At 68.4% G+C, this 47,373-nt stretch carries 38 protein-coding genes and 2 CRISPR repeat arrays; of the genes, 20 read left to right on the forward strand and 18 right to left on the reverse strand.

Annotated features, from left to right (window positions below):
• The 5 genes from GRF61_RS10700 to GRF61_RS10720 all read left to right on the forward strand — a co-directional run.
• On the forward strand, positions 1 to 1,328 hold a 1,328-nt coding region (locus GRF61_RS10700), incomplete at its 5' end, for an ATP-binding protein (RefSeq protein WP_169150643.1).
• Between the two features lie 96 nt (positions 1,329 to 1,424).
• A complete protein-coding gene (locus tag GRF61_RS10705; RefSeq protein ID WP_169150644.1) occupies positions 1,425 to 2,102 on the forward strand; it encodes a response regulator in 678 nt (225 codons plus the stop codon).
• On the forward strand, positions 2,099 to 3,490 hold the full coding sequence (locus tag GRF61_RS10710) for an ATP-binding protein (RefSeq protein WP_169150645.1): 1,392 nt from the start codon (positions 2,099 to 2,101) through the stop codon (positions 3,488 to 3,490). Before GRF61_RS10705 ends, GRF61_RS10710 begins: the two co-directional genes overlap by 4 nt.
• A 100-nt stretch (positions 3,491 to 3,590) precedes the next feature.
• The gene (locus tag GRF61_RS10715; RefSeq protein ID WP_169150646.1) at positions 3,591 to 5,009 is read left to right on the forward strand and encodes a DegQ family serine endoprotease; all 1,419 of its coding nucleotides are present in this window, start codon (positions 3,591 to 3,593) and stop codon (positions 5,007 to 5,009) included.
• Positions 5,010 to 5,074: 65 nt separating this feature from the next.
• Positions 5,075 to 5,605, forward strand: coding sequence for a hypothetical protein (locus GRF61_RS10720; protein ID WP_169150647.1), 531 nt, complete (start codon positions 5,075 to 5,077; stop codon positions 5,603 to 5,605).
• 121 nt (positions 5,606 to 5,726) lie between these two features.
• Here the strand turns inward: GRF61_RS10720 and GRF61_RS10725 are convergent, their stop codons facing one another.
• The 8 genes from GRF61_RS10725 to GRF61_RS10760 all read right to left on the reverse strand — a co-directional run bounded on the left by GRF61_RS10725 (position 5,727) and on the right by GRF61_RS10760 (position 14,033).
• A complete protein-coding gene (locus GRF61_RS10725; RefSeq protein WP_169150648.1) occupies positions 5,727 to 6,920 on the reverse strand; it encodes a multidrug effflux MFS transporter in 1,194 nt (397 codons plus the stop codon).
• 246 nt (positions 6,921 to 7,166) lie between these two features.
• The gene (gene maiA / locus GRF61_RS10730) at positions 7,167 to 7,811 is read right to left on the reverse strand and encodes a maleylacetoacetate isomerase (RefSeq protein WP_169150649.1); all 645 of its coding nucleotides are present in this window, start codon (positions 7,809 to 7,811) and stop codon (positions 7,167 to 7,169) included.
• A 192-nt stretch (positions 7,812 to 8,003) separates the two neighbouring features.
• Complete coding sequence (locus tag GRF61_RS10735; protein ID WP_169150650.1) at positions 8,004 to 9,041, reverse strand: TRAP transporter substrate-binding protein; 1,038 nt, start codon at positions 9,039 to 9,041, stop codon at positions 8,004 to 8,006.
• 296 nt (positions 9,042 to 9,337) lie between these two features.
• On the reverse strand, positions 9,338 to 10,360 hold the full coding sequence (locus tag GRF61_RS10740; protein ID WP_169150651.1) for a fumarylacetoacetate hydrolase family protein: 1,023 nt from the start codon (positions 10,358 to 10,360) through the stop codon (positions 9,338 to 9,340).
• On the reverse strand, positions 10,357 to 10,911 hold the full coding sequence (locus GRF61_RS10745) for a VOC family protein (RefSeq protein ID WP_169150652.1): 555 nt from the start codon (positions 10,909 to 10,911) through the stop codon (positions 10,357 to 10,359). Before GRF61_RS10745 ends, GRF61_RS10740 begins: the two co-directional genes overlap by 4 nt.
• Positions 10,912 to 10,995: 84 nt before the next feature.
• A complete protein-coding gene (locus tag GRF61_RS10750; RefSeq protein WP_133594235.1) occupies positions 10,996 to 11,220 on the reverse strand; it encodes a DUF2783 domain-containing protein in 225 nt (74 codons plus the stop codon).
• A 30-nt stretch (positions 11,221 to 11,250) separates the two neighbouring features.
• A complete protein-coding gene (locus GRF61_RS10755) occupies positions 11,251 to 12,933 on the reverse strand; it encodes an FAD-dependent oxidoreductase (protein WP_169150653.1) in 1,683 nt (560 codons plus the stop codon).
• Positions 12,934 to 13,070: 137 nt separating this feature from the next.
• Positions 13,071 to 14,033 carry an MBL fold metallo-hydrolase gene (locus GRF61_RS10760; protein WP_169150654.1) on the reverse strand — a complete coding sequence of 321 codons (963 nt, stop codon included), beginning with the start codon at positions 14,031 to 14,033 and terminating at the stop codon, positions 13,071 to 13,073.
• A 249-nt stretch (positions 14,034 to 14,282) separates the two neighbouring features.
• Between GRF61_RS10760 and GRF61_RS10765 the strand changes: the two genes are divergently transcribed.
• The 3 genes from GRF61_RS10765 (at position 14,283) to cas3f (ending at position 21,303) form a co-directional block, all read left to right on the forward strand.
• Entirely contained in the window at positions 14,283 to 15,059 is a 777-nt protein-coding gene (locus GRF61_RS10765) for an IclR family transcriptional regulator (protein ID WP_348982382.1), read from the forward strand.
• A 53-nt stretch (positions 15,060 to 15,112) separates the two neighbouring features.
• Positions 15,113 to 16,703: direct repeats of the CRISPR family, unit length 28 nt; unit sequence TTTCTGAGCTGCCTGTTCGGCAGTGAGC.
• Between the two features lie 263 nt (positions 16,704 to 16,966).
• Entirely contained in the window at positions 16,967 to 17,944 is a 978-nt protein-coding gene (cas1f, locus tag GRF61_RS10770; RefSeq protein WP_169150655.1) for a type I-F CRISPR-associated endonuclease Cas1f, read from the forward strand.
• Positions 17,941 to 21,303 (forward strand): type I-F CRISPR-associated helicase Cas3f, encoded by a 3,363-nt coding sequence (cas3f, locus tag GRF61_RS10775; RefSeq protein WP_169150656.1) that lies wholly within the window; start codon positions 17,941 to 17,943, stop codon positions 21,301 to 21,303. Before cas1f ends, cas3f begins: the two co-directional genes overlap by 4 nt.
• Positions 21,304 to 21,344: 41 nt before the next feature.
• Here the strand turns inward: cas3f and GRF61_RS10780 are convergent, their stop codons facing one another.
• Together GRF61_RS10780 and GRF61_RS10785 are read right to left on the reverse strand one after the other, a co-directional pair.
• Complete coding sequence (locus tag GRF61_RS10780) at positions 21,345 to 21,710, reverse strand: DUF86 domain-containing protein (protein ID WP_169150657.1); 366 nt, start codon at positions 21,708 to 21,710, stop codon at positions 21,345 to 21,347.
• Positions 21,707 to 21,997, reverse strand: a complete 291-nt coding sequence (locus tag GRF61_RS10785; RefSeq protein WP_169150658.1) for a nucleotidyltransferase family protein — start codon at positions 21,995 to 21,997, stop codon at positions 21,707 to 21,709. The genes GRF61_RS10780 and GRF61_RS10785 overlap by 4 nt, the downstream gene beginning before the upstream one ends.
• A 149-nt stretch (positions 21,998 to 22,146) precedes the next feature.
• Between GRF61_RS10785 and csy1 the strand changes: the two genes are divergently transcribed.
• Genes csy1 through cas6f form a run of 4 tightly spaced genes read left to right on the forward strand, consistent with a single transcriptional unit; the run spans position 22,147 to position 26,138 of the window.
• A complete protein-coding gene (csy1, locus tag GRF61_RS10790) occupies positions 22,147 to 23,514 on the forward strand; it encodes a type I-F CRISPR-associated protein Csy1 (RefSeq protein ID WP_169150659.1) in 1,368 nt (455 codons plus the stop codon).
• Complete coding sequence (gene csy2 / locus GRF61_RS10795; protein ID WP_169150660.1) at positions 23,514 to 24,512, forward strand: type I-F CRISPR-associated protein Csy2; 999 nt, start codon at positions 23,514 to 23,516, stop codon at positions 24,510 to 24,512. The genes csy1 and csy2 overlap by 1 nt, the downstream gene beginning before the upstream one ends.
• Before the next feature lie 25 nt (positions 24,513 to 24,537).
• Entirely contained in the window at positions 24,538 to 25,569 is a 1,032-nt protein-coding gene (gene csy3, locus GRF61_RS10800) for a type I-F CRISPR-associated protein Csy3 (RefSeq protein WP_169150661.1), read from the forward strand.
• A gap of 2 nt (positions 25,570 to 25,571) precedes the next feature.
• The gene (gene cas6f / locus GRF61_RS10805) at positions 25,572 to 26,138 is read left to right on the forward strand and encodes a type I-F CRISPR-associated endoribonuclease Cas6/Csy4 (protein ID WP_169150662.1); all 567 of its coding nucleotides are present in this window, start codon (positions 25,572 to 25,574) and stop codon (positions 26,136 to 26,138) included.
• A 130-nt stretch (positions 26,139 to 26,268) separates the two neighbouring features.
• Positions 26,269 to 28,998: a CRISPR direct-repeat array (repeat unit 28 nt; unit sequence CTTCACTGCCGCACAGGCAGCTCAGAAA).
• 198 nt (positions 28,999 to 29,196) lie between these two features.
• On the opposite strand, the gene GRF61_RS10810 is transcribed toward cas6f, so the two are convergent.
• The 4 genes from GRF61_RS10810 to GRF61_RS10825 all read right to left on the reverse strand — a co-directional run bounded on the left by GRF61_RS10810 (position 29,197) and on the right by GRF61_RS10825 (position 31,988).
• The gene (locus GRF61_RS10810; RefSeq protein WP_169150663.1) at positions 29,197 to 29,904 is read right to left on the reverse strand and encodes a c-type cytochrome; all 708 of its coding nucleotides are present in this window, start codon (positions 29,902 to 29,904) and stop codon (positions 29,197 to 29,199) included.
• A 98-nt stretch (positions 29,905 to 30,002) separates the two neighbouring features.
• Positions 30,003 to 30,371 (reverse strand): cupin domain-containing protein, encoded by a 369-nt coding sequence (locus GRF61_RS10815; RefSeq protein ID WP_169150664.1) that lies wholly within the window; start codon positions 30,369 to 30,371, stop codon positions 30,003 to 30,005.
• A gap of 154 nt (positions 30,372 to 30,525) precedes the next feature.
• Positions 30,526 to 31,533 (reverse strand): UDP-N-acetylmuramate dehydrogenase, encoded by a 1,008-nt coding sequence (gene murB / locus GRF61_RS10820; protein WP_169150665.1) that lies wholly within the window; start codon positions 31,531 to 31,533, stop codon positions 30,526 to 30,528.
• On the reverse strand, positions 31,530 to 31,988 hold the full coding sequence (locus tag GRF61_RS10825; protein ID WP_169150666.1) for a PACE efflux transporter: 459 nt from the start codon (positions 31,986 to 31,988) through the stop codon (positions 31,530 to 31,532). The genes murB and GRF61_RS10825 overlap by 4 nt, the downstream gene beginning before the upstream one ends.
• A 325-nt stretch (positions 31,989 to 32,313) precedes the next feature.
• Here GRF61_RS10825 and GRF61_RS10830 point away from each other — a divergent pair, with 325 nt between their 5' ends.
• Together GRF61_RS10830 and ggpS are read left to right on the forward strand one after the other, a co-directional pair.
• A complete protein-coding gene (locus GRF61_RS10830) occupies positions 32,314 to 33,567 on the forward strand; it encodes an MFS transporter (protein WP_169150667.1) in 1,254 nt (417 codons plus the stop codon).
• An 82-nt stretch (positions 33,568 to 33,649) separates the two neighbouring features.
• Positions 33,650 to 35,968 (forward strand): glucosylglycerol-phosphate synthase, encoded by a 2,319-nt coding sequence (ggpS, locus tag GRF61_RS10835; RefSeq protein WP_169150668.1) that lies wholly within the window; start codon positions 33,650 to 33,652, stop codon positions 35,966 to 35,968.
• Between the two features lie 235 nt (positions 35,969 to 36,203).
• Here the strand turns inward: ggpS and GRF61_RS10840 are convergent, their stop codons facing one another.
• Entirely contained in the window at positions 36,204 to 36,740 is a 537-nt protein-coding gene (locus tag GRF61_RS10840) for a hypothetical protein (RefSeq protein WP_169150669.1), read from the reverse strand.
• 25 nt (positions 36,741 to 36,765) lie between these two features.
• Complete coding sequence (locus tag GRF61_RS10845) at positions 36,766 to 38,799, reverse strand: methyl-accepting chemotaxis protein (RefSeq protein ID WP_169150670.1); 2,034 nt, start codon at positions 38,797 to 38,799, stop codon at positions 36,766 to 36,768.
• A gap of 245 nt (positions 38,800 to 39,044) precedes the next feature.
• On the opposite strand from GRF61_RS10845, the gene GRF61_RS10850 reads away from it, so the two are divergent.
• The 4 genes from GRF61_RS10850 (at position 39,045) to GRF61_RS10865 (ending at position 43,166) form a co-directional block, all read left to right on the forward strand.
• Complete coding sequence (locus GRF61_RS10850; protein WP_133594245.1) at positions 39,045 to 39,713, forward strand: response regulator transcription factor; 669 nt, start codon at positions 39,045 to 39,047, stop codon at positions 39,711 to 39,713.
• Entirely contained in the window at positions 39,703 to 41,130 is a 1,428-nt protein-coding gene (locus GRF61_RS10855) for a sensor histidine kinase (protein WP_169150671.1), read from the forward strand. Before GRF61_RS10850 ends, GRF61_RS10855 begins: the two co-directional genes overlap by 11 nt.
• A gap of 303 nt (positions 41,131 to 41,433) precedes the next feature.
• The gene (locus tag GRF61_RS10860) at positions 41,434 to 41,982 is read left to right on the forward strand and encodes a GNAT family N-acetyltransferase (RefSeq protein ID WP_169150672.1); all 549 of its coding nucleotides are present in this window, start codon (positions 41,434 to 41,436) and stop codon (positions 41,980 to 41,982) included.
• Entirely contained in the window at positions 41,979 to 43,166 is a 1,188-nt protein-coding gene (locus GRF61_RS10865) for an MFS transporter (protein WP_169150673.1), read from the forward strand. Before GRF61_RS10860 ends, GRF61_RS10865 begins: the two co-directional genes overlap by 4 nt.
• Positions 43,167 to 43,248: 82 nt before the next feature.
• Here GRF61_RS10865 and GRF61_RS10870 read toward each other — a convergent pair whose 3' ends face one another.
• Together GRF61_RS10870 and GRF61_RS10875 are read right to left on the reverse strand one after the other, a co-directional pair.
• The gene (locus GRF61_RS10870; RefSeq protein ID WP_169150674.1) at positions 43,249 to 43,854 is read right to left on the reverse strand and encodes a DUF938 domain-containing protein; all 606 of its coding nucleotides are present in this window, start codon (positions 43,852 to 43,854) and stop codon (positions 43,249 to 43,251) included.
• Positions 43,855 to 43,876: 22 nt separating this feature from the next.
• Positions 43,877 to 45,190, reverse strand: a complete 1,314-nt coding sequence (locus tag GRF61_RS10875) for a tryptophan--tRNA ligase (RefSeq protein WP_169150675.1) — start codon at positions 45,188 to 45,190, stop codon at positions 43,877 to 43,879.
• 270 nt (positions 45,191 to 45,460) lie between these two features.
• Here GRF61_RS10875 and GRF61_RS10880 point away from each other — a divergent pair, with 270 nt between their 5' ends.
• Both GRF61_RS10880 and GRF61_RS10885 read left to right on the forward strand, forming a co-directional pair.
• Positions 45,461 to 46,069: a YfiR family protein gene (locus GRF61_RS10880; protein ID WP_169150676.1), complete on the forward strand. Its 609-nt coding sequence runs from the start codon at positions 45,461 to 45,463 to the stop codon at positions 46,067 to 46,069.
• The gene (locus GRF61_RS10885) at positions 46,066 to 47,352 is read left to right on the forward strand and encodes a sensor domain-containing diguanylate cyclase (protein ID WP_169150677.1); all 1,287 of its coding nucleotides are present in this window, start codon (positions 46,066 to 46,068) and stop codon (positions 47,350 to 47,352) included. The genes GRF61_RS10880 and GRF61_RS10885 overlap by 4 nt, the downstream gene beginning before the upstream one ends.
• Positions 47,353 to 47,373: the final 21 nt, after the last annotated feature.

A 47,373-nucleotide genomic window follows, 5' to 3' on the forward strand; every position in this document is an offset into this window, starting at 1 on the left:
CCCATCGCCCCTACCGCCTGTTCGGCCGCAACGCGCTGCTGCTTGCCGCCCTCATCATCGTCGGCCAGATCCTGGGCGCGCTGGTGTTCTACTTCTTCGTCCAGCAACCGCGCACCGAGCGCTACGCCGCCGCCCTGGCGGAGAACGCAGCTGCCGTCGCCGGCGCGCTGCAGGCGCTGGATGGGGAATCGCGCCAGCGCTTCGTCACCGCCTTCAACGCCGGCACCGAACACCAGGGCAAGGCCACTGCCGGCCCCGGCCGACCACTGGAACGGCTGATGCTGCGCCAGGTTTCCAGCCAGCTGGCGCTGCACGGCATCGAAGCGCTGTGGCGGGAGGACAGTGGCGGCACGCTCTACCTGCGGCTGCGGCTGGACGGCGAGGACTACTGGCTCGCCAGCCGTGGCCCCTTCCGCCGCCAGACCATCCCCGGCGCCGCGCTGCTGGCGTGGACGCTGGGCGGCGCCCTCGCCGTGCTCGGCGCCTTCCTCATCCAGCGCCGGCTGGACCGCCCGCTGCGCGCACTGGCCGCCGCCGCCCGCAGCCTGGGCGAGGGCCACCGCCCGCCGCCGCTGGCGGAGGAAGGGCCGGAGGAAATCCGCAGCGTGGGCCGCGCCTTCAACCAGATGAACGCCGCGCTGGCCGAAGCCGAGCGCGAGCGGGTGCTGATGCTGGCCGGCGTTTCCCATGACCTGCGCACGCCGCTGGCCAAGCTGCGGCTGGCAGTGGAGCTGAGCGGCGACACCGAAGCGCCCGGCCTGGCCGCCGACATGGCGCGCCATTGCCGGCAGATCGACGCCATCATCGACCAGTTCCTCGACTTCGCCCGCAGCGACGACGGCGAGCCGCCGCGCCGCACCGACCTCCAAGAGCTGCTGCAGGCAGCCCTGGCCGCAGCCGGCGGCGAGGCGTTCCGGCTGGAGATCCAGCCCGGCCTGCCAGCGCTGATGCTGCGCCGGCAGGCGATGCTGCGCCTGCTGGGCAACCTCCTCGGCAACGCCCTGCATCACGGCGCACCGGATTTCGTCCTGCGCGCCAGCTGCGAAGGCGAGGAACTGCGCATCGCGGTGCTGGACCGCGGCGCCGGCATTCCGCCCGCCGAGGCCGAGGCGCTGATGCGTCCCTTCGCCCGCGGCTCGGCTGCCCGCGGCGGCCCGCCAGGTGCCGGCCTGGGGCTGGCCATCGTCGATCGCATCGCCCACCTGCATGGCGGCAGCCTGGCCTTGCTACCGCGGGACGGCGGCGGCCTCGAAGCCCGCCTCAGCCTGCCGCTGGAGAGGCTGGACGCCAACGGCGCCCAAGCCCTCGACACCGCCACGAGCCGCTGACGAGGGCGGCCATCCGCTCCGCCAAACGAGGCCGAATCCCGATCCGGGCTAGAATCGTGGCCCGCCCGCCTCGCGGGCCTGTGCAGATGGATAGAGATGCGCCTGCTGCTCGTCGAAGACGATCCGATGATAGGCGCGGGCGTGCAACGCGGCCTGCGCCAGGAAGGCTACGCGGTGGACTGGGTGCGCGACGGCAGCGCCGCGCTCGCCGCCATCGCCGCCACGCCCGGCGGCGAAGCACCCTACGAACTGGTGCTGCTGGACCTCGGCCTGCCGGGCAAGGACGGCATTACCGTGCTCACCGAACTGCGCCACGGCGGCAACCCGCTGCCGGTGCTGGTGCTCACCGCCCGCGACACCGTCGCCGAGCGCGTCCGCGGCCTGGATGCCGGCGCCGACGACTACCTCGTCAAACCCTTCGATCTCGACGAGCTTTCCGCCCGCGTGCGCGCCCTGCTGCGCCGGGGCGGCAGCCGCGCCACGCCGCTGCTGCGCCAGGCCGGGCTGGTGGTCGACCCCGCCAGCCATGCGGTGAGCGTGGATGGCGAGCCGGTGAAACTCTCCGCCCGCGAGTTCGCCCTGCTGCAGGCCTTGCTCGCCCAGCCCGGCAAGCCGCTGTCGCGCGCCCAGCTGGAGGAAAGGCTGTACGGCTGGGGCGAGGAGGTGGAGAGCAACGCGGTGGAGGTGCACATCCACGCCCTGCGCCGCAAGCTGGGCGCCGAGCGCATACGCAACCTGCGCGGCGTCGGCTGGTTCATCCCGGTGGACGCATGATCCAGCCCTGTTCCCTGCGGCACCAGCTGCTGCTGTCGCTGCTCGGCGCCATCCTCGGCGTCTTCCTGCTCGGCAGCCTCGCCACCTACCACACCACCCGCGGCGAGGTGGACGAGATCATGGACTACCACCTGCGCCAGCTCGCCCTGTCGCTGCGCGCGCCGCTGCCCGGCCCGCAACCCGAACCCTCGCTGGGGCCGGACGACCAGCTGTTCGACATGGTCATCCAGATCTGGGACGGCCAGGGCCTGCGCCTCTACCTCTCGCGCCCGCACACCGCCCTGCCCGACCGCGCCCAGCTAGGCTACGCCACCGTGCCCACCTCCGAGGGCGACTGGCGCACCTACTCGCTGATGATGGGCAGCCGGGTGGTGCAAGTGGCCCAGCCGATGTCGCACCGCGACCGCCTCGCCGCCGCCGCCGCGCTGCGCACCCTCACCCCGCTGCTGCTCATCCTGCCGCTGATGGGTGGGCTGATCTGGTACCTGGTCGGCCGCGGCCTGCGGCCGCTGGAGCGGCTGGCCCACGCGGTGGGCGCGCGCCGGCCCGACAGCATGGCGCCGCTGGCCGCCGAAGGTGTGCCGGACGAAGCCCGACCGCTGGTGCAGGCGCTCAACGGCCTGCTCGGCCGGCTGGACCAGGCGATGACCAACCAGCGCGCCTTCGTCGCCGATGCTGCCCACGAACTGCGCACCCCGCTGGCCGCGCTGCAGCTGCAGCTGCAGCTCACCGAACGGGCGGAGAGCGAGGACGAACGCCGCGCCGCCCTGGCCGACCTGCGCCTGGGCCTGCGGCGCGCCACCCGGGTGGTGCAGCAGCTGCTGACGCTGGCGCGACAGTCGCCGGAAGGCGGCAGCGCCGCGGTGCGTACCGAGGTGGACCTGGTCGAACTCGCCGGGCTGGTCATCGCCGAACAGCAGCCGCTGGCCGAAGCCCGCGGCATAGACCTGGGTGCCGACGTGCTGGAAGCTGGCACGCTTGCCAGCGGCGAGCGCGAGGCCCTGCGCACCCTGCTCGGCAACCTGGTGGACAACGCCATCCGCTACACCCCGACTGGCGGCAAAGTGGATGTCAGCGTGCTGGCTGGCGACGGCCGCGCGTGGCTGGAGGTGACCGACAGCGGCCCCGGCATCCCGGCCGAGGAGCGTGAACGCGTGCTGGACCGCTTCTACCGCCGCGCCGGCGAGAGCGAAGCCGGCAGCGGCCTGGGGCTGGCCATCGTCAAGGCCATCGCCGACAGCCACCAGGCCACGCTGGTGCTGGACGAGGCGCCGACCGGCGGCCTGCGGGTGCGGGTCGGCCTGCCGCTGGTCACCCCCCAGATGCCCGCCAACCCCGTCGAAGCAGCCGGCAACACATCCGGTAACACCTCGGAATCTATGTCTTAAGTCTGGCTTAAGTCGGCCTCTCCTAAGGTAGTGCCCACAGCGGAAGTTTCCGCTGGCAAGGCTCCACAGCGAGCCCCCGAGCAACACCCAGGAGATGAGCATGCAAGACCGCAGCCTGCGCGCCACCAGCGCCGCTTCCGCCCTGATCCTCGCCCTCGCCGGCGCCTTCGCCAGCGAGGCCTACGCCGAGCCGGTCACCCCGCCGCGCGCGGCGCCGGCCACCATCGCCCTGCCCGCCTTCGACACCATCGTCCAGCGTGTCGGCCCGGCAGTGGTGAACATCAGCACCGAAGGCACCACGCGCACCTCCAATGCCATGCCCGGTCTCAGCCCGGACGACCCCTTCTACGAATTCTTCCGCCGCTTCGGCCCGCAGGCCGGGCCGCAGGGCGAGCAGCCCACCCGGAGCCAGGGCTCCGGCTTCATCGTCAGCGCCGACGGCATCGTGCTCACCAACGCCCACGTGGTCGAGGGCGCCAACGAAGTGACGGTGAAACTCACCGACAAGCGCGAGTTCAAGGCCAAGGTGCTGGGCGTGGACAAGCCCACCGACGTCGCCGTGCTGAAGATAGACGGCAGGAACCTGCCCACCGTGCCGCTGGGCGATCCGCAGAAATCCCGCGTCGGCGACTGGGTGCTGGCCATCGGCTCGCCCTTCGGCTTCGAGAACTCGGTCACCGCCGGCATCATCTCGGCCAAGTCGCGCTCGCTGCCGAACGAGGGCTACGTCCCCTTCCTGCAGACCGACGTCGCCATCAACCCGGGCAACTCCGGCGGGCCGCTGCTGAACCTCAACGGCGAGGTGGTGGGCATCAACTCGCAGATCTACTCCCGCTCCGGCGGCTACCAGGGCGTGTCCTTCGCCATCCCGATCGACGTCGCCGCCGGTGTGCGCGACCAGATCGTCGCCCACGGCAAGGTCACCCGCGGGCGCATCGGCGTGGCGGTGCAGGATCTCAACCAGGCGCTGGCGGAGTCCTTCGGCCTCAAGAACGCCGGCGGTGCGCTGGTGAGTTCGGTGGAAAGCGGCGGCCCCGGCGAGAAAGCCGGCCTCAAGGTCGGCGACGTGATCCTGGAGCTGAACGGCGACAAGGTCGCCAGCTCCTCCGATCTGCCGCCGCGGGTGGCCGCCATCCGCCCCGGCACCAGCGCCAAGCTGAAAGTGTGGCGCAAGGGCGAGAGCCGCGACCTGGACATCAAGATCGGCGAGTTCGCCGACGAGTCGACCGTCGCCAGCGCCGGCGGCAAGGCCGACCAAGGCCGCCTCGGCCTGGCGGTGCGCGCCCTTTCGCCCGACGAACGGCGCCAGGTGGAAGCCAGCGGCCTGGTGGTGATGGACGTGGCCGGCCCGGCCGCCCGCGCCGGCATCCGCCGCGGCGACCTCATCCTGTCGCTCAACGGCCAGCCGGTGGAGAGCGTGGAGCAACTGCGCGCCCTGGTATCCAAGGCGGGCAAGCACATCGCCCTGCTGGTGCAGCGCGACGACGCCCGAATCTTCGTTCCGGTGGAACTGGGTTGAAATTCTGCAACCCAATCCCCATCTAATCGACCGACCTGAAAACGCAGCCTAGAACGAGACCCGAGATGAAGATCCGCAAACTCGCCCTTCCCGCCGCGCAATCGGCGCGCGGCAATACCGACCAGCTCGACAACGAGGTCGTCGGCGCCTTCCTCCAGGCCAGCTCGACCGCACTCGACGTCGCCACCCCGGCCAAGCCGCGCAAGCGCAGCAAGAAGGCTGACGGCAGCGAAAGCTCGCGCTCCGGCGCGCTGGCGCTGGCCGCCACCCTGCTGGGCATCACCCTGGCCGCGCCGGCCCCGGCCATCGCCGCCCGCAACAACCACTACCCGCTGATCGTGACCCCGCTGCAGTCCAGTGCCGGCGGCCAGGAAGAGATCGAGCAGGTGCGCGTAGGCATTTTTGATACCGCCGGCCAGCGCCTGCTGCACGCCCAGGTGCACGGCCGCAGCAAGCTGGGCGCCCTGCCCCCGGGCGAATACACGGTGGAAGTCAGCAGCGCCGCCGGCTCCACCACCCACCAGGTCAAACTCGGCCCCGGCCAGCGCGGCATCGTCCGCTACGGCGGCCAGCAGGCAGCGCAAGCCCAGGCCTGAGAGCCAGCGGGCGGCACTCCCGACCCCACAGGGAGAAAAGGCCGGCGCACCTGAGTGTGCGCCGGCCTTTTTTGTGCGTCCTGGGTGTGGCTGAGCGGGAATGAGAGATCACCACCACCGCTCACTCCGTCACCATCTCCCGCCCCCGCACCCATAGCCGCCAGGCCAGCGCACTGGCCCACATCGAGCCCGCCACCGCGATCATCATCGGCAGCGGCGAGCCGCCCACGCCGTGGCCTACCGCCACGCCCAGCACCGCCCCCAACCCCATTTGCAGGAAACCCATCAGCGAGGCGGCGGCACCCGCCATGTGCGGGTAGGCGGAAAGCGCGATCGCGGTGGCATTGGGCAGCGACAGGCCGGTCGAACAGGTGATGAACCACATCGGCACCATCAGCGCCAGCGGATGGTCGATGCCGAACAGCGGCGGCAGCATCAGCGCGACGCCGGATACCGCGCCCAGCAACACGCCGTGACGAAGCAGCCGGCCCGGCCCGAGGCGGCGGGAGTAGCGCCCGGACAACACCGTGCCCAGCATGAAGCCGGTGACGTTGCAGCCGAAGGCCAGGCCCATGCCCTGCGGCGAGAAGCCGTAGTGGTCGATGAAGACGAAGGCGGCGCCGGAGATGAAGGCGAACAGCCCGGCATACCCGAAGCCATTGACCATCACCACGCCACGGTAGAGGCGGTCCGCCAGCAACGCGCGGTAGTTGGCGATGATGTTGCGCGGCTGCAGCGCCAACGGATCGAGGTGGCGGTTGGTCTCGGTCAGCATGCGCCAGACGAAGATCACCTGGATCGCCGAGAAGGCGGTGAGGAAGGCGAAGGTGGAACGCCAGCCGAAGGCCACCGTCAGCCAGCCGCCGAACAGCGGCGCCAGCAGGGGCGCCAGCGCCATCGCCGCCGACATGTAGGACAGCATGCGCGCCGCCTCCTGCGGCCCATAGAGATCGCGCACGATGGCCCGCCCCAGCACCGGCCCGGCACAGGCCGCCAGCGCCTGCACGAAGCGCGCCCCCACCAGCCCACCTATGGACGGCGCCAGCATGCAGGCAGCGGAAGCGCCCACGTAGACCAGCATGGACACCAGCAACACCGGCCGCCGGCCGTAACGGTCCGACACCGGGCCGAGAACGAGCTGGCCGAAGCCGAAGCCGATCAGGTAGGCGGAGAGGGTGAGCTGGGCCCCGGCGGAGTCTGTCCCCAGCGCGGCCGCAATCGAGGGCAGCGCCGGCAGGTAGAAGTCGGTGGACAGCGGGCCGATGGCGACCAGGCTGGTGATGAGGATGGCGAATGCGGCAGCGGGATGATTCATGCCTGAATTATTGCATGGCTAGCGCTGCTGGCTTTTCGATCGCTTGCCGCATGGTCGCCAGCGAGGGCTGACTTGGGCTCTCCCCCTGCGGGCAAGGGGAGAGGGGGCGCGGCGCGGAATGTCCCAGAAGCCGCCCCTTGCCGCGCCACCAAAAGCTGCGCCCCCTCACAGCCTCACCCCGAGACATAGCCGAGCACTCCGTTGAACACGGCAGCCCCCGGCCTGCCCCGTCCGCCCCTGCCGGTTCTACTCCGCGTCCGGTTGCCGCGCCGGCGATGCCTGGGCGAAAGCCTCCAACTCCTCGCAGGCCGCAACAATGCGCGTGATCGTGGGCATGGCGGAAAGGTCGCAATCGAAGCGGCGGGCGTTGAATACCTGGGGCACCAGGCAGAGGTCGGCCAGGGTGGGCGTGTCGCCGTGGCAGAAGGTGTCGGTGCGCGGGTCACCGGCGAGCAGGCGTTCCACCGCCGCCAGGCCGCTGCCCACCCAGTGGTGGTACCAGGCCTTCTTCGTCGCCTCGTCCACCGCCAGCGTGCCGCTGAGGTACTTCAGCACCCGCAGGTTGTTCAGCGGATGTACCTCGCAGGCGATGTGCTGGGCGATGGCGCGGATGCGGGCGCGATCCAGCGCCGGGCCGGGCAGCAGCGGCGGCTCGGGGTGGGTTTCGTCCAGGTATTCGATGATGGCGAGGGACTGGGTGAGCACCTGGCCGCCGTCCTCCAGCGCCGGCAGCAGGCCGGCGGGGTTGAGGGCGCGGTACTCTGGCTGGTGCTGCTCGCCGCCATCGCGTACCAGGTGCACCGGCACCGCCTCGTAATCCAGGCCTTTCAGCGCGAGGGCGATGCGTACCCGGTAGGCGGCGGAGCTACGGAAGTAGGTGTAGAGCTTCATCGTTGTCGGTCTGGTCTGGGGGCTTGGGGTCGGAGAGGGCGGTGGCCAACCGGGCTGACGCGGGCGGCCAGGCCGGGAAAAGCCCCGGGGCCCCGGCGAGCGCCTTCTCTCTGTGACTCGCCGGCCCCATCACCGTCGGCCGTAAGGGCGAGCGGTGAGCGGCAGACAACCTGCTGCCGCCCGCCAGGGGACTTACTTGTCGTACTTGCGGATCAGCGTTTTGGCGCTGTCCAGCATGGCCTGGCCGTCGTAGCCCTTGGCTTTCATCTCCGCCACCCAATCGACGGCGAGCTTGTCGGTTGCGGTGCGCCAGTTGGCCAGCTCGGCGGCGGGGATGGTGTTGAAGCGGTTGCCGTGCTCCACCGCCTTCTGCCGTGCCGGCGCGGCGGATTCGTCCCACACGCGGCCCAGCATGGCGGAGAACTCGGCACCGGAGTTGGCGTCGATGACCTGCTTGAGCTCCGGCGGCAGGCCTTCGTACCGGGCCTTGTTCATGGCGATGGTGAAGACGGCGGTGTACAGCGCCGGCTCGGCCGGGTCGGTTTCGGCGTGGTAGCGGGTGAGTTCGTGCAGCTTCACCGGCGGAATCACTTCCCAGGGCAGCACATAGCCGTCGATGACGCCCTTGGACATGGATTCGGTGACCTGCGGCAGCGGCATCGCCACCGGCGTGGCGCCGAAGGCGGCCAGCATCTTGTTGGTGAGGCGCGTCGGCGCCCGCATCTTCATGCCGCGGAAGTCGGCCAGCTTCTCGATGGGCTTGTTGCCGTGGATGTAACCGTTGTCATGGACATGGAAGGCCAGCGGCTTGAGCTGGCCGAAATCCTTCTGGCCATAGAGCTGCACGTAGTCCCACACCGCCCGGCTGGTGGCCTCGGCGCTGCGGCTCATGAAGGGCAGCTCGAACACTTCCACCGAGGGGAAGCGGCCGGGCGTGTAGCCGGGCAGCGTCCACACGATGTCGGCAACACCGTCTATGGCCTGCTGGATGAGCTGCGGCGGCGTGCCGCCCAGTTGCATCGCCGGGTAGAGCTGGCACTTCAGCCGGTTGTTGGATTCCTTGGCGATCTTGTCGCACCAGGGCAACAGCACCTTCTGGTGCGACAGCGCGGTGGCGGGCCAGAAGTGGGCGACCTTGAGCACCACTTCCTGCGCGCGGGCGGCAGGCGCGGCCAGCGTGGCGGCAAGGGCGGCGGTGGCGATGAAGGCGGTGGCGAGCTTGCGTGACATGGCGGTCTCCTCTCGTTTTTTTGTGTGTTTCCGTCTGCCGGCTGCAGTGGCAGCGGAGAGCGTGGATCGGCTACGGCCGGCGGTGCGCTGCCGGGGCTTGCGGTGGGTGAGACGACTGCGGGGTGCTGCGGAAACGGCGCGACCGGCGCGGAAGCATGCCCCGCAACCGGCCCCGGGGAAACGGCGGTGTGCCCTCGCCGGCGGCCGGGAGGGGCTTGCGCTGCAGCCGGGGAAGCCCGGCCCCTGGGTGGCCGGAGCCCCAGGTGCTTCCCCACCACCCGCCGGGGCGCCAGCGCTCAGCGCGCCGGCAGCGCCACCCTGTTCTCGATGTAGCCGAAGATGCTGTGGCCGGCGGCATCCCTCATCTCGATGCGCACCGTGTCGCCGGCGCGCATGAAGCCGGTGGCGGGCTTGCCGGCGGCGATGGTCTCGTACATGCGCACCTCGGCGATGCAGCAGTAGCCGACGCCGCCGTTGGCGATGGAGGAGCCCCACAGGTCGCCCTGTTTGTTGGAGACGGTGCCGGAGCCGATGATGGTGCCGGCCTCCAGCTCACGCGTCTTGGCGGCGTGGGCGATGAGCTGGCCGAAGTCGAAGGTCATGTCCACGCCGGCGTTGGGGCGGCCGAAGGGTTCGCCGTTGTAGGCGACTTCCAGCGGACGGTGCAGCCTGGCTTCGTGCCAGTCGCCGCCGAGTTCGTCCGGCGTCACCGCCACCGGGCTGAAGGCGCTGGCGGGCTTGGACTGGAAAAAGCCGAAGCCCTTGGCCAGCTCGTTGGGGATGAGGTTGCGCAGCGAGACGTCGTTCACCAGCATCACCAGCCGGATGGCCTGCGCCGCCGCTTCCGGGCTGGCGCCCAGCGGCACGTCACCGGTGACCACCGCCACCTCGGCTTCGAAGTCTATGCCCCAGGCTTCCTCGGCGATGACGGCGTCGCGCGGGCCGATGAAGCTGTCCGAGCCGCCCTGGTACATCAGCGGATCGGTGTAGAAGGATTCCGGCAGCTCGGCGCCGCGGGCGCGGCGCACCAGCTCGACGTGGTTGATGTAGGCGGAGCCGTCCGCCCACTGGTAGGCGCGCGGCAGCGGCGAGTGGCACTGCGCCGGGTCGAAGGCGATGGCGTGGCGGTTGGCGGCGGTGCCGCCGCCGTTGAGGCTGTCGTACACCGCCTGCAGCTCGGGCGCGGCGCGCGACCAGTCGTCCAGCGCCGCCTGCAGGGTGGCGGCGATGGCGGGCACCGGCTGGCACAAGGCGAGGTCGCGGCTGACGACGACCAGGGTGCCGTCGCGGCCGCCCTGCTTCAGGGTGGCGAGCTTCATTGGGGGGTCCTCGTGTGGTTGAGGCTACCGTCATGCATCCAGCGAGCGTGCTGCGGCGCCTTCTTGGTTCTCGCCCATTCGTTGAGCATTTCCCACTTCACTTCGTCCAGGCGATGGTTCATCTCCGGCGTGCCGGTGTTCACCGCCAGCTCCAGGCGGTGGCCGCTGGGGTCGAAGAAGTAGATGGACTTGAAGATGGTGTGGTCGGTGGGGCCGATGACCTTGATGCCGTCCGCCTCCAGCCTGGCCTTGGTTTCCAGCATCTCTTCCATGCTGTCCACTTCCAGCGCCAGGTGCTGGGTCCAGCTCGGCGTGGCGGCGTCCACCACCCTGTCCATCGGCTCCTTGGTCGGCAGCTCGAAGAAGGCCAGCACATTGCCGTTGCCGGCGTCGAGGAAGATGTGCATGTAGGGGTCGGGCTCCTTGGTGGAGGGCACTTCGTCCTCGGCGATGGCGAGGATGAAGTCCATCTTCAGGTACTTGGCGTACCACTCCACGGTTTCCTTGGCGTCCCTGCAGCGGTAGGCGACGTGATGCACGCGCTTGATCATGGCGGTCTCCTTGCATGTGCCGCCGGCACCGCGCTCGGGGAGAGGGCGGCCGGCGGCCTGTCCGTATGCCCGGTCGGGCGGTTGTCAGACGCCCTTGCGGGCGATGGCCAGCGCTTCGCGCAGTACGCTGATGTCGCCGATGTGGTTGGCGAGCAGCAGGATGAGGCGCGCGTTGAGCTCGGCGCTGCGGGCGTCGTCCAGCTCGCGGTGGCTCTCGATCAGCAGTTCGTAGAAGTCGTCGCCGGGGCTGAAGGCACGGAAGTAGCGCTGGCCCGGCTCATGGAAATTGGGTTCGGTGTTGAGTGCCATGTCTGCGTCCTCTTGTGGTGATGCGCCGGCTCAGTGCGCCGGGGCGTTGCCGGTGGCGCGGGCGAGCGCGGCACGCACCGCCGCCGGGTCCAGCCGCCGCCAGCGCGCGGCCACATGCTGGTCCGGCCGGGCGAGGTAGCAGCTGCCGGGCTGCAGGTCGTAGCGCTCGCGCACCCGGCCCTTGCTGTCCAGCGCGGTGGCGAGGCCGCCGGGGGCGCTGCCGCGCCGGGCGATCACCAGCGCTTCCACCGGGATGGGCGCATCCGCCAGCGCGCGCAGGGTCTGCACGGTGGCGGCGTCCAGCGCGGCGGCGTCCTCGGTGTAGTAGAGGAGCTGGAAGCGGTTGCCGAGCAGGCCGAGCAGCCAGGGCTGGTCTCCCCCTACCGGCGCATCGTCCATCGGCGCACCGGGCAGCATGTCGCCGGCGAAGGCGTCCACGTCCGGCGTGTTGAGGGAGGATCCGACGAGGAAGCTGGGCACCGACAGCCGGCCGGAATTGACCAGCGCGCGGGCGAAGGGGTAGTCCTTGGCCAGCTCCAGCACCGCGTTGCGGAAGGTCTTGCTCACCGCGCTCTTGGGGGTGATGAAGTCGGTGGAGCGGGTGGAGTTGAGCAGGTTCTCGTCGGCGGCATAGCCGCGCTCCTCGCTGTAGCTGTCCAGCAAGGTGGCGGGCGCGCGGCCGTCCATCACCAGCTTGAGCTTCCAGACGAGGTTGTCCACATCCTGGATGCCTGAGTTGGCGCCGCGCGCGCCAAAGGGCGAGACCTGGTGGGCGGCGTCGCCGATGAACAGCACCCGGCCGTGGTTGAAGCTGTTCATGCGCCGGCACTGGAAGGTGTAGACGCTGACCCATTCCAGCTCGAACTCGCGGTCCGGATTGCCGTCAGCGGCCAGCATGGCCTTGACCCGCGGGATGACGTTTTCCGGCTTCTTCTCTTCTTCCGGGTCGGCGTCCCAGCCGAGCTGGAAGTCGATGCGCCAGACGTTGTCGGCCTGGTGGTGCAGCAGCACCGACTGGTTGCGGTGGAAGGGCGGATCGAACCAGAACCAGCGCTCCGCCGGGTATTCCGCCTTCATCACCACGTCGGCGATCAGGAAGCGGTCCATGAACACCTTGCCCTCGATGTCCAGCCCCAGCATGCGGCGGATGGGGCTGCGCGCGCCATCGGCGACGATGAGCCAGTCGGTACTCAGGGTGTAGGCGCCGTCGGGCGTTTCCACCCGCAGCGTGGCGCCGGTGTCGCCCGGGGTGACGGCAATGACGCTGCTCTTCCAGCGCATCTCCAGCAGCGGCAGGGCCTGGGCGCGGCGCACCAGGTAGTCCTCCAGGTAGTACTGCTGCAGGTTGATCATGCCGGGGCGGTGGTGGTCCGGCTGCGGGCAGAGGTTGAAGTTGAACACTTCCTGCTCGCGGAAGAAGGTGCGGCCCACGTTCCAGGACACGCCCTTTTGCACCATCTCTTCGCCACAGCCGAGGCGGTCCAGCACCTCCAGCGCGCGCTTGGCGTAACAGACGCCACGCGAGCCGATGGAGACGGTGTCGTCATTGTCGATCAGCAGCACCGGCTGGCCCTGCTGGGCGAGGTCGATGGCGGTGCACAGGCCCACCGGGCCGGCGCCGACGACGATCACCGGGTAATGGCCGTCACGACCCTCGGCCAGTTCGGGCGGCCGGGTATAGGCGAACTTCGGGTACGAATACGTGCTGAGCACGGCGGTCTCCTCCTCCTGTCTCTTGCCTGGCCGGCGCCGCCATCTGCGGGCGTGTCACCGGTACTGCCGGGCCTGGCGTGCAGGCCCGGTTGCCGCGGCGCGCCTGGAAGCGCCGGCCCGCGGCAGTGCCGCGCCGCTTACGCCTGCAGCGCGTGCCACATCTCCTGGTCGCGCTCGGCGGTCCAGATGCGCGGGTCGCGGATGCCGCTGGCCTCGTCGTGCGCGCGGGTCACGTCGAAAGGCAGGCAGTGTTCGTAGATGAAGACATGGCCGAACTCCGGGTCCATGTTCTTGCGCGTGTGCGCCATCGCCGCCTTCAGGTTGTAGCCCTGCGCCACCGCCTCCTGCGCGCTGCGGTACAGGGTGGAGACGAAGGCCTTGGTGTAGGCGATGCCCTTGGCCACCTGGGCGGGGTCGGTGAGCGCCGGACCGCGGCCGGGCACCAGCTTCTTCGCCTCCAGCGCGGCGAGCCGGTCCAGCGTCTGCGGCCAGTCGGCAAGGTAGGCGTCGCCGGTGTAACAGGCCGCCTCGTACTCCACCAGGTCGCCGGAGAAGCAGATCTTCTGCGAGGGAATCCAGACGATGGTGTCGCCCTTGGTGTGGCCGCGGCCCACCTGCAGGATCTTCACCTCCAGCTTGCCCATCCACAGGGTCATTTCCTTCTGGAAGGTGATGGTGGGCCAGGTCAGCCCGGGCACGCTCTCCACCGCGTTGAACAGGCGCGGGAAGCGGCCGATCTCGGAATCCATGTCCTGCTGGCCACGCTCGACGATGAGGTCGTAGGTGTCCTGGCTGGCGATGATCTGCTCCAGGCCCTCGCTCTTGTAGCCGGAGGCGCCCAGCACCCGCACCGCGTGGTAGTGGGTGAGCACCACGTACTTGATCGGCTTGTCGGTGATCTCGCGCACCTTGGCGATCACGCCCTGCGCCATCACCGGCGTGGCGGTGGCATCGATGATCATCACCGAGTCGTCGCCGATGATCACGCCGGTATTCGGGTCGCCCTCGGCCGTGTAGGCATAGGCATTGTCGGACAGCTTCTCCCAGCTGATCTTCTTCTCTTCCAGGTCCGCCTGGGACGCAAACGCCTTGGTGTTCATTCGCCAGTCTCCTCTCTTTTATTTGGGGATGCGGCTCATGCTAGGGCAACGTTCGTCTATGGTCAATACGTTCGTTATTGCCAAACACGTACCGGTTTGCCAAGCTTCCGGGCAGGCGCGGGCGAACTGCTACCATTGCCCGCCCAACAGGGGAGAGGACGCATCTTGGAAGTGGAACGCAAGGCCGAAGACCGGGAGAACGGCGGCGACAGCCCCAGCGCGGAACGCCGCGGTGACGACCGCCGCGGCATACAGTCAATCGAAGTCGGCGGCACCCTGCTGCAGGCGCTGGTGCGCGCCGGCGGGCCGATGATGCTCAAGGACCTCGCCCGCGAAGCCGGCATGCCGCCAGCCAAGGCCCACCCCTACCTCGTCAGCTTCGGCAAGCTCGGCCTGGTGGACCAGGACCCGCTCACCGGCCGCTACGGCCTCGGCCCCTTCGCCCTGCACATGGGCCTCACCGCGCTGCACGAGCTGGACCCGATCAAGGCCGCCACGCCCGAGATCGCCCACCTCGCCGACGAGCTGGACCTCAACATCGCCATCGCCGTCTGGGGCAACCACGGCCCGACCATGGTGCGCATCGAGGAATGCAGCAAGCAGATCCACGTGAACCTGCGCCCCGGCACGGTGATGACGCCGCTGCTGCTGTCCGCCACCGGCCGCGTCTTCGCCGCCTTCATGCCGGACCGCGTCACCCGCCCCATCCTCGACGAAGAACTCGCCCGCTACGCCACCAACCCGCAGCCGGCGCTGCGGCTGTCCCGCCGCCATGTGGACGAAGTGCTGGCCGAAGTCCGCCAGCACGGCCTGTCGCGCGTCGTCGGCACCCCTATCCCCGGCATCAACGCCTTCTCCGCCCCGGTGTTCGACAGCACCGGCGCCCTCGCCCTCGCCATCACCGCCATGGGCCCCGCCAACGCCTGCGACCCCGACTGGGACGGCCCCACCGCCCGCAAAGTCAGCGCCTGCGCGGAAAGGGTGTCGGAACGGCTGGGGCGGTATCGGGCGCAGCGGCTGGGGTGAGATGCGGCGGAGGCTGTGAGCCATGCTCTACGGTTGCTCCCTGACGACTTGGCTTTCTGAGCTGCCTGTTCGGCAGTGAGCGTCGGCAGCGCGAGGAGGTCAGCGGTGCGCACTTTCTGAGCTGCCTGTTCGGCAGTGAGCTGGCCGTGGCATCCAGCCTCGCGGCCTGGGCGTTTCTGAGCTGCCTGTTCGGCAGTGAGCCAAGCGGCCTTGGCCGATGGCGGCGGTACTCATTTCTGAGCTGCCTGTTCGGCAGTGAGCAGGTCGATCAGGCTGGCGCCGACGAGGGGCGATTTCTGAGCTGCCTGTTCGGCAGTGAGCGCTTGGCTGGAAGAGCTGACGCCAGCTCAACATTTCTGAGCTGCCTGTTCGGCAGTGAGCTCGATGAGCTGCTGACGGCCGGGCTGCCCAAGTTTTCTGAGCTGCCTGTTCGGCAGTGAGCGCCGGCTTGAGCGGTTTGCTCGGGCGTAGCACTTTCTGAGCTGCCTGTTCGGCAGTGAGCTGGCCAGACGCGAACGGCTACCGGTACTGGATTTTCTGAGCTGCCTGTTCGGCAGTGAGCTGGCGGAGAAGGGCGAGGAACTCATCCCCTTATTTCTGAGCTGCCTGTTCGGCAGTGAGCGTTGTCGGAGACATCGCCACGGATGTCTCCCGTTTCTGAGCTGCCTGTTCGGCAGTGAGCGGGCCCCCAGATTTCGCGCACGTAGCGCAGGCTTTCTGAGCTGCCTGTTCGGCAGTGAGCGTCCGCCATCTGCACCACGTCGCCCGCCATGATTTCTGAGCTGCCTGTTCGGCAGTGAGCCCGCGCAGCGCGAAGTTGCAGGAGGCTGCATATTTCTGAGCTGCCTGTTCGGCAGTGAGCGGCAGCATGACCAAGCCCACGGCCCTGTACGTTTTCTGAGCTGCCTGTTCGGCAGTGAGCGCATGATTGCCCAGCTCGGCATCGCCCTCTTCTTTCTGAGCTGCCTGTTCGGCAGTGAGCTAGGCGTCGTACTCATGCTGGAAGAGCGGAACTTTCTGAGCTGCCTGTTCGGCAGTGAGCCCCTACAGCCTGGAACTGTGGGAGGCCGAGATTTTCTGAGCTGCCTGTTCGGCAGTGAGCACCCTGTTCGCCGCCTGGGTGGCCCCGCTCGTTTTCTGAGCTGCCTGTTCGGCAGTGAGCCCGCTGGTGGGGCGCCTGTTCATCCTCGGCATTTTCTGAGCTGCCTGTTCGGCAGTGAGCGGGCCACTGCGCCGCCTTTTCGGCTTTCTATTTTTCTGAGCTGCCTGTTCGGCAGTGAGCGCTTAACCTCAGGCACCTTCTGAGCTACATCATTTCTGAGCAGCCTGTTCGGCAGTGAGCGTTCCAGTCGATCGCCAGCTCCTCGAATACATTTTCTGAGCTGCCTGTTCGGCAGTGAGCTCTATTGGCCGCTCCGGCACTATCGCATCTCATTTCTGAGCTGCCTGTTCGGCAGTGAGCAGTCTCGCCCTCTGCGCTGCTGATGGCCTCATTTTCTGAGCTGCCTGTTCGGCAGTGAGCTCGAGCCCGTGGCGGATGTTTTGAATACCGCGATTTCTGAGCTGCCTGTTCGGCAGTGAGCTTCGCGGCCGGCAGCTTCGGCGTGGGCGAGGATTTTCTGAGCTGCCTGTTCGGCAGTGAGCTAGACAAAACCAGAACCAACCCACTAATTTTTAAAGAAAAAACACCAAGACCCCTCTTCAGACCCAAATTTTCCCCCGCAGCCAAAGCCCATATGCCGCAAGGCCTCTGGAGTATGCGTGGAAAAGAGGGTCGGCGGCGGGGATCGCCATCTATTCGCATCCGGCCGCGAAAAAACTCACAGCCCAGCATATCTCTGTATGCAGGATGAAATTCACCAATGCCATCATCTCCTTGCCCACCAATGCCAAAGATATAAGCAAAAATGCAGCCGTTCTCATCGGGCGACCTCAAGACCATCCTGCACTCCAAGCGCGCCAATCTCTATTACCTGGAGCATTGCCGGGTGCTGGTCAATGGTGGCCGGGTGGAGTACGTAACGGATCAAGGAAAACAATCCCTGTACTGGAACATACCCATCGCCAATACAACCACGCTGCTGCTCGGTACCGGAACATCCATCACCCAGGCTGCGATGCGGGAACTGGGCAAAGCCGGTGTGATGGTGGGATTCTGCGGCGGAGGCGGCACGCCGCTCTACACCGCCGGCGAACGGGATGTGGATATCGCCTGGCTATCGCCCCAGAGCGAATACCGCCCCACCGAGTACCTGCAGAACTGGGTGCGTTTCTGGTTTGACGACAATCTGCGGCTGGCTGCCGCCAAGGCCTTCCAGCAGGCTCGCCTCGATCGCATTGCCGATCACTGGAGCACCAGCCGGGCACTTGCAGAAGCGGGTTTCACTACGACTCGCGAGAGATTGCTATCTGCGCTGGAAGCCTCCCGGCGCGAGATCGACAAGGCAGCGAACAACACCGCATTGCTCACTGAAGAAGCCCGGCTCACCAAGAAGCTCTTCAAACTCGCCTGCGACAGCACCGGTTACGGCGACTTCGTCCGCGCCAAGAACGGCGAGGGCGGAGACCCTGCGAACCGCTTCCTCGACCATGGCAATTACCTTGCCTACGGCTTGGGTGCGACTGCCGCCTGGGTGCTGGGCTTGCCCCACGGGCTTGCGGTGCTTCACGGCAAGACTCGGCGCGGCGGCCTCGTGTTCGACATCGCCGACCTGATCAAGGACGCAGTCATTCTTCCTCAGGCTTTCCTCTCCGCCATGCGGGGCGACGATGAGCAGACTTTCCGGGAAAACTGTATCGGCAGCCTGGTGCAGACGGAATCACTGGACTTCATGATCGACACGTTGAAGGCAATCGCAAGCAGCATCGGAGCCCAAGCCGGATGAATGTGCTGCTGATCTCCCAGTGCAGCAAGAAGGCCCTCACCGAAACCCGCCGCATCCTCGATCAGTTTGCCGAACGGCGCGGCGACCGGACCTGGCAGACGCCCATCACCCAGGCCGGGCTGGAAACGCTACACCGCCTGCTGCGCAAGACCGCCCGCAAGAACACGGCGGTGGCCTGCCACTGGATACGCGGCAAGGATCACAGCGAACTGCTGTGGATCGTGGGCGACGCCCGCCAGTTCAACGCCCAGGGTGCCACGCCCACCAACAGCACCCGCCGCAACGTGCTGCGCAGCCAGGACGAAAACGACTGGCACTCACTGCAGACCCTGCATCTGCTGGCCTCGCTGGCAGCACTGCTGCACGACCTCGGCAAGGCCTGCAGCGCTTTCCAGGATCGCCTGCGCCAGCACACGGCTGGCGAGCGCAACCTCTACCGCCACGAGTGGATCAGCCTGCGGCTGTTCCAGGCCTTCGTCGGTGAGGATGATGACGCCGGCTGGCTGCAGCGCCTTGTTTCGCCTACTGCCGACGACGATGCCAGCTGGCTCGCACCTGACCGTCTGCGGTGCGACGGCCAAAGCCCGGCTGCAGCGCAGTCCAAACCCTTTGCCTGCCTGCCCCCGGTCGCCCGTGCGGTCGGTTGGCTGGTGCTTACCCACCACCGCCTGCCACTGATGCCAGCCACAGACCAACCCGGCCGCTGGCTGGGCGAACGGCTCACGGATTTCCGCAGCAGTCGTCTCGATACCCTGCTGAACGACATCGACGCCAGTTGGAACGAGTTGCCCAGCCCCGCGACGGACATGGCCATCCAGCCCTACTGGCACTTCAAGCACGGCCTGCCGGTCAGCGAACCGGCATGGCGCAAACGGGCCGCGCGCCTCGCCAGCCGCCTGCTGCCACTAGCGCAGGCCGGGCAAGCGCCGGACTGGCTCGAAGATCCCTACCTGATGCACCTCTCACGCCTGGCCTTGATGCTGGCGGATCATCACTACTCCAGCCTCACCGATTCCAGCGCCCGCAGCGACCTCAACCCCGCCTACCCCCTGCATGCCAACACAAACCGCCGTGACGGCAGCCTGAACCAGACGCTGGACGAACACCTGCTCGGCGTGGCCCGCCATGCCGGCGCCGTAGTCCATGCCCTCCCCGGCTTCGAGCGCCACCTGCCCCGGCTGGCCCGCCACAAAGGCCTGCGCCGGCGCAGTAGCGACCCACGCTTCCGCTGGCAGGACAGTGCCGCCGACCTCGCCGGTGCCATGCGCGGCGCCTCCGTCGATCACGGCGCCTTCATCGTCAACATGGCATCCACCGGCTGCGGCAAGACGCTGGCAAACGCCCGCATCATGAATGCGCTGGCCGACCCCGTGCAGGGCATGCGCTGCGCCTTCGCCCTCGGCCTGCGCACCCTCACGCTGCAGACCGGGCAGGCTTTCCGCAGTCTGCTTGGCTTGGGCGAACATGAGCTCGCCATCCGCGTCGGCGGCGCCGCCAGCCGCGAACTGTTCGAACGCCATGTCCGCGAGGCCGAGAACAGCGGCTCCGCCTCAACCCAGGCGCTGCTGCCGGAAGATGGCGGCGTGCTGTTCGAGGGCAACGATGCCCATCCCCTGCTGCAGCGCCTCAGCCGCGATCCGCAGGTACGCGCGCTGATAGGCGCGCCGCTGCTGGTGTGCACCGTGGATCACCTGACTCCCGCAACCGAAAGCGCGCGCGGCGGCCATCAGATCGCGCCCATGCTGCGGCTCATGAGCGGCGACCTTGTGCTGGACGAGCCCGACGACTTCGACATCGACGACCTGCCCGCCCTCACCCGCCTGGTGCACTGGGCGGGCCTGCTCGGCAGCCGCGTCCTGCTGTCCTCCGCCACCCTGCCGCCTGCGCTGGTCGAAGGCCTGTTCGAGGCCTATCTGGAAGGCCGCCGCCACTTCCAGCGCCATCGCGGCAGCACGCCCGGGCAGGCGCCCGAGGTCTGCTGCGCCTGGGTGGACGAGTTCAATCAACAGCGCCATGACTGCACCGACACGCAGTCCTTCGCTGCCGCCCACCTCGCCTTCGCCCGCAGTCGCCATGCCCAGTTGGCCGAACAAGCCGTGCGCCGGCGCGCCGAACTGCTGGTGCTGCAACTGGACAACAGCACCGAGCGCGCCCAGCCTCGTCCCGCCTTGGCCCGGCGCATGCTCGACGCCGCCCTGCGGCTGCACGCCGACCACCATGAGATCGACCCTCGCAGCGGCAAGCGAGTGAGTTTCGGCCTCATGCGCATGGCAAACATCTCACCGCTGGTCGATGTCGCGCTTGCGCTGTACGGCCAGGGCGCGCCAGCGGGGGTACGCATCCACCTCTGCACCTACCACGCCCAGTTCCCTTTGGTGCTGCGCTCGGCCATCGAACATGAGCTGGATGCCTGCCTGGACCGCCGACAGCCGCAAGCCGTATTCAGCCGCGCCATCATTCGCGCCGCGCTGGATGCAGCCACAGAAGCCGATCACCTGTTCATCGTGCTCGGCTCCCCGGTTACTGAGGTAGGCCGGGATCATGACTACGACTGGGCAGTGGTCGAGCCCTCCTCCATGCGCTCGCTGATCCAGCTCGCCGGCCGTGTGCGGAGACATCGCCCCGGTGCAGTCGCACAAGCCAATCTCCTGGTGCTCGACACCAACCTGCGTGGCATCGAACGCCCCGGCAAACCCGCCTTCTGCCGGCCCGGCTTCGAGGACGAGGGCACCTTCCGCCTCGACAACCACCGGCTCGGAGACCTACTGGCCGAACACGAATACGCCGCCATCGACGCCCGCCCCCGCCTGCTACCGCGCGAAGACGCGCCGCTCGCCCCGCGCCAACGGCTCGTCGATCTGGAACACGCCCGCATGCAGGCTCAGATGCGCCCGCAGCCCGGTGCCACCCTCACCGCAGCGCAGATCCGCAAGGGCGCCAAGGCCACCGCGCCGCTCAACGCCACCAGTTTCTGGCGTCATCCACAGGCCATGCTGACGGCCGCGCTACCCCAGCAACAGCCCTTCCGCGCCGATCCCGTCCGACGCATCGACCTCGTGTTGCTGCCGGACGAGGAGGGCGGCACCCGCTTGCACCGCATCACCCAGGATCGCAGGCAAGGAGAGGACTACCTGGTGGAGATAGAAGCCTGCCGGCTCCATCGCGTAGGCAGCGAATGCTTCAACGGCTTACGCATCGGCCCGTGGGCGCATGCCGATTACCTTGGCGCCCTGACCGAACTGGCGGAGGAGCGCGACATGCCCCTGGAAGCCTGCGCCCGCCGCTACGGCACACTGAGCCTGCCCGACAGCGAACAGGGTTGGCGCTACCACCCGTGGTTGGGGTTCAGCCGCAAATGATGATTAGGAAGGCAAGCGCAACGCGTCAGACGACGAAAAGCTCAAGCCGCTCCTTGCTGGGCGGCTTCGAGCACAGCCGGCAATGCTGCCTTCAAACCGGGCAAAGCCTCGGCCACCGTCGTCCAGACAATATCGAGATCCATCTCGAAATAGCCATGCGCAATGCGGTTGCGCATGCCTTTCATGCTCGACCAGGGGACTTCCGGGTGAAGGCCGGCAAACCCGCTGTCGTGCTCCAGCACCTTCGCAGCAAGCTCACCGATCAGCAGCAGGTTCAACACCACCGCCTGCTGGGTGCGACGCTCCGCAATGAACGCTTGCCGGTCCATGCCTTCGACGTACTCCAATGCCTGCGCAACCGCCTCCTGCATCTGCTGCAGCCAAAGTTGCAGGCGCACATGCGTCACAGCGGTCTGGCCTCGGTAACGACCTGCTCACGGATGGCCGGCGGTAAATCACCCGGCGTCACGACATCTACCGGCACCCCGAGCAGACCTTCCAGCTCGACCTGCAAGCCGCCGAGATCGAACAAGGTGGCGCCCGGCAGTGCGTCCACCAGCAGATCGAGATCGCTGCCTTCCTTATCCGTCCCATGCAGTACCGAACCGAACACCCGGGGATTCGCCGTACGGAAACGCGGGGCGAGGGCAAGGACGAGGTTTCTCTTCTGCGAAAGCGCCTCTGACGGCCTCATGTTTTCTGCACTCCGAGATGCGCTCATTAGCTGCCTGACGGCAGTAGATCCGACTCACACGTCTAGCGGTACATCGCGTTGGATTCTCCCACACACCTCCACCCTTGCACCAAACAGCCCTTCTCTGACTTTTCCTAGAGGTTGAGCCGATGAAACAAGACCAGCCCGAAGCTCCGCGACAAAGGAACTTCGCCGTCGCGATCGATGAGTTCTTAAAGGCTCGCCTCGACGCCAAGCTCGAAAAGCTCGCCAACGATGACCCCAAGCGCGATGAACTCATCGCCCAGCACACCCGCCCGACCTGGCTAGCCGACGCGGCGCGGCGGGTGGCGCAGATTCAGGCCGTCACCCATGCGCTCAAGCCGATGCACCCGGATGCGCGCGGCACCAACCTTTACTGCGCCCCCGGATCCCTGCCGGCGCACGCCGAAGTCGGCAGCCACGTACTAGGCCCGCACTTCGACGGCGATGTGGTCGGCAATGCCGCAGCGCTCGACGTCTACAAGCTGCTCAAGCTGGAAATCGACGGCCACAGCCTGCTGCACTGGCTGCAGGCCGGCGATGCAGACGCGCTGGCCGCACTGGACGATGACACCACCACCGCCCAAGCCTGGGCTGACGCCTTCACCGGCATCACCCGCCCCCGCAGCACCTCGGCCGCCTCTCATCCGCTGGCCAAGCAGCTTTACTGGATGATCGGCGACGACGCCGCCGATGACCGCCACTACCACCTACTCGCGCCGCTGTATGCCAGCTCCCTCGCCCACGCCGTCTTCCTGCGCATCGAGGACGACCGCTTCGGTGAAGCCGCCAAGGCCGCACGCCAGGCCCGGCGCGACGGCGAGGACCATGCCAGCGGTTACCGCGACTACCCCGGCCTCGCGGTGCAGAAGCTGGGAGGCACCAAGCCGCAGAACATCAGCCAGCTGAACAGCGAACGCCGCGGCGGCAACTACCTTCTCGCCTCACTGCCACCACAGTGGCGAGCCAGAACGCTTAGCCCGCCCTTGCGCACCGAAAGCGTCTTCCCCCGCTTCGGCCGCCAGCCCGAGGTGCGCAAGACCGTCCGCGAATTGCGTGACTTCCTGCGAAGTGACCCGCCTTCGACGCTGGAAACCCGTCAGCGCCGTGAGGCACTGGTAGATGACTTGATCGACGCCCTGGTGGCCTACGCTCAGCCGCTGCAGGAAGAACTGCCGGCCGGCTGGAGCGCCGACGCCGATTGCCGCCTGGAAGCCTGCGAACGCCTCTGGCTGGACCCGGGCCGTGCCAGCGAGGAAGCCGGCGATGCCGCCTTCGCGGCGGATTGGCAGTTCATGGACTGGCCGGCGGATATCGGCAACCGTTTCGCCAACTGGCTCAACCACCAGCTCGACCGCCTGCTGCCGGTCGGCGACGTGGAAGCCCGCCAATGGGAAACCGAACTGCTGCTGCACAGCCGCTGGGCTGACCAACTGCACCGCCAGCGGCGCGAGGCGGAAGCGCCCACCGCCATCCCAACCAGGAGGACACGCTGATGCATTCGGCCGCTTCCCGCCTGCCAGCCAGCCAGGGGCTGCTCATCCTGCCGCGTCTGCGAGTCCAGAACGCCAACGCCATCTCCAGTCCGCTCACCCACGGCTTTCCGGCCATGAGCGCCTTCCTCGGCCTGATGTGGGCGCTGGCCCGCCGGCTGGAACCGCAAGACCTGCCGCTGACGCTGGACAGCGTTGGCGTGATCTGCCACGACTTCGACGAACAGACCACCGACGCTGGCTACACCCGCGCCTTCCGTCTCACCCGCAACCCGGTGGACAAGAGCGGCGCCACCGCCGCCATCGTCGAAGAAGGCCGCATTCACCTCGACATCACCCTGGTGTTTGGCGTCACCGGCGGCTGCGTGGATCTGGATGCCGGGGCACGTCAGACCATCGCTGCACAGGTGGCGGATACCCTTGCCGGCCTGCGCATCGCTGGCGGCAGCGTGCTCCCCGTCGGCCGCGCCAGCTGGAAACAGACGCCCGAACTGCTGCCGCTGGCCGACAACGCCGAGGAGGCGCGCAAGCAGTTCCGCCGACTACGCCGGCGTTTGCTGCCCGGCTTCGCGCTGGTGTGCCGCGACGATCTGCTGCAGGCCCGGCTCCACACCCTGCAACAGGAGCAAGCCACGGCCACTCCACTCGACGCGCTGCTGGATCTCGCGAGTTTCCACTGGCGGCCGCAAGCGCCGGAGGCGGAAGCCCCCGCCACGCCAGGCGGAAAACAAGCCTGGGCACCAGTGGAACGACCCGGCTGGATCGTGCCGATTCCAGTGGGCTACGGCGCGCTCTCACCGCTGCAGGCCGCCGGCAGCGTCGCCAATGCACGCGACAGTCACACCCCTTTCCGCTTCGTCGAGAGCCTCTACTCAATCGGCGAGTGGCTGGGGCCGCATCGGCTGCAATCCCACGACCAACTGCTGTGGTACGGCGATAGCAACCCCGACAGTGGCCTCTACCGCTGCCGCAACGATTACGCCCTCTCCCTTCAAGCCTGAAGTCCCGATACGCAAGGAAACCGCCATGACGCTCAAGACCGCCTCCGTCCTCGCCTTCGAACGCAAGCTCGACCCCTCCGACGCCATCTTCGCCGCTGGCACCTGGGCAGACCGCGACGACGACCGCCGCTGGGCAGCAATGCCGCCGCGCGAGAAATCCGTACGCGGCACCATCTCCAACCGCCTCAAGACCAAGGACCAGGACCCCGCCAAGCTCGACGCCGCCATCGAGAACCCCAACCTGCAGACGGTCGACGTCGCCGCGCTCCCCAGCGATGCCGACACCCTGCGGGTGAGCTTCACCCTGCGGGTGCTCGGCGGCACTGGCAAACCCTCCGCCTGCAACGACGCCGACTACCAGCGCAAGCTGCAGGAAACGGTGAGTGCTTACACCGCGGCCAACGGCTTTCTTGAACTCGCCCGCCGCTACGCTTTCAACCTCGCCAATGGCCGCTTCCTGTGGCGCAACCGCATCGGCGCGGAACAGGTGGAAGTGCACGTGACCCAACTGGTCGGCGGCGAAACCAAGGCAAGCTGGACCTTCGACGCCCTCTCGCTGCCGCTGCGCCACTTCGACACCCCGGCAGAAACGGCAAAGCCGCTGGGCGAACTCGCCGACGTCATCGCCGGCGGGCTGGCCGGCGAGCATCACGTGCTGCTCCGCGTCGTGGCCTTCGTGCGCATGGGCGCCGGGCAAGAAGTATTCCCCTCGCAGGAACTCATCCTGGACCGCGGCCGCGGCAGCAAGAGCAAGACGCTGTACGAGGTGGACGGCACCGCCGGCCTGCACTCGCAGAAGGTGGGCAACGCCCTGCGCACCATAGACACCTGGTACACGACCGAAGGCGGAGACACCGCCGGCCTCGGTCCCATCGCCGTGGAGCCCTACGGCTCCGTCACCACCGAAGGCAAGGCCTACCGCCAGCCCAAGGACAAGATGGACTTCTACTCCCTGCTGGACAATTGGGTGCTCAAGGACAAGGCGCCAGCGCTGGAGCAACAACACTTCGTCATCGCCACCCTGGTGCGCGGTGGCGTGTTCGGCGAGGCCGGCTGACCATGGACCGCTACCTGGAAATCCGCCTGCTGCCAGACCCGGAGTTCCCGCCAGCCACCCTGCTCAACGCCCTGTTCGCCAAGCTGCACCGCGGCCTGGTGGCACACGGCGCCGGCGACATCGGCGTCAGCTTTCCGGAAGCGGGTAACGGCAGGCATACACTCGGGCAACGCCTGCGCCTGCATGGCAGCGCTGCCGCCCTGGAGCAGCTCATGCAATTGAACTGGTTGCAGGGCATGCGGGACCACGTCGAGGTGGGCGAACATCGCGCCACGCCGAAGGACGCCGCCCACCGCGTAGTGCGCCGCATCCAGGCCAAGAGCAACCCGGAGCGCCTTCGGCGCCGCCTCCTCAAGCGCACCCCAGGCATGGATGCGCAGACCGCGGCACAGCGCATCCCCGACAGCGCCGCGGAGCAGCTGAACCTGCCCTTCATCGCCCTCGCCAGCAGCAGCAGCCGGCAACGCTTCCCGCTCTTCATCGAGCATGGGCCACTACAGAAAGAAGCCAGTCCCGGCCCCTTCAACGCCTACGGGCTCAGCCCCACCTCCACAATCCCCTGGTTCTGACCCTTTTTTTTCGACGACCGCCCCCGTCCAATGAAATCAATCACTTGGACGGGGCGTTATTTTTTGGGTTTTGTTCGCAGGAGATGCGTTCTTTCTTTAAAAATCAGCGAACTCTGGACGTTTCTCTCTACTTCACTGCCGCACAGGCAGCTCAGAAATTGAGGCGCAGCAGCGCCTGCCGCTCCAGCGTCTTCACTGCCGCACAGGCAGCTCAGAAATTGTGGTCGCCGGCGAAGATGTGGGTGACGTTCTTCACTGCCGCACAGGCAGCTCAGAAATAGCTGCCTGGGCGGAGAAGCCGACGCAAACCCTTCACTGCCGCACAGGCAGCTCAGAAAAACTCCCACCACTTCTCCCCTGCCTCTTCCAGCTTCACTGCCGCACAGGCAGCTCAGAAATTTACGCCTCCGCAAACATCGGTCGTTTTCAGCTTCACTGCCGCACAGGCAGCTCAGAAATGACGATTCCGCGTTTTTCCGCTTCGTCTAAGCTTCACTGCCGCACAGGCAGCTCAGAAAAGCGGGAAACAGCAGATCTTGCGACTCCCAACCTTCACTGCCGCACAGGCAGCTCAGAAATGTTTCGGGTGGCGCCGCCCCTCCGCCCTCGTCTTCACTGCCGCACAGGCAGCTCAGAAATGCGGGGATCTGGTCAAAATGGTCCACCGCCGACTTCACTGCCGCACAGGCAGCTCAGAAATTAGCCCCAGAAGCTGGCAACGGATAAAGCTGCTTCACTGCCGCACAGGCAGCTCAGAAATATTGAGTTGTTCGGCAAGATTATTGTCCTTGCTTCACTGCCGCACAGGCAGCTCAGAAATGAGCCTGAGCCGCCGCGAGTTCGGAGCGCAGCTTCACTGCCGCACAGGCAGCTCAGAAATGAGTCGCCCAGGCGTTGCGGCAACTCTCCTCCTTCACTGCCGCACAGGCAGCTCAGAAAATGTAGCGCATGACGCCGCCGCGCTCGCTCTTCTTCACTGCCGCACAGGCAGCTCAGAAAGTTTGCAAGACTGGCCGGACTGCCGGCGACAACTTCACTGCCGCACAGGCAGCTCAGAAAAGCCCGTTAACGTGATTGTCACGAAAATAGGTCTTCACTGCCGCACAGGCAGCTCAGAAATGGTCAGAACCCGTGCAAGTCTCGCCACTACCCTTCACTGCCGCACAGGCAGCTCAGAAAACTCGGACAAGGTATTCCCGGCAACGGCGAACCTTCACTGCCGCACAGGCAGCTCAGAAATTCGGATCAACTTTAAGCGCAGCCAACAAACGCTTCACTGCCGCACAGGCAGCTCAGAAAGTGGCCGTCCGCCGAAAGCTGGTGGGCCGATGCTTCACTGCCGCACAGGCAGCTCAGAAAAAGCTTCGGCGAGCTGAGGCAGCACTTGCCCACTTCACTGCCGCACAGGCAGCTCAGAAATGCACCTTCTTGATGTATTTGTCCGGCTGGCCCTTCACTGCCGCACAGGCAGCTCAGAAATCAAAACGCCCCGTTGTCGCACCACCTGATGACTTCACTGCCGCACAGGCAGCTCAGAAATATGGTTAATCGTGATTGTCACGATAAATACACTTCACTGCCGCACAGGCAGCTCAGAAATGGAACTGTTGGGCTGCGATACGCATGGCGATCTTCACTGCCGCACAGGCAGCTCAGAAAATCGCGTGCGGTGGGGTGGATCAAGTACAAGTCTTCACTGCCGCACAGGCAGCTCAGAAATGGAGCAAAGGCAGGCTCACGCAAGCGTGCTTCTTCACTGCCGCACAGGCAGCTCAGAAACAAATCAGGCTGCGGCGGCTGTGCAGCGGCTGCTTCACTGCCGCACAGGCAGCTCAGAAATAACTAATCTTTCATAAGCCCGCTTACGAGATCTTCACTGCCGCACAGGCAGCTCAGAAAAGTGCCTCTACGCGGCCGCGCAATCGGTCGGCCTTCACTGCCGCACAGGCAGCTCAGAAATACTCAGACGGCAAAGCCGAAACGCTGACGCTCTTCACTGCCGCACAGGCAGCTCAGAAATTGATCTGCATAGGCTTTTTCTGGTGCCGTCACTTCACTGCCGCACAGGCAGCTCAGAAATGCGCGAAGCAGGCGTTCCGGAGATCGAAATACTTCACTGCCGCACAGGCAGCTCAGAAAGGTTGCCGATCCAGCCGATTAGGCCGATCAGGCTTCACTGCCGCACAGGCAGCTCAGAAATGAAAACCCAGCACTTCACGGTGACGGCGCGCCTTCACTGCCGCACAGGCAGCTCAGAAAATGTGCAACCGCACCCTGCAAGACGCCCGCCTCTTCACTGCCGCACAGGCAGCTCAGAAAATGCGCAAACGGGATAACGAAGCAAAGCTTGCCTTCACTGCCGCACAGGCAGCTCAGAAAGCTACCGGACTGGCACAACACCAGCTGATATTCTTCACTGCCGCACAGGCAGCTCAGAAAAGGCCGCCGAAGCGCTCGGCGTCACCCCCACCACTTCACTGCCGCACAGGCAGCTCAGAAAAGCAACAACCCGTCCACCGGCTGGGTAGCGCCCTTCACTGCCGCACAGGCAGCTCAGAAACTCCACGCCGGGCACCGCCGACAGCAGCGTCTCTTCACTGCCGCACAGGCAGCTCAGAAAATCCGGCCCTGAGAGCGCGGGGTCATTGCCCGCTTCACTGCCGCACAGGCAGCTCAGAAATACGAGTTCCCGACGCGCGGACGCAATCTGATCTTCACTGCCGCACAGGCAGCTCAGAAAACCCTTGCCTTCAGTCGCCGAGGTGGATTCAACTTCACTGCCGCACAGGCAGCTCAGAGAGAGCCGGCCGGCAGCGACAAGCTGCCCGAGCCCTTCACTGCCGCGTGGGCAGCCTAGAAGCAGCCTTTCCCGAACTCGGTGCCGGCGGCATTCACTACCGAACAGCCACTTGGAAAACCGCGGTTTAAACAGCAACCGGGCAAACGCCTGCCATTACCCGGGCCTCGAAAACCGGAAGACACGGCGCCGCCCGCATGGCGGCTGGCAGCGGGCCAGCGCGCCGCCGTGCTGCGGGCGGCGCCGGCGAAGGCCACGGGCTTACTTCAACCCGGCCAGATAATCAGCCATGGTGTCGATGTTCTGCGCGCCCAGGCGGGTGACCGCCGCCGTCATCGGCGCGTAGATGCGCTCGCCGGACTGGGTGAGGTAACGGCGCAGACTGCGGCGGATGTACTCCGGCTGCTGGCCGGCGAGGCGGGGGAAGGTTTCGGCGCCGCGCGCATCCGGCTGGTGGCAGGTGGCGCACAGTTGGGCGAACAGCTCCGCGCCCCTGGCGGTTCCCGGCGGGCCGGACGGCAGCGGGCGAGCGGCGGCGTAGTAGCTGGCGATGGCGGCCTTGTCGCGCTCGCTCAGCACCTTCATCAGGCCCTGCATGAATTCATCTTTGCGCCGGCCGCTGAGGAAGGCCTCGATTTGGCCCAGCAGGTAGGCCGGGTTCTGCGCCGCCAGGTTGGGCACTTCCGGGTAGCGGCTGATGCCGCCGTCGCCATGGCAGTTGGCGCAGAAGAAGGCGGCCTTGCCGCCCTCCTCCGCCAGCACCCTGGCCTGCGCGGGATCGCCCGCCGCGCGAGCGAGGATGGCGCTGGCCTTGTCGGACAAGGCCGGCAGTGCCGTCGAGGGCGCGGCGGCCGGGTTCTGGGGGGCCGGCGCGGCGGCCTGGGCGGGAACGGCGAGGGCTGCGAGCAGGAGTGCAGCGGCGAGCGGCAGTGCAGCGGCCGCGCGAATCCGGGCGGCAATGGGGAGCATGAGGCTTAACTCCGGGCCACACATGCGACCCTGTTCATGACGACGTTGTTATCCGCTGCAAGGCTAGCACCGCTGATTCGCCCTCAGCGTGACCGGCGTCACGCCGCGCGGTCGATCATCACATAGCGCTTCTTCACCGTCTCCAGCACTTCGAATACGCCGGTGAAGCCGGCCGGTATCACGCAGGCCTCGCCCGGCCCGAACTCCCGCGCCACGCCCTGCTCGTCGGTGATGCGGAGGCGGCCTTCCAGCACCTGGAAGAATTCATGGCGGCCGGGGTGGAAGCGGATGCGCCAGGCACCCGGCTCGCAGGCCCAGTCGCCGATGGAGAGGGCGCCCGCGTCGGCGGCGTAGCGCTCGGCGGTGAGCCGGCGCGGTGGCGTGCCGATGGCGCGCTCCGGCGCGGGGCGGTCTTCGACCGCGGCGGGGGCGGCGTCGGCGAAGGCGATCAAGGCGGGATGGGGCATGGCGTTAACTCCGGCGGGATTCAATGAAAGCAGCAGGCGAAGCGCCGCCTGCGGCGCGTTCGGCGCGACAGCAACCAGACGCGCTTATTCAGTCTGCAAGCAAGTGCATCGCACGGCACCGGCTGCTGGCGCGCAGCGTCGTCCGGGAAGCGGCTCAGACGAACACCGGCTCCGCCTCCAGCGCGACGCCGAACAGGCGCTGCACGTCGGCCTGGATGGCGGCGGCCAGCCGGCGTACGTCGGCGCCGGTGGCGCCGCCGCGGTTGACCAGCACCAGCGCCTGGCGCTCGAAGCAGCCGACCGGGCCGAGGTCGCGCCCCTTCCAGCCAGCCTGTTCGATCAGCCAGCCGGCGGCGAGTTTGTGGCTGCCGTCCGGCTGCGGATAGTGCGGCAGCGCCGGGTGGCTCTCGGCGAGGCCGCGCCAGGCGGCCTCATCCACCACCGGGTTCTTGAAGAAGCTGCCGGCGTTGCCGATCTGCGCCGGGTCGGGCAACTTGCGCTGGCGGATGGCGACCACCGCGTCCGACACCTGCAGCGGCGTTGGCTGCGTCAGCCCCCGTGCCTGCAACTCGGCGGCGACGTCGGCGTAGCGCGCCAGCGGCTGCCAGTGGCGCGGCAGGCGGAAGCGCACGCGGGTGACCAGCCAGCGGCCCGGCTGGTGCTTGAACACGCTGTCGCGGTAACCGAAGCGGCAGTCGGCGCGCTCGAAGCGGCGCGGCGGGCCGCCGTGCAGGTCCAGCGCGTCCAGCGAATCGAAACGCTCCGCCATCTCCAGCCCGTAGGCGCCGATGTTCTGGATGGGCGCGGCGCCGACGGTGCCGGGAATCAGCGACAGGTTCTCCAGTCCGCCCCAGCCCTGCTCCAGCGTCCAGCGCACGAAGCCGTGCCAGTTTTCGCCGGCGCCGGCTTCGACGATGCGGGCATCGCCCTCCTCTGCGATCAGCCGGCGGCCACGCACCGCGAGCTTGAGCACCACACCGGGGAAGTCGCCATCCAGCACCAGGTTGCTGCCACCGCCCAGCACCAGCCGCGGCAGACCGCGCAGTTCCGGGGCGGCGAGTTCGGCGGGCAGGCGGTCAGCCTCGTCCACCTCCAGCAGGAAGGCGGCGCGGCCGGGCAGGCCGAAGGTATTGAGCGGCTGCAGGTCGGCGTTGCGGATCACGAGGCCAGCCCGTCCGGCGGCGCGATGGGGAAGCAACGGTCGTAACAGTAGTTGAAGGCGAAGGCGTAGAGCACGTAGGCGCTGGCGAGGCCGAGGTCGGCCAGCAGCGCTTCCAGCCAGCCCATGCCGGTCCAGTGCATGATCACCGGCAGGCTCATCATCAGCAGGCCGCCTTCGAAGCCGACGGCGTGGCCGCAGCGCAGCGCGAACGGCCGGCGGTCGGCAGTACGGCCGGTGAGGCGGCCCTCCACCCAGTCGAAGCAGGTGTTATAGGCGGCATTCCACAGCGCCGCGATCAGCGCGATGGCGGCCAGCAGGCCGAGGGATTCCACCAGCGGCACGCCGCTGGCCCAGGTGAAGGGCGGGGTGATCAGCAGCAGGCCGCCGATCTCGAAAAGGGCGACCTGGCGGGCGCGGTCGGCCAGGGAACGGAGCTTGGGCTGCGGCGAAGACACGGGAACAACCAAGGAAGCGGGGCAACAAAGAGAGCGGAAGATAGAGCGGCTTCGCCGGGAAGGCAAATTGTGCAACGCAACAAGAAATTCCCGGAAAGCCGCCTCCTTGGGTTACAATATTTGCACAAATATTGTTGAGAGCCGCTGGCCTTTCCCTCTTGTCCCCGCAACGGCGGCGACCCTGGCGCCAGCGGTATCCGTGCCGCGGCCGCCCCTTCCTCCGGCCGCGGCAGTGCTGCCGGCCTCCTCCGCATCGCCAGTGCCGGCAGTCCAGTTGCGGCGACGCGCCTTCACCGGCGACGGCGCCGGAAGGAGCGAACCGCCCATGCTGCCCCTGTTGTTGCCCATCGGCTCCCTGCTCGTCGGCATTGCCCTGCTGCTGCTGGGCACCGGCCTGCTCAATACCGTGCTCGCGCTGCGCGGCACGCAGGAAGGCTTCTCCGACATCACGCTGGGGCTGATCGGCTCCGGTTACTTCCTCGGCTTCTTCCTCGGCACCTATGTGGCGCCGCCGGTGATACGCCGCCTGGGGCATGTGCGCGCCTTCGCCTTCTTCGCCGCCGCCACGGCGAGCTTCATGTTGCTGCACGCGCTGATCGTCAATGCGGCGTTCTGGATCGTGCTGCGGGTGGCGATGGGCATCAGCCTGGTCGGGCTGTACACCGTGATCGAGAGCTGGCTGAACGGGCAGGCGCCGCCGGAGCGGCGCGGGCAGATCTTCGCCGTCTACATGGCGGTGAACCTGGGCGCGCTGGCGCTGGCGCAGCAGTTGCTGCACATCGCGCCGCCCAGCGAGTTCACCCTGTTCGCGGTGGCGGCCATCTTCGTCTGCCTGGCGATGATGCCGGTGACCGCCACCCGCCAGGCGCCGCCGCAGCTGCCGCACACGCCGCGGTTGCAGCTGCGCCAGCTGTGGGCGGCGGCGCCGGTGGCCTGTGCCGGCGCGCTGCTCTCCGGCCTGGCGATGGGCGCCTTCTGGGGCATGAGCGCGGTGTACGGCGGCCGCATCGGGCTGGACGACAGCGGCATCGCGTTGTTCATGACCTTCGCCATTCTCGGCGGCGCCGCGCTGCAATGGCCGATAGGCCGCTTCTCCGACAGCACCGACCGCCGCCTGGCGCTGGGCTGGGTGGCCGCGGCCGCCGCCGCCGCCGGCGTGCTGATGGCGCTGCTGGGCCTGGCCGGCAAGGCGGTGCTGGTGGGCGCCTTCCTGTTCGGCGGCGCCGCCTTCTCCATCTACCCCATCGTGGTCGCCCACCTGGTGGATCACCTCTCGCATGAGGACATCCTCTCCGGCAGCGCCGGCCTGTTGCTGCTGCACGGCGTGGGAGCGGCCATAGGCCCGACGCTGGCCGGCCTGCTGATGGGCTGGCTGGGGCCGGCGGCGCTGCCTGTCTATTTCACCTGCATGCTCACTCCGCTGGCTGCCTACGCGCTGATGCAGGCGCGCCGCACCACGGACGTGATCGTCGATGAACCCGCGCACTGCATGCCCATGGTGCGCACCTCGCCAACCGTACTGGAGATGATGACCCCGGCCGAGGAGCCGCACGCCGCCCCGGGCGGCGCCGGTTCCTGAGCGGCCGTCCGCCCTTTTTCACCCACTTACCCCTGACTCATGTCGGCCCTCGCGTCGGCTTCACCGAAAGGAGAGAACCGCCATGCTGCTTGCAACCGATCTCGACGGCACCTTCCTCGCCGGACACCCGGAAAACCGCCAGCGCCTCTATCAACTCATCACCGCCCACCCGGAGATCAAGCTGGTGTTCGTCACCGGCCGGGGGCTGGAAGGGGTGCTGCCGATTCTCTCGGACCCCACCATTCCCATCCCCGATTACATCGTCTGCGACGTCGGCGGCACCGTGGTCGATGGCCGCAGCCAGGCCGCGGTGCAGCCGCTGCAGGCCGGCATAGACGCCCGCTGGCCGGGGGAGCAGGTCATCGCCGAGGCGATGGCGCGGTTCCCGCGGCTGGAGCGCCAGGAGGTGCCACAGCAGCGGCGCTGCTCCTATTTCTGCGATGCCGACGCCATCGACCCGGAGATCCACGCGGCAGCCGCCGGCCTGGGCTGCGAAGTGCTCTACTCTGCCGGCCGCTACCTGGACATCCTGCCCGCCGGGGTGAACAAGGGCAGCACACTGCGGGCGCTGGTGGAACACCTGGGCCTGGACCCGGACGATGTGCTGGTGGCCGGCGACACCCTAAACGACCTCTCGATGTACGAGCAGGGCTTCATCGGTGTCTGCGTCGGCGAGTCCGAACCAGCGCTGCTGGACGCCACCCGCGACCGCGCCCGCGTGCTGCACTCCGTGCATACCGGCTGCGGCGGCATCCTCGAAGCCATCGGCCATTTCGGCTTCCTCGGCCCACAGGGCATAGACGCCGAGCTGCGGGCGATGGACGAGCCGGGCAAGGCCGACCTGGTGATGGTCTATCACCGCCTGCCCTACGAGGAGGCCTGGGAGAACGGCCACCTGGCACGCCGCCGGCCCAGCTCGCCCAACGGCATCATCCCCACGCTGCTGAGCTTCTTCGGCGACGGCAAGCGCGGCTCCTGGGTCGCCTGGGCCATCCAGGACCCGAAGCACGCGGTGCCCTTCGAGACCCACACCGAGGTGGACCGCGAGCGCTACCCGGAGCTGGTATGCGCCCGGGTGCCGCTGCAGCGCGAGGATGTAGACATCTTCTACAAGCGCTTTTCCAAGGAAGCCTTCTGGCCGACCCTGCACACCTTCTGGGAGCGTGCCCGCTTCCGCGAGGAAGACTGGGCGGTGTTCCTCAAGGTGAACCGCCTGTTCGCCGAGCGCACCGCGATGGAAGCGGCCGAGGGCGCGGTGGTGTGGCTGCACGACTACAACCTGTGGATGGTGCCGGCCTACCTGCGCGAGTTGCGGCCGGACCTGAAGATCGCCTTCTTCCACCACACCTACTTCCCCTCCGCCGACGTGTTCAACGTGCTGCCGTGGCGGCGCGACATCGTCGGCAGCCTGCTGCAGTGCGACTACATCGGCTTCCACATCCCGCGCCAGGCGGAGAACTTCGTGGACGTCGCCCGCGGCGTAGCCCCGCTCAAGGTGCTGGAAACCAAGGCCTGCGCGCCGCGCTACCTCACCTATGGCTGCGCGGTCGGGCTGGACGAGGTGAGCACCGCCATCGAGGTGCACGGCCGCCGCATCGGCCTCGGCGCCCATCCCGTGGGGCTGGACGTCGGCCGCGTGCAGCAGGTGCTGGACAACCCGGAAACCACAGGCCGCATGGCGCAGATGCGCGCCGAGCTGGCCGGCGTGCGCGTCATCCTGTCGGTGGAGCGGCTGGACTACACCAAGGGCACGCTGGAGAAGCTGCTGGCCTTCGAGAAGCTGATGGACGATCACCCGGAGCTGCAGGGCCGGGTGCAGCTGGTGACGGTATGCGTGCCGGCGGCCAAGGAAATGCGCATCTACGATGAGCTGCAGGTGAACATCGAGCAAGCGGTGGGCCGCATCAACGGCCGCTTCTCCCGCGTCGGCTGGACACCGGTGCAGTTCTTCTTCCGCGCCCTGCCCTTCGAGGAGGTGGTGGCCTGGTATGCGATGGCCGACGTGATGTGGATCACCCCGCTGCGCGACGGCCTCAACCTGGTGGCCAAGGAATACGTCGCCACCCAGGGCCTCACCAACGGCCGCGGCGTGCTGGTGCTGTCCGAATTCGCCGGCGCCGCCGCCGAGCTGCATGGCGCGCTGCTCACCAATCCGCATGACCTCGCCGACCTGGAGGCCAAGCTGTACAGCGGCATCGCCATGAACACCGCCGAGGCCGAAGCGCGGCTGCGCGGCCTGTTCGCCATCGTCCAGCACAACGACATCCACCGCTGGGGGCAGGACTTCCTCGACGCGGTGGACGCCAGCGTGGCCGCCACCGTTACGCCAGAAGCGCTGGCTGCGCCGGTGGCGGCGGGCGACTCCAGCGCGAGCGCTGCCGCGCTGCGCACCGCGGCCTGAAGGGGCACCGCGCCGCCGGTCGCGGACCGGCGGGCGGGCACGGGCTGCGGAAAACACCCTCGCCGCGGCAAGGCGGCGGACGTGCCCGGCGGCAAGCGCAACCGCGCTTTGATCGCCGGCCTGCCGCGCCCGAAAAGACAAAAGCGCATCCCCAGCCAGATCGGGGATGCGCTTTTCGTCGATGCCCGCGGCGGACGCCGCCCGGCGGAGACGGCCCCGCCGGCACACTTGCGCCTTAGTACAAGGGCACCCGCTCCAGCGCCACCAGCGCAGCGGCGATGTTGCGCCTGGCCGCCCCCTCGTTGGCCAGCCGCAGCCGCGCCATGCCGTCCAGCGTATCCAGCGGCGTCGTGGTGTAACTGCTGCGTATGGTCTGCTTCCACACCTCGGCGCCGCTCACCTGGTCGGTAAGGCTGTAGCTCACCTCCATCTCCACCTTGGTCCGCAGCGCGAACCAGGGCTGATCCAGGTTCACGATCACCGCCTGCAGGCCGTAGCCGCTGGCCTCGCCCTGCTCCAGCCGCCGGAACACGCCGGCATCCAGCAAGGAACGGCCGAGCGCGGCGGCGAAATCCTCGTCCGCGATGCTGGAGGGCCCCAGCTGCGAGGTCTGCCGCCCGCCGAGCACGCTGATGCGCACGCCCTGGCTGCTGCGTTTGGCCTCGGCCGCTGGCGTCAACCGCACCGCCATCGCGCCGGGATCGGCCGGCGTGGCACAGGCGGCCAGCATGGAGGCGGCGAGCAGCGTCGTCAGCACGGTCTGGATCTTCATGGCGGCACCTTCCCCTGTTCGCGGTTCAGTGGCGGAAGCGGGTCAGCGCTTCGCGCAGCTGACTGGCCAGCTGCTGCAGCTGGCGCACGTCGGCGGAGTTGTTCTCGGCGATGGCGTTGGTTTCCTCCGCCATCTGGGCGATGCGCTCCACCGCGCGGGCAATCTCCTGGCTGGCGGCGCTCTGCTCGCGCGTGCCGTCGGCAATGCTCTGCACCACGCTCACCGCGCGGCCGGTACGCTCATCGATGGCCTCCAACGCACTACCGGCCTGGCGCGCCAGCTCCACGCCCTTGCCGACGCGATCGCGCACCGATTCCATGCGGGTGGCCGCGCCCTGGGTATCGGCGACGATGGCAGCGATGGTGCGGCCGATTTCCTCGGTGGACACCGCGGTGCGCTCGGCCAGCTTGCGCACTTCGTCCGCCACCACCGCGAAGCCACGCCCCTGCTCGCCGGCGCGGGCGGCCTCGATGGCGGCGTTCAAGGCCAGCAGATTGGTCTGCTCGGCGATCTCGCGGATCACCCCGACCACCGCCGAGATCTGCTTGGACCGCTCGCCCAGCGCCAGCACCGCATCCGCCGTGTGGCGCACGTCCTCGGCGATGGTCTCCATCTCCGAGGACGTGCGGCCCACCACCTGGTGACCGTCGTGGCTGCTCGCCAGCGCTTCCTCGCTCATCGCCGAAGCCTCGCGGGCGTTGTCCGCCACCTGGCTGATGCTCACCGACAGCTCCTCGACCGAGGCCGCCATGCCGGAGGCCGCCTGCGACTGGCTGCCGGCACTCTCCAGCAGGCCGGTGGAGCCCTCGTCCAGCCGACGGGCTGAGCCGCCCACCTCTTCCGCCGCCCGCGACACCTCGCCCACCAGTTCGCGCATCTGCGCCACCGTGGTGTTCAGCGCCGCGCCCAGCTGGCGCAGCTCGTTGGCGCTGCGGCCGTCGGCATCCGGCACGCTCACCTGCAGGTTGCCGCGCCCCAGCTCCACCACCGCGCTCACCACCCCGCCCAGCGGCCGCAGCCGGCGCGCCACCAGCCAGGCCAGCACCAGCGCGATCACCAGCAGGCCGCCCACGCTCACCCCGGCCAAGATCCAGCGCAGGCGCACGCTCTCCTGCAGGAACTCGTCGGTCCAGCTACCCACCGTCACCTGGAAATTCCACGGCCTGGACCAGCCGACCACCGCCAGCCGCTCGCGCAGCGTGCTGCCGTCCGGCCACAGGTACTGCCGGGTGCCGCCTTCGAAACGCATGTTCTCCTCGGCAGAGCGGCGCGCCTCGCCGGCAGGCACCACCTCGCCGATGATCTTGCCCTGGAATTTCGGATGGACGACGAACTCGCCTATCGTGTCCGGGTTGCCGCTGGGCCGGGCGATCACCACATAGCCGGTCTTGCCGGCGACGACGCTGCCATAGAGCTTGCGGATACGCTCCATCTCGGCATCCAGGCCGATGCGCACCGACAGCCCGCCGAACACCCGGCCGGCACCATCCTTCAGCGGCAGCATATTGCTGAAGAAATACTCGCCGTTGCGCACCACCAGCCCCTGGTAGGTTTCGCCGCTGCGCAGCGCCTTCGCCACCGGGTCGTCGTCCGGCAGCGGCACGCCGTCCAGGTAGCGGCCGTCCTTCTGCAGCAGCGTGGCCGCGCGGTAGACCTTGCCTTCGACCAGCAGCAGCACGGCCGAATCATCGCCGGTGAGGCGGCGGAAACGTTCCAGCATGGCGTGGTCGCCATTGACGATGGCGCCGTTCAGGCTGATGGCCGGCAATTCCGCCTCGCCGGTCGCCACCCGGCTGTCGCTCACCGTGAATTCGCCGCCGAGGAACTGGCGGAAGAAATTCACCTGGCGCATGCCGCGCGTCTTTACGCTCTCGAACTCGCTGTCGAGCGCGCCGGTGATCAGCTTCATTTCGTTTTCCAGCTCCAGCCTGGACTGCCCCAGGGAAGCGCGCTCGGTGAGCAGCGAGGTCAGACCTATCATCGCCGCGAACACCACGACGAGCAGCGCTACCGCCGGCAACAGGATCTGCCGTCCGACCGAATAATCCCGATACTGCATTTTTGCTCCCCTCTGTAGCGCTTTTCCGGTTTCACCCGCCTTCGTCATCTATGCCGAAAGGCCGATCCAATCGGCTCTGGCCGGGCTCTGGAACGAATATCGGCCGGCGGCCGGCGAGCCCAAGCATACCGCTACCCAATGTGGGCAGATAGTGCGACGCAGCGGCAGAATCACGACCGGTATAGGATGTCGCCTGCGCGCGGCAGCCGCGCCCGAAAGGAACGCAACAGAGGATGGAAAAGCAAATGCGCGTGCTACTGGTCGAAGACGACGCCGAACTGGCCGAAGGCATTTGTGCCTTCCTGCAGGGGCAGGGCGACATCATCGAAGTGGAAAACGACGGCATGGCGGCGGACCGCCGGCTGCAGCAGGAAAACTTCGACTTCGCCCTGGTGGATGTCGGCCTGCCGGGGCTGGGCGGCTACGAAGTGGTGCGCCGCATCCGCAACCGCAAACAGGCGCTGCCTGTGATCATCATCACCGCCCGCGACGCCCTCGACGACCGCATCTACGGCCTGGACCTGGGCGCCGACGACTACCTCGCCAAACCCTTCCAGCTCGCCGAACTCACCGCCCGCATGCGCGCGGTGCTGCGCCGCGGCGGCCACACCGAGACCCAACGCATCGCCTTCGGCCCGCTGACGCTGGACACCGAAGGCCGCCTCGCCGAACTGGAGGGCCAGCCGCTGGCCCTCACCGCGCGCGAATGGGAGCTGCTGGAAGCATTGGCCACCGCCGACGGCCGCACCGTGCCCAAGGAGAAACTGCAGGCGGAGGGCAGCGGCAACGCGGTGGAGGTCTACATCTCCCGCCTGCGCCCGCGGCTGGAACCCGCCGGCCTGCTGATCCGCACCGTGCGCGGCTTCGGCTACCGCCTGGAGCTGGCCAACCCGCCACGCCCCAATGCAGGCTAGTCTCGCCCGCAACATCCTGCGGGCGCTGGCCTGGCCAACGCTCATTCCCCTGTTCGCCGCCGGCGGCCTGAGCTACTTCGTCGCCCAGGACGTCATCAACAACACCTACGACCAGAACCTGCTCAACCTCGCCCACGGCCTCGCCACCCATCTGAGCGACGACGAGACCGGGCCGGTGCTGTCGCTGTCGCCGGAAGCGGAGACGGTGCTGCGCACCGACACGGTGGACCGCATCTTCTTCCGCGTGCGCAACGGCCGCGGCGAGTTGCTCGCCGGCGACCGCGACCTCGGCCTGGCGGACGCCGAACGCCAGCGCGCCCCGGCCGTGCTGCTGGGCGCACCGCCGCCCGGCACGCTGGAGCCGCGGCGCGAAGAGCCGCCGCTGTTCTACGACAGCGAGTACCAGGGCCTGCCGGTGCGCGGCGTCAGCCTGCACCACTACAGCGGCGGCCAGGGCTTCTACGTCACCGTCGCTGAAACCCTGGGCAAGCGCCGCCAGGCGATGGAGCGCCTGCTGTTCGGCTTCGCCGCCGCCGCCGCCCTCATCCTGATCGCCGCCGCGCTGGCGGTGCGCTTCGGGATCCCCTCCGGACTGGCGCCGCTGCGCCGGCTGGAGCATGAACTGGCCGGCCGCTCCGGCACCGACCTGGCGCCGGTCAACCTCGCCGGCGTGCCGGTGGAGATCCGCGAGGTGGTACGCGCCCTCAACGCCCTGCTCGGCCGCCTGCGCGAGGCCAACGCCTCCCAGCGCCACTTCCTGCAGGACGCCGCCCACCAGCTGCGCACCCCGCTCGCCAGCCTGCAGGTGCAGCTGGAGCTGATGGGCGACGGCCATGCCGACGCCGCCGCGCTGGCCCGGCTGCGCCACTCGGTGGCGCGCGTCACCCGCCTCGCCAACCAACTGCTCGCCCTCGCCCGCGCCGAGTCCGGCGACCGCCTGCTGGCCGATGCGCCGCCGGTGAACCTCGCCGAGCTGATAGACGACATGCTGGAGGACTGGCTGCGCCTGGCCGATTCGCGCAACATCGACTTCGGCGTGCAGCGCGAACCCGCCACGCTGATCGGCGACCCCACGCTGCTGCGCGAGCTGATCTCAAACCTGGTGGACAACGCCCTCAAGTACACCCCGGCCGGCGGCCAGGTCACCCTGCACTGCCACAGCGACGAGGAGGCGGTGCTGATCGAAGTGGCCGACAGCGGCCCGGGCATCCCGCCCGCCGAACGCGAACGGGTGTTTGAGCGCTTCCACCGCGTGGCCGGCACGCAACCCTCCGGCAGCGGCCTGGGCCTGCCGATTGCCCGCGAGATCGCCCGCAGCCACGGCGGCACCATCACCATCGAGGACGGCCCGGACGGCGGCAGCTCGGTGCGGGTGCGGCTGCCGTTGAAGCGGGCGGCGGTGGAAGCCACCGCCTGAGCCAGGCGCCGCCCGCGCCTCCGACAGGCGCAGGCGCGGACACAAGCGGAAGCGGGCTTCGCCCCCCCTCCCGCTTGCCCCTCACCGCCGGCCCGCGCCGCCAGGGCCCAGGGGATGACAGCGTTTGAACCGCGCTCCTGACGGTGCGCCCGGCCTGACTCCCGGCCCTCGGGTCCCACCTGCCTTGCCCCGCATGCGCCGCCAGCCCGGGGCGAAACCCGCTGGCCAGCAATACGGGACTTCTCCGGCGGCGTCCGAGCGGGCACCATCCACATCCTGCGCCTGCTTCCCCACCGAACTCCGATGCCCGCCCCTTCCGCCCACTTCCTGCGCGACGCGCAGGACGCCGATCTGCCGCAGATCGCCGCCATCTACGGCCACTACGTCCTCAACAGCGCCGCCACCTTCGAGGAAACCCCGCCGGATGCCGCAGCGATGGCCGGGCGCCGCGCGGCCGTGCTGGACCACGGCCTGCCCTGGCTGGTGGCGGAGGAGGGCGGCCGCATCCTCGGCTATTGCTACGCGGCGCCCTACCGCGCCCGCGCCGCCTACCGCTACACCTTGGAAGACTCCATCTACGTCGCGCCGCAGGCGCTGGGCCGCGGTGTCGGCCATGCACTGCTAGTCGAGCTGATCGCCCGCTGCGGACGCGGCCCCTGGCGGCAACTGGTGGCGGTGATAGGCGACAGCGGCAACGCCGGCTCCATCGCCCTGCACCAGTGCCTCGGCTTCCGCCACGCCGGCACCCTGCAGGCGGTGGGCTACAAGTTCGGCCGCTGGGTGGATACGGTGCTGATGCAGCGCACGCTGGGCGAAGGTGAGCCAGGCAACGGCGAGCGGACGCAGGCGTGATCGGACGCCTGCCGCTGTTCTGCCTCGGCCTCGGCCAGCTCGTCAGCTGGGGGCTGTTCTACTACCTCATCGGCGGCTTCGGCGAGCTAATCGCCGCCGACCTCGGCTGGAGCCTGGCGCTGGTGCATGGCGGCTTCTCCGCCGCGCTGGTGGCCATGGGCCTGAGCTCCGCCCGGGTCGGCAGGCTGATCGAGAAGCACGGCGGCCGGCCGGTGCTGGCCTGGGGCATGGTGCTGGGCGCCGCTGGCTGCCTCGGCCTCGCGCTGGCGGACAGCCTGCCCGCCTATTACGCCGCCTGGCTGGTGCTCGGACTGGCGATGCGCTGCACCCTGTACGACGCCGCCTTCGCCGCCCTCGCCCGCGTCGGCGGCCCGGCCGCGCGCCGGCCGATGGCGCAGATCACCCTGCTGGGCGGGCTCGCCTCCACCGTGTTCTGGCCGGTGGGTCATGCGCTGGCGGAGCACTACGGCTGGCGCGGCGCGATGCTGGCTTATGCCGCCATCGCCCTCGCCTCCATTCCGCTGCATCTGGCGCTGCCGCGCGGCCGCCACGCGCCGCAGCCAGCCACGCAAGGTACGACGGACGGCTTCCGCACACCGGCCGGCCATGCCCGCCTGGCGGCGGCGCTCTACGCCATCATCATCACGGTGACCGGTTTTCTCGCCGCGGCAATGTCGGCGCATATGATCACCCTGCTGGTCGCCCTCGGCGTCGCCGCACCGGTGGCGGTGGCAATAGGCGCGCTGCGCGGCGTCGGCCAATCGCTGGCGCGGCTGGCGGAGGTGCTGTTCGGCCGCCGGCTGCCGCCGCCCAGCCTCAACCTGTTCGCCAGCGCGCTGCTGCCGGTGTGCTTCCTCGCCGCGCTGACGAGCGGCCAGTGGCTGGCGGCGGCGGTGGCTTTCGCCTTCCTCTACGGCGCCGGCAACGGCCTGCTCACCATCACCCGTGGCACGCTGCCGCTGGTGCTGTTCGATCCGGCCACCTACGGCTCCCTGGTCGGCCGCCTGCTGGCACCCGGCTTCTTCGTCGCCGCCGCGGCGCCGCTGCTGTTCGCGCTGATCATCGAGCACTGGGGCGCCGGGGCCGCGCTCGGCCTGTGCGTGCTGCTGGCCGTGGCCATGCTGGGCGCCGCCGCGCTGCTGAAGCTGCGTTGCGCGCCCGTCACCGGCAGGCCGGAAAACTAGGGGAAAAGGCGGAGGTGCCAGGCGGGAACGCCGGGCGGAATCGACGCGGCAAAGCGGCGGCGGCAAGCCCACCGCATCACCCTCAAGCGCGCCGGAACACCACGCTGAGATTGTTCGCCGGCATCTCCGCCACCTCGGCCAGCGTGAGGCCGCGGGCGGCGGCCTCGGCGACCACCGCCTCCAGATCGCGCACGCCGAAGCGCGGATCGCGCTCCTTCAGCCAGCCGTCGAAGGCTTCGTTGCTGGGCGCGGTGTGGGCACCGTCGCGGCGGTAGGGGCCGTAGAGATAGAGCACGCCGCCGGGCGGCAGCAGGCGGGCGACGCCATCCAGCAGCGCCGGCGTGGTTTCCCAGGGCGAGTAGTGGATGACGTTGATGGCGACCACCGCGTCCGCCGCGGCCAGAGGCCACTTCGCGGCGGTGGCGTCGAACAGCAGGGGATCGGCGACGTTGGCGACGCCGGCATGCACGATCCAGCCGCGGATGGAGGCCAGCGCGCCGGCCTCCGTCTCGCTGGGCTGCCAGCGCAGGCCAGGCAGCCTGGCGGCGAAGAACACCGCATGCTCGCCGCTGCCGCTGCCTATCTCCAACACCGTGCCGCTGGCCGGCAGGTGGTGCCGCAGCACCGCGAGGATGAACTCGCGGTTGCGCGCGGTGGCGGGAGCGAACAGGCGGGCATCGGCGTTCATGCGGCTGTCGGCCTCGGGCAACTCAGCCGGCGAGCTGGGCCAGCGCGTCCTGCACCGCGGCCAGGGTGGCGCCGCCGGCCAGCACGCCCAGCGGCTGGCCATCCAGCAGCAGGCCGTCGGCGGCTTCGCGGGGTGCCGCGCCCTGCTTCAGCCGGGCGATGGTCTGGCCAGCTTCCTTGGGCGAGGCGAAGCCCACGCTCTGCAGCAGCAGGCTGCCGTCGGCGGCAACCAGCTTGAAGTAAAAGCGGCCATCGCCTTCGCGGTACTGCTTGAACTGCGGCTGGGCGGCGGCCTTGGCCTTTTCGCCGCTGCGCTGTTCGATGGCACTGCCGAGGTTGCGCAGGCCGACCGCGTGGCGCAGTTCGGCAAGGAAGGGCGTGGCGATGCTGCGCGCCTTGGCCGCCCCTTCCTTCAGCCTGGCTTCGATCAGCTCCGGCTGGGCGATCAGCGCCTGGTAACGCTCGCGCATCGGCGACACCGCGGTGTCGATCTGCTCGAACAGCGCCTGCTTGGCTTCGCCCCAGGCGATGCCGCCGGCAAAGGCGGCGCGCATGGCCTCGGTCTGCTCCGGCGTGGAGAAGGCCTGGTAGAGCTCGAACAACGCCGAGCCTTCGGTGTCCTTGGGCTCACCGGGCACGCGCGAGTCGGTGACGATGGAGGCGATCAGCTTCTTCAGTTCGACTGAGGACGAGAACAGCGGAATCGTGTTGTCGTAGCTCTTGCTCATCTTGCGGCCGTCCAGGCCGGGCAGCGTGGCCACCGACTCGTCGATCGCCGCCTCCGGCAGCACAAAGTGCTCGCCGTAGAGGTGATTGAAGCGGGCGGCGATGTCGCGTGCCATCTCGATGTGCTGGATCTGGTCGCGCCCCACCGGCACCGAATGCGCCTTGAACATCAGGATGTCGGCGGCCATCAGCACCGGGTACATGAAGAGGCCCATGTTGACGCCGGCGTCCGGGTCCTCGCCCTCGGCCAGGTTCTTGTCCACCGCCGCCTTGTAGGCGTGGGCGCGGTTGAGCAGGCCCTTGCTGGCGACGCAGGTGAGCAGCCAGGTGAGCTCCGGGATCTCGGGAATGTCGGACTGGCGGTAGAACCACACCCGCTCGGTATCCAGGCCGGCGGCCAGCCAGGTGGCGGCGATTTCCAGCGTGGAACGGTGCACCCGCGCCGGGTCGCCACCGGTCTTGATCAGCGCATGGTAGTCGGCGAGGAAGTAGAAGCTCTCGGCGTCGGCACGCTGGCTGGCGGCAATCGCCGGGCGCAGGGCGCCGGCGTAGTTGCCGAGGTGGGGCGTGCCGGAGGTGGTGATGCCGGTAAGGATGCGAGTGGTGGGCATGGGAAGCCTGCAAATGCCTGGGAGGTGGGCTGAAGGGCGGGAGTTTAGCGCCTGGGCCGGCGCCGCGCTAACCTTGCCGCCGCTGGCATGCCAGTGGTTTCGGCGGGCCCCGCACGTGACATATTCCCGCACCATGATCCGGCGCGCGGGCTAGACTCGGGCCCCGAAACCAATGAAAGCGCGCGAGCAAGCGCGGGCCAGCGCACATCGCCAACCGGCGCTCCCGCCCTGCGGAGCCTGGCCAGCCGACCGTGCCGGGCCTGCCCAGCGATGTTCCGATTTTCCCGCTTCCCCTCCCCGGGCCTCTCAGCCGGCCCAACGCCCCTACGCAGCGGCATTCTGTTCGCGGCCGCGCTGTGCCTGCTCGCAGGCGCTGCGCCCGGGCGCGCCTCCGGCAGTGCGGAACGCCTGCTGCTGGCGGAGAGCCAGACCTCGGTGGCCGCCATCGTGTGGGGCATCGTCAGCTACACCCGCTGGCCGGCACAGCCGGAAGTGCTGCGCGCCTGCCTCGCCGGCCACAGCGCACATGCCGACACCCTGCGCCGCAGCGCCGACTGGCTGGGGCCGGAGCGGCGCAGCCTGGTGCGCCAGCTGGCACCCGGCGAAAACCCGGCCGAGGTCTGCGACCTGGTCTATGCCGGCGAACTGGCGCCGGCGGCGCGCACCCATCTGCTGAACCAGCTCGCCGGCACGCCGGTGCTCACCATAGGCGAAGGCGCCGGCTTCTGTTCCGCCGGCGGCATGTTCTGCCTGGAGCAGGATGGCTCCACCGCCGGCGCGCGCTTCTCCGCCAACCTCGACGCCATCTCCCGCTCCAGCCTGCGCATCAATCCCCAGGTGCTGCGACTGTCGCGCCAACTGCGCGGGGTGGGCTCGTGAATCCCCGCAGCAGGCCCCGCGGCACCCTGTTCCAGGCTTTGCGCCGCACCTATTTCGGCTCCGCCCTGCTGGCGCTGCTGATCGCCGCGCTGGCACTGGCCACGGTAGCCTTCTTCACCCTGCGCGCCCAGCACACCGCCAACCTGGCGTTGGTGGCGCGCACCATCGCTTACTCCAGCGAGGCGGCGGTAATGTTCGCCGACGCCGCCACCGCCCGCGAGATCCTGCAGCAGATCGGCCAGCGCGAGCACCTGGTGGAGGCCCGCATCCTGCTGCCGGACGGCAGCGAACTGGCCCGGTACGAGCGGCAGGGTGCCGCGCTGGAGAACTTCAGCGCCCTCATCGGCCGGCTGGTGGTGCCGGAGCGCATCACCGCCGAGATCGCGCCAGAGCAGAAAGTGCTCGGCCAGGTAGCGCTGCGCGGCAGCGGCAGCGTGTTCGCCGGCTTCTTCCTGAAAGCGGTGGCCGCCGGGATGGTCGGCCTCGCACTGGCCCTGTTCACCGCCCGCGATCTGGCGCGGCGGCTGGAGCAGAAGCTGGTGGCGGAACTGGATGCGCTCTCCTCCCTCGCCCACGCCGCGCGCATGAACAAGGACTTCGCCCGCCGCCTGCCGCACTTCGAAGTCGCCGAGTTCGACGAGCTGGGCAAAGACTTCAACGCCCTGTTCGACGAGATCCAGGCCCGCAATGAAGAACTGGTGGCGCGACAGGCCAGCCTGGAAGAGGCCAACGCCTCGCTCTCCCACCTGGCGCTGCACGACAGCCTCACCGGCCTCGCCAACCGCGCCTACTTCGGCGAGCGGCTGGAGCAGGCGGTGGCCGAGGCGAGGCGCAACGGCAGCCAGGTGGGCGTGCTCTACCTGGACAACGACCGCTTCAAGGAAATCAATGACAGCCACGGCCACGCCGCCGGCGACACGCTGCTGGTGGAGATCGCCCGGCGGCTGCGGGCCGCGGTGCGCGACAGCGACCTGGTGGCGCGCCTGGGCGGCGACGAGTTCGCGGTGCTGCTGACACCGCTGCGCGGGCTGGAGGATGCCAGCCGCGTGGCGGAGAAAATCCTGGCCACGGTAGCGACGCCAGTGGCGCTGCGGCCGGGGGTCGAAGCCCTGCCCGGCCTCAGCATCGGCATCGCCGCCTATCCGCAGCATGCCAGCGGCGGCGAAACCCTGATGCGCGCCGCCGACCACGCCATGTACCTGGCCAAGCGCAACGGCCGCGGCCACTACCGCATCGCCCCCGCCGAGGCGGCAGGCCGCGCCAACTCGGGAGAATCCACATGACACGCCCCCTCGCCCCCACCC

The organism is Azoarcus sp. TTM-91 (assembly GCF_012911025.1).
Lineage (GTDB): Bacteria > Pseudomonadota > Gammaproteobacteria > Burkholderiales > Rhodocyclaceae > Azoarcus.

What these genes read in the sequence shown, in the direction of transcription:
- GRF61_RS10705 (WP_169150644.1), top strand. Translation starts at nt 1,425, where the DNA reads ATGCGCCTGCTGCTCGTCGAAGACGATCCGATGATAGGCGCGGGCGTG.
- GRF61_RS10710 (WP_169150645.1), top strand. Translation starts at nt 2,099, where the DNA reads ATGATCCAGCCCTGTTCCCTGCGGCACCAGCTGCTGCTGTCGCTGCTC.
- GRF61_RS10715 (WP_169150646.1), top strand. Translation starts at nt 3,591, where the DNA reads ATGCAAGACCGCAGCCTGCGCGCCACCAGCGCCGCTTCCGCCCTGATC.
- GRF61_RS10720 (WP_169150647.1), top strand. Translation starts at nt 5,075, where the DNA reads ATGAAGATCCGCAAACTCGCCCTTCCCGCCGCGCAATCGGCGCGCGGC.
- GRF61_RS10725 (WP_169150648.1), bottom strand. Translation starts at nt 6,920, where the DNA reads ATGAATCATCCCGCTGCCGCATTCGCCATCCTCATCACCAGCCTGGTC.
- maiA (WP_169150649.1), bottom strand. Translation starts at nt 7,811, where the DNA reads ATGAAGCTCTACACCTACTTCCGTAGCTCCGCCGCCTACCGGGTACGC.
- GRF61_RS10735 (WP_169150650.1), bottom strand. Translation starts at nt 9,041, where the DNA reads ATGTCACGCAAGCTCGCCACCGCCTTCATCGCCACCGCCGCCCTTGCC.
- GRF61_RS10740 (WP_169150651.1), bottom strand. Translation starts at nt 10,360, where the DNA reads ATGAAGCTCGCCACCCTGAAGCAGGGCGGCCGCGACGGCACCCTGGTC.
- GRF61_RS10745 (WP_169150652.1), bottom strand. Translation starts at nt 10,911, where the DNA reads ATGATCAAGCGCGTGCATCACGTCGCCTACCGCTGCAGGGACGCCAAG.
- GRF61_RS10750 (WP_133594235.1), bottom strand. Translation starts at nt 11,220, where the DNA reads ATGGCACTCAACACCGAACCCAATTTCCATGAGCCGGGCCAGCGCTAC.
- GRF61_RS10760 (WP_169150654.1), bottom strand. Translation starts at nt 14,033, where the DNA reads ATGAACACCAAGGCGTTTGCGTCCCAGGCGGACCTGGAAGAGAAGAAG.
- cas1f (WP_169150655.1), top strand. Translation starts at nt 16,967, where the DNA reads ATGCAGCCGTTCTCATCGGGCGACCTCAAGACCATCCTGCACTCCAAG.
- cas3f (WP_169150656.1), top strand. Translation starts at nt 17,941, where the DNA reads ATGAATGTGCTGCTGATCTCCCAGTGCAGCAAGAAGGCCCTCACCGAA.
- GRF61_RS10785 (WP_169150658.1), bottom strand. Translation starts at nt 21,997, where the DNA reads ATGAGGCCGTCAGAGGCGCTTTCGCAGAAGAGAAACCTCGTCCTTGCC.
- csy1 (WP_169150659.1), top strand. Translation starts at nt 22,147, where the DNA reads ATGAAACAAGACCAGCCCGAAGCTCCGCGACAAAGGAACTTCGCCGTC.
- csy2 (WP_169150660.1), top strand. Translation starts at nt 23,514, where the DNA reads ATGCATTCGGCCGCTTCCCGCCTGCCAGCCAGCCAGGGGCTGCTCATC.
- csy3 (WP_169150661.1), top strand. Translation starts at nt 24,538, where the DNA reads ATGACGCTCAAGACCGCCTCCGTCCTCGCCTTCGAACGCAAGCTCGAC.
- cas6f (WP_169150662.1), top strand. Translation starts at nt 25,572, where the DNA reads ATGGACCGCTACCTGGAAATCCGCCTGCTGCCAGACCCGGAGTTCCCG.
- GRF61_RS10810 (WP_169150663.1), bottom strand. Translation starts at nt 29,904, where the DNA reads ATGCTCCCCATTGCCGCCCGGATTCGCGCGGCCGCTGCACTGCCGCTC.
- GRF61_RS10815 (WP_169150664.1), bottom strand. Translation starts at nt 30,371, where the DNA reads ATGCCCCATCCCGCCTTGATCGCCTTCGCCGACGCCGCCCCCGCCGCG.
- GRF61_RS10830 (WP_169150667.1), top strand. Translation starts at nt 32,314, where the DNA reads ATGCTGCCCCTGTTGTTGCCCATCGGCTCCCTGCTCGTCGGCATTGCC.
- ggpS (WP_169150668.1), top strand. Translation starts at nt 33,650, where the DNA reads ATGCTGCTTGCAACCGATCTCGACGGCACCTTCCTCGCCGGACACCCG.
- GRF61_RS10840 (WP_169150669.1), bottom strand. Translation starts at nt 36,740, where the DNA reads ATGAAGATCCAGACCGTGCTGACGACGCTGCTCGCCGCCTCCATGCTG.
- GRF61_RS10845 (WP_169150670.1), bottom strand. Translation starts at nt 38,799, where the DNA reads ATGCAGTATCGGGATTATTCGGTCGGACGGCAGATCCTGTTGCCGGCG.
- GRF61_RS10850 (WP_133594245.1), top strand. Translation starts at nt 39,045, where the DNA reads ATGCGCGTGCTACTGGTCGAAGACGACGCCGAACTGGCCGAAGGCATT.
- GRF61_RS10855 (WP_169150671.1), top strand. Translation starts at nt 39,703, where the DNA reads ATGCAGGCTAGTCTCGCCCGCAACATCCTGCGGGCGCTGGCCTGGCCA.
- GRF61_RS10860 (WP_169150672.1), top strand. Translation starts at nt 41,434, where the DNA reads ATGCCCGCCCCTTCCGCCCACTTCCTGCGCGACGCGCAGGACGCCGAT.
- GRF61_RS10870 (WP_169150674.1), bottom strand. Translation starts at nt 43,854, where the DNA reads ATGAACGCCGATGCCCGCCTGTTCGCTCCCGCCACCGCGCGCAACCGC.
- GRF61_RS10875 (WP_169150675.1), bottom strand. Translation starts at nt 45,190, where the DNA reads ATGCCCACCACTCGCATCCTTACCGGCATCACCACCTCCGGCACGCCC.
- GRF61_RS10880 (WP_169150676.1), top strand. Translation starts at nt 45,461, where the DNA reads ATGTTCCGATTTTCCCGCTTCCCCTCCCCGGGCCTCTCAGCCGGCCCA.